The 54,969-nt window shown below is 68.9% G+C and carries 61 protein-coding genes (1 of these 61 only partly in view); 18 read left to right on the top strand and 43 right to left on the bottom strand.

What is annotated here, in order from left to right:
* Positions 1–240 carry the 5' end (the start) of a response regulator gene (locus ACWF82_RS18535; protein ID WP_452502640.1) on the bottom strand. Its footprint begins 417 nt before the window's first position, so the window shows 240 of its 657 coding nt (coding positions 1–240); its start codon is at positions 238–240; the stop codon falls past the left edge of the window.
* A 104-nt stretch (positions 241–344) separates the two neighbouring features.
* On the opposite strand from ACWF82_RS18535, the gene ACWF82_RS18530 reads away from it, so the two are divergent.
* Together ACWF82_RS18530 and ACWF82_RS18525 are read left to right on the top strand one after the other, a co-directional pair.
* Positions 345–2,426, top strand: a complete 2,082-nt coding sequence (locus tag ACWF82_RS18530; RefSeq protein ID WP_452502638.1) for a transketolase family protein — start codon at positions 345–347, stop codon at positions 2,424–2,426.
* Positions 2,423–3,133: an HAD-IA family hydrolase gene (locus ACWF82_RS18525; protein WP_452502636.1), complete on the top strand. Its 711-nt coding sequence runs from the start codon at positions 2,423–2,425 to the stop codon at positions 3,131–3,133. Before ACWF82_RS18530 ends, ACWF82_RS18525 begins: the two co-directional genes overlap by 4 nt.
* Positions 3,134–3,244: 111 nt before the next feature.
* On the opposite strand, the gene ACWF82_RS18520 is transcribed toward ACWF82_RS18525, so the two are convergent.
* On the bottom strand, positions 3,245–4,678 hold the full coding sequence (locus ACWF82_RS18520; protein ID WP_452502634.1) for a DHA2 family efflux MFS transporter permease subunit: 1,434 nt from the start codon (positions 4,676–4,678) through the stop codon (positions 3,245–3,247).
* Positions 4,679–4,724: 46 nt separating this feature from the next.
* On the bottom strand, positions 4,725–5,201 hold the full coding sequence (locus ACWF82_RS18515) for a MarR family winged helix-turn-helix transcriptional regulator (RefSeq protein WP_452502632.1): 477 nt from the start codon (positions 5,199–5,201) through the stop codon (positions 4,725–4,727).
* 118 nt (positions 5,202–5,319) lie between these two features.
* Between ACWF82_RS18515 and ACWF82_RS18510 the strand changes: the two genes are divergently transcribed.
* Positions 5,320–6,330: an LLM class flavin-dependent oxidoreductase gene (locus tag ACWF82_RS18510; protein WP_452502630.1), complete on the top strand. Its 1,011-nt coding sequence runs from the start codon at positions 5,320–5,322 to the stop codon at positions 6,328–6,330.
* A 36-nt stretch (positions 6,331–6,366) separates the two neighbouring features.
* On the opposite strand, the gene ACWF82_RS18505 is transcribed toward ACWF82_RS18510, so the two are convergent.
* Complete coding sequence (locus tag ACWF82_RS18505) at positions 6,367–6,975, bottom strand: DUF4126 domain-containing protein (protein ID WP_452502628.1); 609 nt, start codon at positions 6,973–6,975, stop codon at positions 6,367–6,369.
* Between the two features lie 176 nt (positions 6,976–7,151).
* On the opposite strand from ACWF82_RS18505, the gene ACWF82_RS18500 reads away from it, so the two are divergent.
* Together ACWF82_RS18500 and ACWF82_RS18495 are read left to right on the top strand one after the other, a co-directional pair.
* A complete protein-coding gene (locus ACWF82_RS18500; protein WP_452502626.1) occupies positions 7,152–7,628 on the top strand; it encodes a DUF1772 domain-containing protein in 477 nt (158 codons plus the stop codon).
* A 21-nt stretch (positions 7,629–7,649) separates the two neighbouring features.
* Positions 7,650–8,048 carry a PPOX class F420-dependent oxidoreductase gene (locus ACWF82_RS18495; protein ID WP_452502624.1) on the top strand — a complete coding sequence of 133 codons (399 nt, stop codon included), beginning with the start codon at positions 7,650–7,652 and terminating at the stop codon, positions 8,046–8,048.
* A gap of 57 nt (positions 8,049–8,105) precedes the next feature.
* On the opposite strand, the gene ACWF82_RS18490 is transcribed toward ACWF82_RS18495, so the two are convergent.
* From ACWF82_RS18490 to ACWF82_RS18475, 4 genes are all read right to left on the bottom strand, one after another.
* Positions 8,106–8,780 carry a hypothetical protein gene (locus tag ACWF82_RS18490; protein WP_452502622.1) on the bottom strand — a complete coding sequence of 225 codons (675 nt, stop codon included), beginning with the start codon at positions 8,778–8,780 and terminating at the stop codon, positions 8,106–8,108.
* 66 nt (positions 8,781–8,846) lie between these two features.
* Positions 8,847–9,824 carry a sterol desaturase family protein gene (locus tag ACWF82_RS18485; RefSeq protein ID WP_452502620.1) on the bottom strand — a complete coding sequence of 326 codons (978 nt, stop codon included), beginning with the start codon at positions 9,822–9,824 and terminating at the stop codon, positions 8,847–8,849.
* A 145-nt stretch (positions 9,825–9,969) separates the two neighbouring features.
* Positions 9,970–10,527, bottom strand: a complete 558-nt coding sequence (locus tag ACWF82_RS18480) for a TetR family transcriptional regulator (protein ID WP_452502618.1) — start codon at positions 10,525–10,527, stop codon at positions 9,970–9,972.
* An 8-nt stretch (positions 10,528–10,535) separates the two neighbouring features.
* Positions 10,536–11,054, bottom strand: a complete 519-nt coding sequence (locus ACWF82_RS18475) for a hypothetical protein (RefSeq protein WP_452502617.1) — start codon at positions 11,052–11,054, stop codon at positions 10,536–10,538.
* Positions 11,055–11,132: 78 nt separating this feature from the next.
* Here ACWF82_RS18475 and ACWF82_RS18470 point away from each other — a divergent pair, with 78 nt between their 5' ends.
* The 3 genes from ACWF82_RS18470 (at position 11,133) to ACWF82_RS18460 (ending at position 13,324) form a co-directional block, all read left to right on the top strand.
* Positions 11,133–11,525 carry a PPOX class F420-dependent oxidoreductase gene (locus ACWF82_RS18470; RefSeq protein ID WP_452502615.1) on the top strand — a complete coding sequence of 131 codons (393 nt, stop codon included), beginning with the start codon at positions 11,133–11,135 and terminating at the stop codon, positions 11,523–11,525.
* Between the two features lie 86 nt (positions 11,526–11,611).
* Positions 11,612–12,460: a helix-turn-helix transcriptional regulator gene (locus tag ACWF82_RS18465; RefSeq protein WP_452502613.1), complete on the top strand. Its 849-nt coding sequence runs from the start codon at positions 11,612–11,614 to the stop codon at positions 12,458–12,460.
* Between the two features lie 99 nt (positions 12,461–12,559).
* On the top strand, positions 12,560–13,324 hold the full coding sequence (locus ACWF82_RS18460; RefSeq protein ID WP_452502611.1) for an SDR family NAD(P)-dependent oxidoreductase: 765 nt from the start codon (positions 12,560–12,562) through the stop codon (positions 13,322–13,324).
* Between the two features lie 108 nt (positions 13,325–13,432).
* Here ACWF82_RS18460 and ACWF82_RS18455 read toward each other — a convergent pair whose 3' ends face one another.
* From ACWF82_RS18455 to ACWF82_RS18430, 6 genes are all read right to left on the bottom strand, one after another.
* Positions 13,433–14,230: an ABC transporter permease gene (locus ACWF82_RS18455; protein ID WP_452502609.1), complete on the bottom strand. Its 798-nt coding sequence runs from the start codon at positions 14,228–14,230 to the stop codon at positions 13,433–13,435.
* A 2-nt stretch (positions 14,231–14,232) separates the two neighbouring features.
* Positions 14,233–15,129: a 2-aminoethylphosphonate ABC transporter permease subunit gene (locus ACWF82_RS18450; RefSeq protein ID WP_452502607.1), complete on the bottom strand. Its 897-nt coding sequence runs from the start codon at positions 15,127–15,129 to the stop codon at positions 14,233–14,235.
* The gene (locus tag ACWF82_RS18445) at positions 15,126–16,298 is read right to left on the bottom strand and encodes an ABC transporter ATP-binding protein (protein ID WP_452502605.1); all 1,173 of its coding nucleotides are present in this window, start codon (positions 16,296–16,298) and stop codon (positions 15,126–15,128) included. Before ACWF82_RS18445 ends, ACWF82_RS18450 begins: the two co-directional genes overlap by 4 nt.
* Before the next feature lie 28 nt (positions 16,299–16,326).
* On the bottom strand, positions 16,327–17,340 hold the full coding sequence (locus tag ACWF82_RS18440) for a 2-aminoethylphosphonate ABC transporter substrate-binding protein (protein ID WP_452502783.1): 1,014 nt from the start codon (positions 17,338–17,340) through the stop codon (positions 16,327–16,329).
* A 104-nt stretch (positions 17,341–17,444) separates the two neighbouring features.
* Complete coding sequence (locus tag ACWF82_RS18435) at positions 17,445–18,122, bottom strand: phosphonatase-like hydrolase (protein WP_452502603.1); 678 nt, start codon at positions 18,120–18,122, stop codon at positions 17,445–17,447.
* 8 nt (positions 18,123–18,130) lie between these two features.
* Complete coding sequence (locus ACWF82_RS18430) at positions 18,131–19,258, bottom strand: TIGR03364 family FAD-dependent oxidoreductase (protein ID WP_452502601.1); 1,128 nt, start codon at positions 19,256–19,258, stop codon at positions 18,131–18,133.
* A gap of 97 nt (positions 19,259–19,355) precedes the next feature.
* Here ACWF82_RS18430 and ACWF82_RS18425 point away from each other — a divergent pair, with 97 nt between their 5' ends.
* Complete coding sequence (locus ACWF82_RS18425) at positions 19,356–20,078, top strand: GntR family transcriptional regulator (protein ID WP_452502599.1); 723 nt, start codon at positions 19,356–19,358, stop codon at positions 20,076–20,078.
* Positions 20,079–20,082: 4 nt separating this feature from the next.
* Here the strand turns inward: ACWF82_RS18425 and ACWF82_RS18420 are convergent, their stop codons facing one another.
* Entirely contained in the window at positions 20,083–20,442 is a 360-nt protein-coding gene (locus tag ACWF82_RS18420) for a DUF4254 domain-containing protein (RefSeq protein WP_379030832.1), read from the bottom strand.
* A 427-nt stretch (positions 20,443–20,869) separates the two neighbouring features.
* On the opposite strand from ACWF82_RS18420, the gene ACWF82_RS18415 reads away from it, so the two are divergent.
* Positions 20,870–21,751, top strand: coding sequence for a helix-turn-helix domain-containing protein (locus tag ACWF82_RS18415; RefSeq protein WP_452502597.1), 882 nt, complete (start codon positions 20,870–20,872; stop codon positions 21,749–21,751).
* A 50-nt stretch (positions 21,752–21,801) separates the two neighbouring features.
* On the opposite strand, the gene ACWF82_RS18410 is transcribed toward ACWF82_RS18415, so the two are convergent.
* The 3 genes from ACWF82_RS18410 to ACWF82_RS18400 form a co-directional block, all read right to left on the bottom strand.
* Complete coding sequence (locus ACWF82_RS18410) at positions 21,802–22,698, bottom strand: thioesterase domain-containing protein (RefSeq protein WP_452502595.1); 897 nt, start codon at positions 22,696–22,698, stop codon at positions 21,802–21,804.
* Between the two features lie 52 nt (positions 22,699–22,750).
* Positions 22,751–23,194 carry a hypothetical protein gene (locus tag ACWF82_RS18405; RefSeq protein ID WP_452502593.1) on the bottom strand — a complete coding sequence of 148 codons (444 nt, stop codon included), beginning with the start codon at positions 23,192–23,194 and terminating at the stop codon, positions 22,751–22,753.
* A gap of 372 nt (positions 23,195–23,566) precedes the next feature.
* A complete protein-coding gene (locus tag ACWF82_RS18400; protein WP_452502591.1) occupies positions 23,567–24,913 on the bottom strand; it encodes a TIGR03118 family protein in 1,347 nt (448 codons plus the stop codon).
* A 113-nt stretch (positions 24,914–25,026) separates the two neighbouring features.
* Here ACWF82_RS18400 and ACWF82_RS18395 point away from each other — a divergent pair, with 113 nt between their 5' ends.
* Complete coding sequence (locus ACWF82_RS18395) at positions 25,027–25,524, top strand: peroxynitrite isomerase (protein ID WP_452502589.1); 498 nt, start codon at positions 25,027–25,029, stop codon at positions 25,522–25,524.
* A gap of 267 nt (positions 25,525–25,791) precedes the next feature.
* Complete coding sequence (locus tag ACWF82_RS18390; RefSeq protein ID WP_452502587.1) at positions 25,792–25,995, top strand: hypothetical protein; 204 nt, start codon at positions 25,792–25,794, stop codon at positions 25,993–25,995.
* Here ACWF82_RS18390 and ACWF82_RS18385 read toward each other — a convergent pair.
* The 5 genes from ACWF82_RS18385 to dxr form a co-directional block, all read right to left on the bottom strand.
* Positions 25,989–27,767: a penicillin-binding transpeptidase domain-containing protein gene (locus ACWF82_RS18385; protein WP_452502585.1), complete on the bottom strand. Its 1,779-nt coding sequence runs from the start codon at positions 27,765–27,767 to the stop codon at positions 25,989–25,991. The genes ACWF82_RS18390 and ACWF82_RS18385 overlap by 7 nt on opposite strands.
* Before the next feature lie 79 nt (positions 27,768–27,846).
* Positions 27,847–28,710, bottom strand: a complete 864-nt coding sequence (locus tag ACWF82_RS18380; protein ID WP_452502583.1) for a GNAT family N-acetyltransferase — start codon at positions 28,708–28,710, stop codon at positions 27,847–27,849.
* A 151-nt stretch (positions 28,711–28,861) separates the two neighbouring features.
* Entirely contained in the window at positions 28,862–30,016 is a 1,155-nt protein-coding gene (ispG, locus tag ACWF82_RS18375) for a flavodoxin-dependent (E)-4-hydroxy-3-methylbut-2-enyl-diphosphate synthase (RefSeq protein ID WP_452502581.1), read from the bottom strand.
* Positions 30,017–30,131: 115 nt separating this feature from the next.
* Entirely contained in the window at positions 30,132–31,328 is a 1,197-nt protein-coding gene (locus tag ACWF82_RS18370; protein ID WP_452502579.1) for a M50 family metallopeptidase, read from the bottom strand.
* Between the two features lie 27 nt (positions 31,329–31,355).
* Positions 31,356–32,537 carry a 1-deoxy-D-xylulose-5-phosphate reductoisomerase gene (dxr, locus tag ACWF82_RS18365; protein ID WP_379304713.1) on the bottom strand — a complete coding sequence of 394 codons (1,182 nt, stop codon included), beginning with the start codon at positions 32,535–32,537 and terminating at the stop codon, positions 31,356–31,358.
* Between the two features lie 95 nt (positions 32,538–32,632).
* On the opposite strand from dxr, the gene ACWF82_RS18360 reads away from it, so the two are divergent.
* Positions 32,633–32,902: a DUF2631 domain-containing protein gene (locus ACWF82_RS18360; protein WP_189024350.1), complete on the top strand. Its 270-nt coding sequence runs from the start codon at positions 32,633–32,635 to the stop codon at positions 32,900–32,902.
* Between the two features lie 71 nt (positions 32,903–32,973).
* Here the strand turns inward: ACWF82_RS18360 and ACWF82_RS18355 are convergent, their stop codons facing one another.
* The 4 genes from ACWF82_RS18355 to ACWF82_RS18340 all read right to left on the bottom strand — a co-directional run bounded on the left by ACWF82_RS18355 (position 32,974) and on the right by ACWF82_RS18340 (position 37,362).
* Complete coding sequence (locus ACWF82_RS18355; RefSeq protein WP_452502577.1) at positions 32,974–33,939, bottom strand: LysR family transcriptional regulator; 966 nt, start codon at positions 33,937–33,939, stop codon at positions 32,974–32,976.
* Between the two features lie 43 nt (positions 33,940–33,982).
* Complete coding sequence (locus ACWF82_RS18350) at positions 33,983–35,116, bottom strand: protein kinase domain-containing protein (protein WP_452502575.1); 1,134 nt, start codon at positions 35,114–35,116, stop codon at positions 33,983–33,985.
* 62 nt (positions 35,117–35,178) lie between these two features.
* Positions 35,179–36,801: a serine/threonine-protein kinase gene (locus tag ACWF82_RS18345; RefSeq protein ID WP_452502573.1), complete on the bottom strand. Its 1,623-nt coding sequence runs from the start codon at positions 36,799–36,801 to the stop codon at positions 35,179–35,181.
* Positions 36,802–36,939: 138 nt separating this feature from the next.
* Complete coding sequence (locus ACWF82_RS18340; protein WP_452502571.1) at positions 36,940–37,362, bottom strand: uL11 family ribosomal protein; 423 nt, start codon at positions 37,360–37,362, stop codon at positions 36,940–36,942.
* Positions 37,363–37,468: 106 nt separating this feature from the next.
* Between ACWF82_RS18340 and ACWF82_RS18335 the strand changes: the two genes are divergently transcribed.
* Complete coding sequence (locus ACWF82_RS18335) at positions 37,469–38,272, top strand: transglutaminase-like domain-containing protein (RefSeq protein ID WP_452502569.1); 804 nt, start codon at positions 37,469–37,471, stop codon at positions 38,270–38,272.
* Between the two features lie 4 nt (positions 38,273–38,276).
* Here ACWF82_RS18335 and rlmN read toward each other — a convergent pair whose 3' ends face one another.
* On the bottom strand, positions 38,277–39,386 hold the full coding sequence (gene rlmN / locus ACWF82_RS18330; protein ID WP_452502567.1) for a 23S rRNA (adenine(2503)-C(2))-methyltransferase RlmN: 1,110 nt from the start codon (positions 39,384–39,386) through the stop codon (positions 38,277–38,279).
* A 113-nt stretch (positions 39,387–39,499) separates the two neighbouring features.
* On the opposite strand from rlmN, the gene ACWF82_RS18325 reads away from it, so the two are divergent.
* On the top strand, positions 39,500–39,871 hold the full coding sequence (locus ACWF82_RS18325) for a LapA family protein (RefSeq protein WP_452502565.1): 372 nt from the start codon (positions 39,500–39,502) through the stop codon (positions 39,869–39,871).
* A gap of 11 nt (positions 39,872–39,882) precedes the next feature.
* On the opposite strand, the gene ACWF82_RS18320 is transcribed toward ACWF82_RS18325, so the two are convergent.
* The 5 genes from ACWF82_RS18320 to rpsB all read right to left on the bottom strand — a co-directional run bounded on the left by ACWF82_RS18320 (position 39,883) and on the right by rpsB (position 44,246).
* Complete coding sequence (locus tag ACWF82_RS18320; RefSeq protein ID WP_452502781.1) at positions 39,883–40,752, bottom strand: phosphatidate cytidylyltransferase; 870 nt, start codon at positions 40,750–40,752, stop codon at positions 39,883–39,885.
* A 137-nt stretch (positions 40,753–40,889) separates the two neighbouring features.
* A complete protein-coding gene (gene frr / locus ACWF82_RS18315; RefSeq protein WP_030202900.1) occupies positions 40,890–41,447 on the bottom strand; it encodes a ribosome recycling factor in 558 nt (185 codons plus the stop codon).
* A 48-nt stretch (positions 41,448–41,495) separates the two neighbouring features.
* Positions 41,496–42,224: a UMP kinase gene (gene pyrH, locus ACWF82_RS18310; RefSeq protein WP_378852259.1), complete on the bottom strand. Its 729-nt coding sequence runs from the start codon at positions 42,222–42,224 to the stop codon at positions 41,496–41,498.
* 225 nt (positions 42,225–42,449) lie between these two features.
* Positions 42,450–43,274, bottom strand: coding sequence for a translation elongation factor Ts (gene tsf / locus ACWF82_RS18305; protein ID WP_379030894.1), 825 nt, complete (start codon positions 43,272–43,274; stop codon positions 42,450–42,452).
* A gap of 108 nt (positions 43,275–43,382) precedes the next feature.
* A complete protein-coding gene (gene rpsB / locus ACWF82_RS18300; protein ID WP_189024364.1) occupies positions 43,383–44,246 on the bottom strand; it encodes a 30S ribosomal protein S2 in 864 nt (287 codons plus the stop codon).
* Positions 44,247–44,659: 413 nt separating this feature from the next.
* On the opposite strand from rpsB, the gene ACWF82_RS18295 reads away from it, so the two are divergent.
* The 3 genes from ACWF82_RS18295 to ACWF82_RS18285 all read left to right on the top strand — a co-directional run bounded on the left by ACWF82_RS18295 (position 44,660) and on the right by ACWF82_RS18285 (position 46,301).
* The gene (locus ACWF82_RS18295) at positions 44,660–45,073 is read left to right on the top strand and encodes a hypothetical protein (protein WP_452502562.1); all 414 of its coding nucleotides are present in this window, start codon (positions 44,660–44,662) and stop codon (positions 45,071–45,073) included.
* A 184-nt stretch (positions 45,074–45,257) separates the two neighbouring features.
* The gene (locus ACWF82_RS18290; protein ID WP_452502779.1) at positions 45,258–45,734 is read left to right on the top strand and encodes a M23 family metallopeptidase; all 477 of its coding nucleotides are present in this window, start codon (positions 45,258–45,260) and stop codon (positions 45,732–45,734) included.
* A gap of 57 nt (positions 45,735–45,791) precedes the next feature.
* The gene (locus tag ACWF82_RS18285; protein ID WP_452502560.1) at positions 45,792–46,301 is read left to right on the top strand and encodes a DUF1990 family protein; all 510 of its coding nucleotides are present in this window, start codon (positions 45,792–45,794) and stop codon (positions 46,299–46,301) included.
* Between the two features lie 41 nt (positions 46,302–46,342).
* Here ACWF82_RS18285 and ACWF82_RS18280 read toward each other — a convergent pair whose 3' ends face one another.
* The 10 genes from ACWF82_RS18280 to lepB all read right to left on the bottom strand — a co-directional run bounded on the left by ACWF82_RS18280 (position 46,343) and on the right by lepB (position 54,930).
* Positions 46,343–46,711, bottom strand: coding sequence for a hypothetical protein (locus tag ACWF82_RS18280; RefSeq protein ID WP_452502558.1), 369 nt, complete (start codon positions 46,709–46,711; stop codon positions 46,343–46,345).
* Positions 46,712–46,951: 240 nt separating this feature from the next.
* Positions 46,952–47,260, bottom strand: a complete 309-nt coding sequence (locus ACWF82_RS18275; protein ID WP_452502556.1) for a DUF202 domain-containing protein — start codon at positions 47,258–47,260, stop codon at positions 46,952–46,954.
* Positions 47,257–47,622 carry a YidH family protein gene (locus ACWF82_RS18270; RefSeq protein WP_452502554.1) on the bottom strand — a complete coding sequence of 122 codons (366 nt, stop codon included), beginning with the start codon at positions 47,620–47,622 and terminating at the stop codon, positions 47,257–47,259. Before ACWF82_RS18270 ends, ACWF82_RS18275 begins: the two co-directional genes overlap by 4 nt.
* 851 nt (positions 47,623–48,473) lie before the next feature.
* Complete coding sequence (locus tag ACWF82_RS18265) at positions 48,474–49,397, bottom strand: tyrosine recombinase XerC (protein WP_452502552.1); 924 nt, start codon at positions 49,395–49,397, stop codon at positions 48,474–48,476.
* Between the two features lie 407 nt (positions 49,398–49,804).
* On the bottom strand, positions 49,805–50,971 hold the full coding sequence (dprA, locus tag ACWF82_RS18260; protein ID WP_452502778.1) for a DNA-processing protein DprA: 1,167 nt from the start codon (positions 50,969–50,971) through the stop codon (positions 49,805–49,807).
* A gap of 131 nt (positions 50,972–51,102) precedes the next feature.
* Positions 51,103–52,611: a YifB family Mg chelatase-like AAA ATPase gene (locus ACWF82_RS18255; RefSeq protein WP_452502550.1), complete on the bottom strand. Its 1,509-nt coding sequence runs from the start codon at positions 52,609–52,611 to the stop codon at positions 51,103–51,105.
* Positions 52,611–52,967: a YraN family protein gene (locus tag ACWF82_RS18250; protein WP_452502547.1), complete on the bottom strand. Its 357-nt coding sequence runs from the start codon at positions 52,965–52,967 to the stop codon at positions 52,611–52,613. Before ACWF82_RS18250 ends, ACWF82_RS18255 begins: the two co-directional genes overlap by 1 nt.
* A gap of 111 nt (positions 52,968–53,078) precedes the next feature.
* Positions 53,079–53,384 (bottom strand): DUF2469 domain-containing protein, encoded by a 306-nt coding sequence (locus ACWF82_RS18245; RefSeq protein WP_011210678.1) that lies wholly within the window; start codon positions 53,382–53,384, stop codon positions 53,079–53,081.
* A gap of 46 nt (positions 53,385–53,430) precedes the next feature.
* Complete coding sequence (locus ACWF82_RS18240; RefSeq protein ID WP_452502545.1) at positions 53,431–54,135, bottom strand: ribonuclease HII; 705 nt, start codon at positions 54,133–54,135, stop codon at positions 53,431–53,433.
* A 30-nt stretch (positions 54,136–54,165) separates the two neighbouring features.
* Entirely contained in the window at positions 54,166–54,930 is a 765-nt protein-coding gene (lepB, locus tag ACWF82_RS18235) for a signal peptidase I (RefSeq protein ID WP_452502543.1), read from the bottom strand.
* Between the last annotated feature and the right edge of the window lie 39 nt (positions 54,931–54,969).

Raw genomic sequence — 54,969 nt, 5'->3', positions numbered from 1 at the left:
CGTCTCCGGGTACTGCACGGTGATCTGCCTGCACAGATCGAGTCCACTGGCCTTGCCGATGCGGACATCGCACAGCACGATATCGGGCCGGTGCTCGGCGACCATCCGCAGCGCGGCGGTGTCGGTGGTGGACTGCCCGACGATGACGACCTCGTCGGGGAAATGGCCGAGCATCGCGTCGAGCCCGTGCAGCACCATCTCGTGATCGTCGACGAGCACAAGCCGTAACGGGATCGGCATACCGCCAGCCTACGACCGAAAACCTCGGTGGCTCCCCGCATTTCCCGATATCACCCACGCGCCCACCCGCCGGGGGGAGGGCGCGGCGACGCCGATGCGGTGCGATGGACGGACCCGATCAGGAAGGCCGCGCCATGCCGGAATCCACTGTCCATCGGCCGCTCGTCGCGCCGTCGGTCGAGACCGACCAGCTCGCCGTCGACACCCTGCGGTTTCTCGCCGCCGACATGGTCGAGGCCGCCAACTCCGGCCATCCCGGCATGCCGATGGGGGCGGCGCCGATGGCGTGGACGCTGTGGAGCAGGCATCTTCGGCACGATTCGGCGGACCCGGGATGGGCGGACCGGGACCGGTTCGTGCTGTCGGCCGGGCATGGTTCGGCCCTGCTGTACGGGCTGCTGCATCTGTTCGGCTATGACCTGCCCGTCGAGGAGCTGCGCCGCTTCCGGCAGCTGGGGTCGCGGACACCAGGCCACCCGGAATTCGGCGAGACGCCCGGGGTGGAGTGCACGACCGGACCGCTCGGTCAGGGGCTGGCGATGGCGGTGGGAATGGCATTGGCGGAGCGCATGTCCCACGCCCGCTACCCCGAGATCACCGAGCACCGCACCTACGCGATCGTCGGCGACGGATGCCTGATGGAGGGCGTCAGCCATGAGGCAGCTTCCTTCGCCGGGCACCTCGGGCTTGGCCGGTTGATCGTGCTCTGGGACGACAATGCCATCACCATCGACGGCGCGGTGGAGCGCTCGTGCGGTGACGACCAGATCACCCGCTTCGCCGCCTACGGCTGGCACACCGAGGTGGTGCCGGACGGCACCGATATCGAGGCGATCGACACGGCCATCCGCCGCGCCAAGGCCGACCCGCGTCCCAGCTTCCTGGCCGTCCGCACGGTGATCGGTCACGGCGCTCCCGACGTGGCGGGTACGGCGAAGGCACACGGATCACCGTTGGGCGCCGATCAGCTGGCACGGGCCAAAGAGATCGCGGGGTGGGGCCATCCGCCGTTCACGGTGCCCGAGCAGGTCGGTGCGACGTGTGCGGTGCTCGCGGAGCTCGGCGCCGAGGACCGCGCGGACTGGCTCGAACGGTTCGCCGAATTCGCCGCTGCCGCACCGGAACGCGCCGAGGAGTTCACCCGTGCCGGCGCGCGGATCCTGCCCGCCGGGTTCGCCGAGGCACTGTCCGGGATCGTCGGGGACGCACCGCGGGCGACTCGGCAGTCCTCGCAGGCCTGTCTCGATGCCGTGCTGTCGGTGATGCCGGAGCTGGTGGGTGGCTCGGCCGACCTCGCGGGCTCGACCGGCACATCCTGCGGCCCGGTGGTGACCCGGGACGACTACGCGCGCACCGCGATCGCGTTCGGCATCCGCGAATTCGGGATGGCCGCCATCCTCAACGGGATCAGCCTGCACGGCGGATTCCGGGTGTTCGGCAGTACATTCCTCGTGTTCGCCGACTATCTACGTCCGGCATTGCGTCTGTCGGCGCTGATGGGTCAGCCGGTGATCTACGTGCTCACCCACGACTCGATCGCCGTCGGCGAGGACGGACCGACCCACCAGCCGGTCGAACACGTCGAATCGCTACGTGTGATCCCCGGCTTGCAGGTGCTGCGCCCGGCCGATGACGCCGAGACAGCTCTCGCCTGGGAGTTGGCGCTCAGGCGCACCGACGGCCCGACCGCGCTGGTTCTGTCCAGACAGGCTCTCCCACAACACAACACCCACCGCCCGATGAATCACCCCGGGGCCGACCCGCAGGCCGCCGTAGCGGATTCCGGCACCAGCCAGGCGCCTAGGTCCGACCTAGACACAGGCGCCGACGAGATCGCCCCCACCAGCTCGCCCGGCGGCGGCGAGGAGCTCCGCACTGTCGAACTCGTTGCCACGGGCTCGGAAGTCGCGCTGGCGGCGGCCGTCGCCGATCAGCTTCGGGCCGACGGCGACACCGTCCATGTGGTGTCGGCGCTGGACCGGTCGCGCTACTCCCCCGACACCTCCACGCACACCGTCAGCATCGAGGCGGGCAGCACCGCGGGCTGGGCGGGGCTGGTCGATCTCGCGATCGGCATCGACGAGTTCGGGCACAGCGGTCCCGGTACCGAGGTCATGGCTCATCACGGCTTCACCGTGCAGGCGGTCGTCACCCGAATCCGCGAATACCTGGGCGGGACACGATGACTCGCCTGGACGCGGTGATCTTCGACGTGGACGGCACCCTGGTCGACAGCGAACGCGACGGTCACCGGGTCGCGTTCAACGCGGCCTTCGCCGAGGCCGGGCTACCCGACCGGTGGGACGTCGACTGCTACGGGCAGCTGCTGAAGATCGCCGGCGGCACGCACCGGATGACGTACTGGTTCGAGAGCACCGGCAGGCCGCCCGCGCAGGCCAGGGAGCTCGCGGAACGGTTGCACCCCAGCAAGACACGGATCATGCGGCGCCTGGTCGAGGACGCGCAGATCCAGCCGAGGCCGGGCACACGCCAGCTCATCGAGCAGCTCACCGCGCGGGGTGTCGCACTGCACGTGGCGACCACCGGCACCCGCGCCTGGGTGGAACCGTTGTTGCGGAACGCGTTCGGTGATGTGTTCGGCACCGTGGTCACCGGAACCGAAGTGCCCGACCTCAAGCCGAGCCCGGCGGTGTACCTCGAGGTCCTGTCCAGAACGGGCTGCGCTCCCGAACACGCCGTGGCCGTGGAGGACTCCGCCAACGGCGTCCTGTCCGCGACGGCGGCCCGATTACGCTGTGTCGCAGCGCAGAACGCCTACACCCGCTCGCACGATCTGTCCGCGGCGACGCTCGTCGCCGATGGTCTCGACGACCCGGAGCTCGTCAGCTGGTTCGACACCCGCCTCGCCGAGACTCAGCGGCTGGAACGGTAGCGGCTACCCATCCCGCGGTCACGTAGCTCGCCGCCGACATCGGGATGGCGGCGGCGTTGCGCGAGGAGGAACGGGGTGGTTCCGCGATGCGGGCCCGTGCGGGCCGCCGGTTCAGAAGGCGGGAACCGGGGTGGCGACCGGGACGGCCTCGCTGGTGGTGCCCGGGCGGCGCAGGACGGTGACGCTAACGAGCAGGGCCGTCGCAAGAAGCCCCGCCGCCACGGTGAACGCCAGCCGGTAACCGCTGGTCAGCGCCACGGCATCCGAAACGCCCGCCGCGAGCTCGGTGCCGGTCCGCGCGGCGGCCAGGGTGGACAGGACCGCGATCCCGATCGCCATGCCGACCTGCTGGGTGGTGTTGAACAGGCCAGAGGCCAGCCCGGCATCGTCGGCCGCGGCACCCGACATGCCCAGCCCGGTGAGCGCGGGCAGGACCAGTCCGCCGCCGGCGATCAGCACCATCATCGGCAGCAGGTCGACGACGTAGTCGGCCTGCACCGGAAGCCTGGTGAGCCACGCCATTCCGGCCAGCAGCAGCACCAGACCGGCGACGAGCACGGTGCGTTCCCCGAAGCGGGTGATGAGCCGGGCCGAGGCGAACAGCGACACCCCGCCGATGGCGACGGCTGCGGGCAACATGGCCAGACCGGTCTGCAAAGCGTTGTAGCCGAGCACCTTCTGCAGATAGAGCGCGACGATGATCTGGAAGGCGAACATGGCCGACAGCGTGAGCATCTGCACCATATTGGCGCCGGACACGGTGCGGGAACGGAAGATTCGCAGGGGCAGCAGCGGATTACGGGCCGTCGCCTGACGGACGACGAACGCGCCCAGCAGCCCAGCGGCCAGCGCGCCCAGACCCAGGGTGTGCAGCGAGTCCCAGCCGTACCGTTCGACCTCGACGACGGTGTAGATGCCGAGCATCAGACCGGAGGTCACCAGAACGGCACCGAGGATGTCGGCGCCCGCGGACCAGCCGAGCCCACGGTCGGCGGGCAGCGCCTTCACCGCGACGAGCACGGTCACGAGCCCGATCGGCACATTGATCAGGAAGATCCAGTGCCAGTTCAGCGCATCGGTGAGCACCCCGCCGAGCACCTGGCCGAGAGAGGCACCCGCGGCGCCGGTGAAGCTGAAAATGCCGATGGCCGTTGCCCGTTCACGCGGGCCGGGGAACATCGTCACCAGGATGCCGAGCACCACCGAGGCGGCGATCGCGCTGCCGACGCCCTGCAGGAAGCGCGCGGCGACCAGCATGGCCGGACTCGTCGCCGCACCGGCCAGCAGTGATGCCGCGGTGAAAACGACAGTGCCGGTGAGGAACATCGTCTTGCGGCCGATCAGGTCGCCCAGCCGCCCCGCCAGCAGGAGCAGGCCGCCGAAGGCGATCAGGTACGCGTTCACGGTCCAGCTCAGACCGGCGGGCGAGAAGCCGAGGTCGTCCTGAATCGCCGGCATGGCGACGGTCACGATGCTGCCGTCGAGGATGGTCATCAGCGTCGCCGCCGACAGCACCGCGAGGGCGATGCGCTGAGAAGTGGTCATGAAACGACCGTACTAGATAGTTTCGTTGCAGACAATCCATTACGGACTATTGCCGCGCGCGGCGCGCGGGCGCAGCCTCCACCGCCGTCGACAGATGACCCTCCACCAGCAGATTCAGTGCGCGAACCAGGGTTTCGCGCTCCACCTTCGGCAGCGACCCCAGGGCCGCCTCATGCACGCCGTCGACGATTTCGGTACTGCGCGCGGCGAGCTTCGCACCCTCGGGCGTGACCGCGATGATGCGAGCCCGGCGATCGGTACTCGACGGCTTGCGCTCGGCCAGCCCCGCCTTCTCCAACGCGTCGACGGTGACGACCATGGTCGTCTTGTCCATATCACCGAGTTCGGCGAGCTGCGCCTGGGTGCGCTCGGCTTCGAGCGCGTGCACCAGCACGCAGTGCATGCGGGCGGTCAAGCCGATCTCGGCGAGTGCCGCCGCCATCTGCGTGCGCAGGACATGACTCGTCCGGTCGAGCAGGAACGACAGGTCGGGTTCGGTACGGGTAGGCGCGAGGGCGGTCATACGGCCACTATAGTTTTGTTATAGATAATCTGCATCCATCCACAATCGGGGAATTTCGCCGGACCGCAGTCCGTTTAGGAGATGACCGGAGCAGACCGCATCCCGAAACGAGGTTCATATGGAACTGGGGCTGACCACCTTCGCCGAGCTGTACCCCACCGGCGACCGGCCCGCGCCGACCGCCGCCGAGCGCCTGCGCCAGGTCGTCGACGAGGCCGTCGCGACCGAGGCCGCGGGCCTGGATGTCTACGGCGTCGGCGAGCACCACCGCCAGGATTTCGCGGCCTCCTCCCCCGCGGTCGTGTTGGCCGCCGCGGCAGCGCGGACCGAGCGCATCCAGCTGACCAGCGCGGTGACCGTCCTCAGCTCCGACGACCCGGTCCGGGTCTACCAGGACTTCGCGACGCTGGACGGCTTGTCGAACGGCCGGGCCGAGCTGATGGCCGGACGCGGCTCGTTCACCGAGTCGTTCCCGCTGTTCGGCTACGACCTCGCCGATTACGACGCACTGTTCGAGGAGAAGCTGGCACTGCTGCTGCGGCTGCGCGAGGAGGGTCCGGTGACCTGGTCGGGCCGGTTCCGCGCGCCGCTGCGCGACGTGACGGTGTACCCGCGCACCGACGAGCGGCCACTGCCCGTGTGGATCGCGGTCGGTGGCAGTCCCGAATCGGTCATCCGCGCGGGTCTGCTCGGGCTGCCGTTGGCGATCGCCATCATCGGCGGCCAGCCGGCGCGCTTCAAGCCGCTGGTCGAGCTGTACCACCGGGCGCTGGCCGAGGGCGGCCACGAGAAGCAGCCGGTGGCGGTGCACGCGCACGGCTATGTCGCCGACAGCGACGCGCAAGCCGTCGCCGACTTCTACGCGCCGTACGCGCTGGCCATGTCGACCATCGGCCGCGAACGCGGCTGGGGCCCGATGACCCGCGAACAGTTCGATGCCCTGCGCTCGCAGAGCGGTTCGCTGTTCGTCGGCACTCCCGACTACGTGGCGGGCAAGATCGCCGAGGTCGGCGACACCCTCGGGCTGGACCGGTTCATGCTGCACACCAGCGTCGGCACCCTGCCGCCGGAACAGGTCCTGCACAGCATCGACCTGCTGGGCACGAAGGTGGCGCCGCAGGTGCGCTGAGGGCCGATCCGCCGCCGGTCGTCCTGCTGCTCGGCACTATTCGAGTGCGGCGGCCTCACCCGTCCGTCGAGTCTCCCGGCGTTCCCTGCGGCGTCGGAGGTAGCGCCGGATGCGGCTGGCGCAGGCGTAGACGACCCACAGTCCGATGGCGAGCAGGACCGCGGCGATCACCGCGGCCAGCACCGGGAAGAACATGGCGAGGGCGAGGACACCGCCGACGCTCAGGTCTTCGGCGGTGCTCAGCGCGATATTGGTGACCGGTTCCGGCGAGGTGTTGACCGCCATGCGGGTGCCCGCTTTGACGATGTGGCTGGCCAAGGCGGTCGTCCCGCCGACCGCCGCGGCGAACAGCGCCGGCAGCGAATCATCCTGACCGGCGATCAAAGCCGACACCACCGCACCCGAGGCGGGCCGCACCACCGTGTGCACGGCGTCCCAGAACGAGTCGAGGTACGGGATCTTGTCGGCGACAGCCTCGATCAGGAACAGCACTCCCGCGGCGACGAGCACATCGGTCCGCTGGAGCCCAGGGGGCACGTCGTCGGTCCAGCCGATCCGGCCGAACAACCCCAGCAGGAACACCACCGCGTACGCGTTGATCCCGCTGGCCCAGCCCGCGGTGAAGATCAGAGGTAGCACCGACACCCACCCAGCGTAGGCCCGCCGACCGACGGCTCGCGGTACCTCGACAGCCATGGTCGCGGGTCGCCGAGGTGAGACGTTCCATGCGGACTATCTAGCAACGCTAGACAAGCTAGCGGACGAATGTTACCGTTGCTCCAGTTTCTAGCGCTGCTAGCAGTCAAGATAGGGAGCCGACAATGCTCATCGTCACCGGCCAGATCATCGCCGTCGTCGCCGTTCTCGCCAATGCCGTCATCTACGGCACCGATGTCTGCGCTGCCGTGATCACCCGGTCCGTCTACCGCAAGCTCGATGATGCGACCGTGACCATGAGCGCGGGATGGGGGCACTATTACGGCGACAAACGCATGCCGGTGTTCGGTGTGGGCGGTGTGGTCACCGCGGTTCTCACGCTGCTGATCGCGTTGTGGGCCGGGCAGATCGGCGCCGCCGTCGCGGCGGGGATCACGGTGGCGGCGCTGCTGACCTGGCTCGCCTTCTACGTCCGCATCGCCAAGCCGATCAATTCCCGGCAGACCGCCGCCGCGCGGAGCGGCATCATCCCGGCCGATGCCCGTGCGCTGCAAGACAAGTGGGACAGCATCCTGAAATACCGGGTCACCCTGCAATTCATCGCCATCGCCGGACTGTGCGCCGCACTGATCCTGTTCTGACCTCACCGAGGAGTAACCGACATGACCTTCACCATCAATGAACAGCAGTTCCTCGCCGAGGCCGGGATCGGCCGGCTGGCCACGGTGTCACCCGACGGCGTAGTCCAGAACAACCCGACCAACTATCGGGTGAACGCCGACGGCACGATCGACATCGGCGGCATGCGGATGCGCGCCACTCGAAAGTACCGCAATATCGAGGCGGGTAGCCGGGTGTCGTTCGTCATCGACCAACAGGTTTCCCTGGATCCGTACGTGATTCGCGGCATCGAGGTCCGCGGCACGGCCGAGGCGCTCGATGACGAGGAGCCACCGTTCCCGCACCAGGAACGCACGGTCATCCGAATTCGCCCCGAGCGGGTCATCTCCTGGGGCATCGACGGCGGATCCTTCGACTTCACCAGTCGCGGCCCCGAGTAGTCGGGCATTCGGGGCAACGGCGAGCGGGCCGCCACGCCCGCCAGCCGTTGCCCCCGTTCAGCTCTCGGCGAGGACCGCGGCATCCACATACCGTGGATCACGGGCGATCGCGGCGAAACTCGACGCGCCGTCGGCGCCAACCGATTCCTCCACCTCGGCCAACCGGACGAGCAGATCGAAATAGCTCGCCTCGGCCGTTCGTAGCTGCGCGATCGTCGCCGTGAGATCGATATCGGCGGCGAACCGCGCCCCATCGACACCTACCGACAGGGTCGCCAGCCATCCGTCCGAATCGGCCGCGAACATCGCCCCGCTGGTCTCGGCCCAGAACAACACCGTGCTCGGCGCCACCTCAGAGCTCAACCGCCCCGCCGCGGCGAGCATCACCAGCGCGGTATAGATGTTCGACTCACAGAACCCGAAGTGCATCAAATACGCCTCGAGCGCTCCCGCCCGATACCTCAGTACATACGTCAGCCCACCGGTGTCCTCCCCGAAGCAGTCGGCGAAATACTCCCGAGGCGTTGCCCCCTCCTCAGCCTGCCGCCAATCCGGCGCCTTCCCGTCCCAGAACCACCGGTCATACATCGCGCCATGGTTTTCGATGGCCTCCGGCCCCGGCGCTGGCGTCTCCAGCCACTTCTCGAATGCCTCCCGCCCCATGGGGATTCGAGCGGCAACGACAAACGTGTCCGACACAACCGGCTCCTCATCGATCTCGACGGCGCCCACCATCCCGGGCCCACGCGCCATCCTAGGAATGCCGGGTTCCTGGCGCGCGCCGGCTGAGCTGGTCGATCAGGTCGGCTGTGGCCGCCAACCGGGCCCCCGGAACAGGAAGCCGAGCTTGTCCGAGAATTTCGCCGCGTTCCTGACGTCGCGCCAGAGCGCGACCATCTCGCGGGCGTTGATCTTCGCGATGTTGTAGGTGTCGACGTTCTTGGTGAGGCCGTAGATCGCCCGCTCGCCCTCCGGCTCGAAGGAGCCGAAGACGCGGTCCCAGATGATGAGCACGCCACCGTAGTTGCGGTCGAGGTATTCGGTGTTGGAGCCGTGGTGCACGCGGTGGTGGCTCGGCGTGTTGAACACGAATTCGACAGGCGCCCACAGTTTGTCGATGACCTCGGTGTGGATGCCGAACTGGTACAGCAGGTTGATCGCGTAGGAGGCGGCGATGATCTTGCCATCAATTCCCGACAGTGCCAGTGGTACAAGGAACGGCAGGGACGTGACAACCAGCCAAGGCGTACGCAGTGCCGTGGTGAGGTTGAAGCTCTCGCTCGAGTGGTGCACGACGTGGACCGACCAGAACACCCGGATTTCGTGGTGCGCGCGGTGAAACCAGTAGTAGGCGAAGTCGACCCCGACCAGTGCGACGGCCCACGCGACCCAACCCTCGAGGCGCCACGGCACCAGCGAAGAAACAGACGCGAAGATCGCGAGTTCCGCCAGCGCCCAGGGAATGTTGAGGAGTTGGTACCCGAGACCGGCGGCGATGGAGGTAGCCGAGTCGCGGTAGTCGTACGGCTTGCCGTGACGCTTGAGGTACACGAACTCCGCCGCGACGGCGGCGATGAAGACCGGAATTGCCAGCCAGATCAGGATGGTCGAGACATCCATCCCGGCCATCGCAGAAGCAAGCCGGGGAATGGCGATGACCAGGGCCGCCGCGCTCAGCCCCGCGAGGAGCACTCCGCAAGCCAGGATGACCCTGGTCCGGCCGCGGGCCCGGAACTTCTCCTGCCACGCCTCGGCGGTCGATTGCATACCATTCATAGGTAAACCATCGTCCGGAGCGGTGCCGCACACCAGGGCCCCAAGGTGTGGCTGATCACCACCTTGTCGCCGACCGGACCGAATCGGCGGGGTCAGGTCACGCTGTCGCCTGCTGCCTTTGCCGACGATATCCAGGGGCTGCCGCTCACAGGAGGCGACGCACAGCCTCGACGATCGCGCGGCGGCGGTCATCGGTGCTCTCGGCCTCGGACAAGCCGGCGGGCAAGCTGGTGATGCTGCTCGGGTTCCACGCGAGAGCCATGCCGAGGACGAGGGTCAGCAGTGCCGTGGGTGAGAATTCGGAGCCGATGCCGTCCCTCTTCTGTATCGCGGCAAGTGCGTCCAGTTTGGCGTCGCGCGCGGGCGCCGCGACGGCCGGGTCCCGGTCGCCACGCTCCAAGCGGTGCCAGGTGGCCAACCGGATGACTTCGGGGTTCTGACGGCAGTAGTCGAACAGCCGTCCCGCGTACTCGGGGAGGTTGTCCGGGGTGAAGGGGACCGAATTCAGGCCGTGGGTGACGTGGGCGTCGAAGACCGCGTCGAAGAGCTGGTCCTTGCTGCAGAAGTAGACGTAGATGAGATTCTTGTTGGCCGCCGCCGTCTTGGCGATCCGGTCCACTCGCGCTCCGGCGATACCGTACTTGGCGAACTCATCGGTGGCGGCCTGGAGAATACGGGCCTTGGTGGCATCGGCTCGGGACATCCGCTGCGTCACCCGATTCCGAAGACGGAGAAGGCCGCGTCCGATGCGACGAGCAGCACCGTGCACCACAGGGCGACCCCGGTCATCAGCCAGCGGATCAGCCGCCAGCTGGGGATTCCCAGCGCCGCACCGAGTAGGGCCGAGCCCCAGGTGCCGAAGAGGGCAGGCCCGACGATGCCGAAGCCCGCCACGCCGTATCGGTCGAGGACTCGCTTGGCCCGCCGCCCCGTGGCGCCGGAGAGCCGGGCGTCCGCTGCGGGCACCTCTCCGCTGGCCCTGTCGAATGCACCGTCGGCTTCCGTCGCCGAATCGGCCCGCGCGGCGGCCGACTTCCGGCGGACGCGCCTGGACTGCCAGAGCAGCCGGACGCGTTCCATGGCGAACACCGCGAAGGCCACACAGCAGGCCGCGCCCAGCAGCACCGCGACCAGCGCGACCGGGCCCGGCAGGGAAAGCGAGAGACCGACAGGAACCGCGGGGGTGCCCAACACAAAGCCCGCGAGCAAGGTCCCGACGAATCGCCCCATGCAGATTCCCTTCAGCCACGTCGTGCGCTTCGCTGAGCGGCTCCAGCACAAACTTAACTAACTGGTTAGTATCTTGTCATGAAACACACCGACACGGTGCTGGACGAGTTGGCCGCCGGCAAGTATCTGCTTCTCACCACGTTCCGCCGAGACGGCAGGGCGGTTCCCACCCCGGTCTGGGCGATGCGCGACGGCCAGACGCTGGCGGTGTGGAGCGCGGCGGACACAGGCAAGGTGAAGCGGATCCGCAACGGAAGCCGGGTGACGGTCGCCCCTTGCGACTGGCGCGGCAAGCCGCTCGGCACCTCGGTTCCAGGCCTCGCCGAGGTGCTCGCACCGGACGCGAGTGCACACTTCACCACTCTGATGAAGCGCAAGTACGGGCTGGTCGCCCGGATCGGGCTCCTGGGCAGCCGGCTGCGGGGAGGTTCCGAGCGCACGGTGGGCATCCGGATCCGGCTGGACGGTTGAGCGGGGGCGACCTGGTCGCCCAGCGCAAACCGGCTCACAGACATCGAGCGGCACCCCCGATTCGCCACGGTTGTTACCTTGGTTTCATGGTCAGTGCGGCATCGACCCGGCGGCGTGAAGAGTTGCGCGATTTCCTGCGGTCGCGGCGGGAACGGGTCCGGCCCGGCGATGTCGGGCTGCCCGTGGCAGGTCGTCGACGTACGCCCGGTCTGCGGCGCGAGGAAGTCGCGATGTTAGCCGGGGTGGGGGTCTCCTGGTACACGTGGCTCGAGCAGGGGCGTGACATCACGGTGTCGGGTGAGGTGCTCGACGCGGTGGCGGGGGTCTTGCGGTTGAGCGACGCGGAGCGGACGCACCTGTACCTGCTCGCCGGGCTCAACCCGCCGCCCGCGAGCGGTTCGGCGGGGACCGAGGTGACTCCCGAGATCCGTCGGCTCATCGATGGCTGGGAGCGCGGACCCGCCGTGGTGCGTGATCGGTACTGGAACATCCTGGCGTTCAACGCCATCGCCGGACGGGCGTTCGGTTGCGACGACGGCGAACCGCACAATTGCCTGATCACCTTCTTCACCAGCCCGCGCTATCGCGGCCTGCCCGCGCTATGGGATGCGGCAGCGCCGGGGATTGTCGCCGCGTACCGCGCCGATGCCGCGCTCGCACCGCACGATGACGAATTCCTCCGGGTGGCCCGCGAACTCGCCGCCACCGAGCCGGAGTTCGCGCAATTGTGGGACCGCCACGAGGTCGGCGCCCCGCTGCAGGCGGTGAATGCCCTCCGTCATCCCGAGGTCGGCGAGCTGTACTTCGACGCGACAACGCTGACCATCGCCGATCATCCGGACTGGTCGCTGGTGTTGTACAACCCGAGGCCGGGCTCCGATACCGCCGAGCGCCTCACCCGCCTGCCACGACTGCGCCTGACCGAATCCGCTTGACGCGCTGGGGAACTACCGCAGCGTCCGCGAGCCTGGTGTTGCCACACCCCTGATAACTGCGCACTGCCCACTCACCGGTCGCGCGACCACGCTGAATCCATGACACACAACAGTTCTCGATTCGACGGCAAGACGGCACTGATCACCGGCGGCACCAGCGGGATGGGTCTGGCCACCGCGCACCGGTTGGTCGCCGAAGGCGCCGAGGTCGTGGTGACCGGTCGCGACAAGACCCGGCTCGACGCCGCGGTGGCCGAACTCGGCGAGCGCGCACACGGCATCGCGGGCGATGTCACCGATCTCGGCGACCTCGACACCATGGTGGCCGTCGTCGCCGACCGCTTCGGCCGCCTCGACGTGGTGTTCGCCAACGCGGGCATCGGCTCGTTCCAGCCGATCGATCAGGTCACCGACGCGCTGTTCGACGACGTGATCGGCGCGAACGTCAAGGCCGCGTTCTTCACCATCCAGAAGGCGCTGCCGCTGCTGCCCGATCACGCCGCGATCGTCATCAATGCCTCGTTCGGCCTGCACCGCGGCGCTCCCGGCACGGCCCTGTACTCGGCGAGCAAGGCCGCCGTCCACAACCTGACCCGCACACTCGCCGCCGAATTCGCACCTCGCCGCATCCGCGTGAACTCGGTCAGCCCCGGCTACATCGACACCCCGGCCTTCCGCGCCGAACTGTCCGAGGAAGCCCAGCAGGGTGCCGCCGGCGCGTCCCCCGCAGGCCGCGTCGGCACGTCCGAGGATGTCGCCGCCGCCGTCGCGTTCCTGGCTTCCGGCGACGCCACCTACATCAACGGCCATGATCTGCGTGTCGACGGCGGACTCACCGCGGTGGATGCCGCCGCGCTCCGGTAGACGACTCACTGGCCGAACAGCGCCGTCGGGACCACTCTCAGAGTGTGTCACCGACCTGCCCGCCGCGGATCTCACGACGACAGCCGGGTCGGCCGCCCGGGCTCCGGATCAGCGCAGCGTTGCCCGCCCTCGCACCCGGCCGAGGAGGGCGAGCACGACCAGTGTCACCATCACGAGGACCGTGGTTCCGGCTGCGGCGTCGAACACCTCGCCGCGGTCGGTCTGGGCGAAGATGCTGACGGGCAACGTCTTCCAGGTGGCGGGGTAGACCATGATCGTGGCGCCGAGTTCGCCCATGGACAGGGCGATTGCCAGACCCGCGGCGGCGCCGAGGGCGGGCAGCAGCAGAGGGAGGGTGATCTGGCACAGGACACGCACCGGGCCGGCGCCGAGGGATTCGGCGGCCTGGCGGTAGGCGGGGTCGAGGCGGTCCAGGGCGGCGGAGACCGCGCTGAACGCGTACGCCAGGACCAGGACGGTGTGCGCCACGATCACGATCCACTTCGTGCCGCCGAGCAGCAGTGGGCGTTCGTTGAAGGCGATGAGGACACCGAGGCCGACGGCGACCGAGGGGACGGCGACAGGCAGGTGGAACACCGCGTCGGTGAGGCGGCGCAGCCAGGCGGGTGCTTCCCGCGAGGCCAGTGCCGCCCAGGTGCCGATGACCAGGGAGATCGCGCCTGCCAGCAGTGCTGTCTGCAGGCTCACCGACAGGCTGGCGGCCTGCTCACCGCTGAGGGCGTTGCCCACATTGGTGAAGCCGAGGTCTGACGGCAGCGGGCCAGTCCAGCTGCCCGCCAGTGCGGCGGCGACCACCGTGGCGATCGGGGCGACGAAGACCACCGCCACCACGAGCCCGAACACGCTCAGTACCAAGGCTTTTCCCCGCGGAGTCCAGACGAGCACGATCAGTCTCCCTTCGGGCGGGTGGTGAACCGGGCGAAGACGAGCCGGTAGGTGAGGTACAGGGTGAGCGAGAGCAGTACCTGCACCGAGGCCAGCACGGCGGCGCCGGGCAGGTCGAAGGTGACGATGCCGCGGGTGTAGATCAGCGCGGGCAGGGTGATCACGCCCTTGGCGCCGGTGAACAGCACGATGCCGAACTCGTTGAGCGTCAGCAGCAGTACCAGGCTGCCGCCCGCCGCGAGCGCGGGCCACGCCTCGGGCAGGACGACCTGCCGTAGCACCCGCCACGGTGACGCGCCGAGACTCGCTGCCACATCGAGTTGTTCACGCGGCAGCTGTGTGAACGCGGCGAGGACCGGACGCACCACGAAGGGGGTGAAGTAGGTGATCTCGGCCAGGATCACGCCGAGTGGGGTGGTGAGGAAATCGACGACCGGCTGTGTGGCGCCGGTCAATTCGGCCAGCAGCGCGTTGACCGCGCCCGCCGTCCCGTAGAGGAAGGTGAAGGCGAGGGTGATCAGGAACGACGGCAGGGTCAGGATCGTGTCGATGAGCCTGCCGATCACACCCGAACCGGGGAACGGCACGAATGCCAGCACGATCGCCAGGAATGTGCCGAGCACCAGGCAGCCCGCCGTCGCGCAGACAGCGATGGACACGGTGCGCCACAACGCTTCCCGGAATGGCTCGGATCCGAGCACCGAGGTCCACACCGCGGTGCCGCGCCCGGTCGGTGTCCGGGTGGACTCGGTGAGTACCCGCAGGATCGGGTAGCCCGCGATGCCGAGGACGACGAGAACCGGTGGCATCGTCCATAGAACCGGCAACCACGAACGCTGCGTGGGAGCGGGTTTCACCGCAGCCGCGGGAGCGGGCTGATCGAGGACCGGAGTACTCATCGCCGCGCCTCCGCGCCGATCGCGTTGGGGATCAGCACACCGGCCGGATCGGGCAGCCGCACGCCGACGACCGCACCGACCTCGGTGGTGAAGTGGCCCGGCACGTCGGCGGCGAGCTCACCGGGCAGGCCGTCGACCGCCAGTTCGACCCTGGTCGACGCGCCGCGCCAGACCGAGGTCAGCACGGTGGCGCGCAGGGCATCGCGGTCGCCGGTCTTGCCGACGGTGATCGTGTGCGGCCGGATGCACAGCAGCGCAGCATCGTTCGGCGCCCAGTCAGCCGGCCCGACGCCGGGCTGCGGCGCCTGGGCACGCAGGGTCGCGGTACCGGCGGTGACCAGCGCCGCGGTGCCGGTGATGTGATCGACCGTGCACGGCACCAGGTTCGCGCCGCCGAGGAATCCGGCGGTGAAATCGGAAGGCGGACGCTGCCACAGGTTCTCGGCGGTATCGATGTCGACCAGCCGGGAATCGCGCATCACCGCGATCCGGTCGGCCAGGGCCAGCGCCTCGGCCTGATCGTGGGTGACATACAGCATCGCCGTGTCGGGCAAGGCTTTGCGCAACTGCTGGAGCTCGCCGAGCATCGAGTGCCGTAGCTGCGCGTCGAGCGCGGCCAGCGGCTCGTCGAGCAGCAGGACCTTGGGCCGGATCGCCAGCGCGCGAGCGATCGCCACCCGCTGCTGCTGGCCGCCGGACAGCTCGCGCGGCAGCCGCTGGGCGTAGCCGGCCATCCCGACCATGTCCAGCGCCTCGGTGACCCGCGCGCCGATCTCGGCGCGCGGGACCCGGTGCGATGTCAGCCCGAACGCGACATTGCTGCGCACGCTCATGTGCGGGAACAGCGCGTAGGACTGGACGACGACACCGATCCCACGCTTGGCGGGCGAGAGATCGGTGACGTCGCGGCCCGCCAGCCGGACCGCGCCCGAGGTGGGCCGGACGAACCCGGCCAGCGCCTCGAGCGCGGTCGACTTGCCCGACCCACTCGGGCCGAGCAGCGCGACGGTCTCGCCGACGGCGACGCGCAGCGTGAAATCGGCCAGCGCGACCGCGGCCTTGCGGCCCCTGCCGTACCTGACCCCGACCCGGTCGAACACGATCGCCGGTTCGTTCGCCGCCACCGCGGTGCGCGTGGCGGACTCGATCCGGAGGTCACCGTCGGACATCGTCAACTCCTCTACAGCACAGCGTGATTCAGCTTCCGGTTGCCTTCTGGTACGCCGCGAGATCGGCGTCCAGCTCGGTGAGAACCTTGTTCCAGTCGACCGCGACGACGTCGACGCCCTGCAGCGTGGCGGCGGGCCCGCTCTCGGTGGGGGCGGCCACATCGGTGCGCGGCGACACGGCGAACGCCTCGGGGCCCAGCTTGCTCTGCGCGTCGGTGGCGAGCAGGAAGCTCATCAGCTTGGTGGCGTCGTCCTTGTGCGGCGCGCCCTTGGCCAGGCCCATCACGTAGGGCACCGATACGGTGGAGCGCTTGCCTGCGGCGGCGGGGAAGAAGACGTTGAACTTGGAGCCCTTCTCCTGCACCGTCGTCAGGTTCATCTGCACATCGCCGTTGGCGATCAGCAGCTCACCCTTGTCGACCTTGGCCTGCAGCTTGCCGGTGGACGAGGACGGGCCGACATTGTTGGCCTGCAGCGCGGCCAGGTAGTCCAGCGCGCCCTGCTTGCCGCGCAGCTGCTGCAGCAGCACCAGCACGGCGGTGCCGTCACCGGCCTGGCCGGGGGTGGAGTATTGCAGCTTGCCCTTGTACTCCGGCTTCAGCAGGTCCTCCCAGGTCAGCGCGGAGGCGTCGACCGAGGGGTTGGCGATGAAGCACAGATAGTTGTTGGCCAGGGTCACGTAGGTGCCCTCGGCGTCCTTGTCCGCGGCGGGGATCGCGGCGGTGTCGATGCCGCTCGGCTGCAGCAGGCCCGACTTCTTGGCCTTCTGGATGAACGGCGGCAGCGTGACGACGACGTCGGCCTGCGGGTTCGACTGCTCCTTGTCGACACGGTTGACGACCTCGCCGGAGCCCGCCTCGACCAGGTTGACCGCGATACCGGTCTCCTTGGTGAACTCGGCGAAGCGGTTCTTGTACCAGCCGCCGACGCCGTCGGCGGAGTACACGGTGACGGTCTTACCGTCCGCGGATTCGGTGCCGGTGCCACCGCAGGCCGCGGTGAACGCGACGGCGGTGACGCCGGCCAGCAGCAGCGCGGCCATGGACAGGCTGCGCGCGGTGAGGGAAGTACGCACGATTACAGCAACTTTCGGCTTGTTGTCGACGGAACGGTGGGACATACCGCGACGGCTGCCGCGGCACGCGATCAGAGAACGAGTGCGGGGAACTCGGCGACCGAGGCGACCACGTGGGTGGCTCCCGCCGCGCGCAGCTGGTCGGCGGTGTGCGCGCCGGTGAGGGTGCCCGCGACGATGCCGGCGCCCGCGGCGAGGCCGGTCGCGATGTCGCTGGTGGTGTCACCGAGCACGGCGATCCGGTCGACGGCGTCGACGCCGAGGCGAAGGGCCGCGGCCAGGACCATGTCGGGGTAGGGGCGCCCGCGGCCCGCGTCCAAGGGCGCGAGGGTGAGGTCGACCAGATCGGCCCAGCCGAGGGCGGCCAGCAGCTTGTCCTGAGTGCCGCGGCTGAATCCGGTGGTCAGCGCGACCCGCACGCCCGCCGCACGCAGCGCGGTGATCGCCTCGACCGCACCGGGCACGGGCGCGATGTCGGCCTCGTCGATCAGGGCGTCGTAGGCTGCCTCGAAGGCGAGATTGCCTGCCTGGGCGGCGTTCTCGTCACCGAGCAGCGCGCGGAACACCGCGATCTTGGACTGTCCCATCGTCTCGACCACGTACTGGCGGGCCGCGTCGCGGCGCGGGCCTTCGGTATCGATCCCGGCGGCGGTCGCGGCGACGTCGAAGGCGCGCAGCACCAGTCCGCCGTCGGCGACGGTGGTGCCTGCCATGTCGAGGACGGCGAGCTGAATCCTGTTGTCCGGCATGGTTGTCCTCACAATCCGAGCTGGTCGGCGGTCTGCTCGCCGATGGCGGGGCCCAGCGTCATGCCGCGGCCGCCGGGGCCGGTGACGACCCAGACATTGGTGTCGGCTTGCACCCGGGTGACGATGGCGTCGGGGTCGACGCTCTGGCTGTAGACACCTGCCCAGCGGCGCACGACCGGCGGCAGCTTGCGGCCGAGCAGCTCCTCGGTCACCTCGGTGAGGTGGTCGTAGGGCGCCTCGTCGACGTCGAAGGCGAACGGCTCGGTGTATTCGTGGGTGTCACCGATGGTCAGGCCGCCGTGCAGGCGCTGCACACACAGCAGCTGCATCCTGTGCTCGGCGGCGGTCGCGGTCTGGGACTGCTCGGCGGCGAGCGAATCCACTTCGGCGCCTGCGTAACCCGGGTAGTAGCGGAAGCTGTCGCCGTCGGCGATCGCGGTGGTGAGCGGTTCGCCCAGCGGCGCGGTCTGCATCATTTGCAGCCGGACCCGGCGCACCGGCAGTTCACCGGCGAGCTCGCGGGTGAGGCCGGAGTGCGCGGCGCCGGGGCAGTGCACGACCAGATCGGCCTCGTGGCGGCGGCCGTGATCGTCCACGACGACAGCACCCGATCCGGTATCGAGTACCGAACGAGCCTCGGTGCCCTCATGGAAGGTGTAGCGGCCACTCCTCGCCATGTGGGCACGCAGCGCGGGCAGCGCCTGGCGCGATTCCACCGCGGCATCCGTTGAGCAGTGCAGTCCGGCAAGGTATTTGCCACGCAGCGCCGGGTTGAGCACGCGCACCTCGCCGGGATCGAGGAGGGCGAAGCCACGCGCCCGCGCCGTCGCACCCGCTGCCGCGGCCTCGGCGACGGCGAGCTCGGCGGGGGTGCGCACCAGCGTGATCGACCCGGCCGGACGGAAACCGACACCGGCGACCCGGCCGCCGATCTCCTCCCACAGCTTCCGCGAACGCAGGGTCAGCTCCAGCTCCCCCGCCGCCCGGCCGGAGACCCAGACCAGGCCGAAGTTGCGCACTGTCGCACCGCGTGCCGCACGTTCGCGTTCGAGCTGAACGACCTCGTGGCCACGGGCGATCGCCGCCCAGGCGTGTGCGGTGCCGAGTATTCCGCCACCGATGATGACCAATCGCATGCCGACGATGGTGGCAAATGGTCTAGACCGATAGGTGTGGGCAGCGAGAACGGCAGGTTAAATTTTGGTATAGACCAATCCATGTAGGCTGGACGGCATGGAAGCACCGCACACGACGCGCGTTCCCAAGGTGTTCCTGGTTCGCACCGAAATCGACGCCATCCTGGCCGATCTCGGCGAAGGCGACCCGGTGCCGTCCGAACGCGACCTCGCCGCCCGCTTCGGCGTCGCCCGCGAGACGGTGCGCCAGGCACTGCGAGAACTACTGGTGGAGGGCAAGATTCGCCGCCGCGGCCGGGGCACCGTGGTCTCGCGCCCGAAACTCACCCAGCCGCTGTCGCTGCACTCCTATACCGAGGGCGCGATCAAACTCGGCCGCACACCCGGACGCATTCTCGTCGCCTGGGAAGACGTCCCCGCCGACGCGGAGACCGCCGCCGACCTGGAACTGGAGCCGGGTACCGAGGTGATGCACCTGGAACGGGTGCTGCTCGCCGACGGCGAACGCATCGGTTTGGAGAGCACCTACCTGCCGCTGCCCCGTTTCGCCGGCCTGCGCGGTAGCTATGACCCGACCACCTCGCTGTACGCGGCGATCCGCGCGACCGGCGTCGCATTCGCCGCCGCGCGCGAACGCATCGAAACCGTGCTCGCCGCGCCGCGCGAGGCAGGACTGCTCGAATGCACCACCGCGCTGCCCATGCTGTTGCTGCACCGGCGCAGTGCCGACGCCGACGGCGCACCGATCGAACGGGTGCGATCGCTGTACCGGGGTGACCGCATCGCCTTCGAGGCGATGCTGTCACCCGAGCACGCGTGACGGCTTACTGCTCAGGCAGCCTGCGCCTGCCGCCTGCCACATCGGTGACCAGATCGGTGTAGCCGTCGACCAGCTCGGCAAGGTGGTACCAGTGCTTGTGCGTGCTGTCGCTGCGCGCACCGTCGATGTCGATGGCCTGGTTGGCATCAACCCAGCTGCGCGCCATCCGGTCGACGACGGCGCCAAGACTCTCGGTGTGCAGTGACGCGCCGTTGCGATGCAACGGGATCTCCTGCACGATCCAGTCGTTGATGTCGTCGACGAGTTCGCTGCGACGGCAGTCGATTTCGGCGATCAATGCGGCATCGCGCACCTGCGCGCGCCGTTCGTGCAGTTCAGCCAGTGCGTGCGCCGAACGCAACAATTCTCGATCTTGAAAACGCCTGCCCTGGAATGCGCACAACAATTGCGGCGCAGTCGGCAGTACCCCCATCACCGGCGCGCTCATCGCAACGCCCCGAATTCACCCGACACCCAAGATTTGTGTACCAACATGATTGGCTCTCGATTCGGTTATCCCGGTCTTCTGTTCGGATTGCTCGCAACCAGGCTAACTGGATCATGCTCGCTCACAAGGCAAAACGCAAGATTGCGTTGTCACTCCTGCAGTAAAGCCACCCTGACAGAACCGGCGGTCACATCCGAAGGGCGGCAGGGCTTTACGGCGTGTCTTCCAGCGCGCCGACCTCCGGCTATGCGCGATGGCCTGCCTTCTTCGCCGATCGCGTGACATCGGCGCCCCACAGCGCAATAATGCGATTCACGAAGCGCGCCACAGGCGAAGGGGAACCATGGCAGGCAAGCGCACGACACTGACCGTCCGGCTGCGCCGGCTCGCCGCCATGTTGCGCGAGTTGCGCGAAACCGCGGGTCTGAGCAAGGAAGATGTCAGCGCTCGTACCGGCATCAATGTGACCACGCTGTATCGCATCGAAATGGCTCAGGCTCGGCCGCAACGCCGCACTCTCGGCGCGATGCTCGACCTGTATCAGGTCAACGAGAAAACGCGCGACGAAGCGCTCAGCCTGCTCACCGACGCGCTCAAACCCGGTATGTCGCACGCCTATGAGGGTGCGTTGTCCGAGGTATACGCCACTTACATCAATTTCGAAGCGGAGGCACTGTCGGCGCGCCAGTACCAGACATCGACTGTGCCCGGCCTGTTGCAGACGTTCGACTACGCCGCCGCGGTGATCGATACCTCGATGCCACGGCTCGACGCGTCGGTGATGGAGAGCAGGGCACAGGCGAGGATGGACCGCGCCGTCAACCTCACCAAGGAAGAACCGCTGGAGCTGTGGGTGGTGATGGACGAGGCGGCGATCCGGAGGGTTGTCGGCGGACCGGCCACGATGGTCGGTCAGCTCGACCGACTGCTGCTCGAGACCAAGCGCAAGAACGTCATCCTGCAGGTCTTGCCGTTCGACGCGGGAGCCCACCCCGGGATGGCAGGCTCGTTCACCCTGCTCGATTTCCGGAACCCGGTCGACCCCGAACTGGTGTACGTGGAGAGTATGTCGATTCACGATCTGGTCGAGGGACACTCGGAGATCCGCCGCTTCGGCGTGATCTTCGACCAACTGCGGGCCATGGCGCTCAGCCCGCGCGACTCGGCCGTTCTGATCCAGAAAGCGCGCGACGACATCGCGGCGCGCATCGATCCTGGTCGATAGCGGCCCGCCGGAAACCGCTCACGGGGCGCGCGTCGATCGCGCCCGGCTACTCACGTCGTGCCGAGGATACGGGCAATCTCGGGTAGGGACTCGGGTGCCGTCAGCTCGTCAGGTGCGGCGTCGAGTACATAGCCGGTGATCGTGCCTTCGACGTGGGGTTTCCAGTTCCGCACCGCCTCTTCCGGATCCGGCCGGTGGGCGCCGTCGGAGGCGCGGCCTGCGACGCACACCGTCAGGTCGCCGGTCGTGAGCGAGGGGCGATGGCCTGCCACCATCCGTGCCACCGTGTCGGCCGCGGCGGCGAGCCGGTCCAGGTCGGCGCCGGTGAGTTCCACGGTTCCGGCAAGGGCGGCGGTGACGACCGCGGCGGTCTCGTCGGCGGTCAGGTCGGCCGTTTCGGTCTCGACACCGAGCAGCGGGCCGAATCGGGCCACGTATATCCCGGCCGAGAGCCGTTGCGGTGGAACGGCTCTGTTCCCGCCGGGGTCGGCGTCGAGTAGGACGACCCGGACGTGGTCCCCGACGGCACGCAACAGCACCGCGATCTCGTGGGCGACGAAACCGCCCGCTGACCAGCCGAGCAGCTGGTAGGGACCGTGCGGGGCGATCCGGCGGATCTCGGCGACATAGCGTGCGGCGTATTCGCGGATCGTGCGCGGGGCCGGGGCATCGGGGGCTTGCAGCCCGTAGATCGGGACACGGGGATCGATGTGGGTGACCAGACCGGCGTAATTCCAGGCCAGTCCCGCTTCACCGGCCACACAGAACAGCGGGGCTCCGTCGACGGACGCGGTGCGCGGACGAATCGGCAATACGACCGACAGGGCCGACGACCCGGCGCTTCCGCCGTCGACGGCGGACACCGCCGGACACGCGTCGGGCCGATCCGGTGACCACGCGCAGGCAGGGTCGGGCCCGGTGCCGGACGAATCAGCGTGAATGCTCACGCCCAAGGATACGTCGTACGAAAACTCAACCGGCCCAAGCGTTTCGGGGGCATCAGTACGTGTGCGCCGGCAGGCGGCGCACTCCTGCCCACAGATCGTCGACGAGACGCTGATAGCTGTCGGCGAGATCGTCGAGCCGGACCCATTCGTCGTAGTAGACCGAGTCGGGCGCACCGGCCAGCGCGACGAACGTCTGGGTGCTGTGCCTGGCCAGCCGGTCGACCAGTCCGCCCAGGGTCTCGCAGTGCTCGTCGGCCGCGGCGAAGGGCACCGGAGCCGCCAGGATCACCCAGCGGTCGATCGCCCGCATGAGCTGCGCCCTGCGCCGGTCGATCGGGGCGGACTCGCTCAGCGGTGTCCGCTCCCGCATCTCGTGCAGCTGGGCCAGCTCGCCCGCCGCGTCGAGCATCGGATGGTCATCGTGTGGCAAACCACGAAACGCCGCGAGCAGCACATCGCGACCGGGCAGCATCGACCCCCGAGCCGACTGCCGCATCTCACCGCTCCCCCGCCGCACCGACGACGTCACCACGCGAAACCTTCATCTGGCATACCTCCGGATCGGCCACGACACCCCGGTGGGAGCGTCATCGCGTGCGGCGGAACGAAGACACCGCCGCACGCGATGGCGCACACCCGGCAATCATTCCGCCCCCACTGTCCCGCACAACGCGCAAAGACGGAAGCGATCGCCCACCGGACACTCGAATTGTCCGGTGGGCCCGCCCTCGCAACCACTGATCTCGAAAGCACATGGGTAACTCACCGGGCACGGGCTACCTGGACCACCCACATCCCGCCGGCCGCCCGCCTGGTCGACCACGCACCTGAGTCTGGCCTGAATACCCGGAGAGGCGGCACAGCCCAGCTACTGCACTCGGAGGCTGCCGAAGAGGCCGTCCTTTTCGTCCTCGGGGCCCGCCGTGAAGTACAGCGCGTTCGCATCCCCCAGGCTCTCCCCGTTGCCGAACATCAGCGCCCACAGCCCGGCGATCTCGACCGGCTTCGCGTCACCGTCGCGCAGGTAGTCGACGAAGGTGCCGGTGGTGTCGTCGTAGGCAAGCACGCGGCCGAGGCCACCGAAGTTGCCGATCAGCAGCTTGCCCGAGAGCGCACCGAAGTTCGACGGCGCGATCGCGACACCCCACGGCGCGTTGAGCCTGCCGCCGTCGTCGATGATCCGCACCAGCTTGCCAGCGGCGTCGAACTCGGCGACCTTGCCCTTGTCCGGCTTGCCGTTCGAGGCCTTGTCGGCCTCGGCGTCGAGGGCGTCCTCTTCGGCCTTGTCGAACTTCGCCGGGGCCTTCTCGTCGGGCTTGGTCACCGCGTAGGACACGAACACCCGGCTGCCCAGGGTGGTGATGTTGAACGGCGCCGGGTCGCCCGGCTTGACCTTCTTGCCCTTCTCGGGCGTGGCCGGGTCGATCACGTCGCCGGTGGCGAAGGGGTTGGCGAAACCGGTGGTCGCCACCGGCTGCCAGAACTTGTCGAACGTGCGGACCTGCGGGTCGGTGCCGAAGTCGGCGGCGAGCAGCTTGTCACCGGACGGGGCGAGCGCGATGCCGAAGAACGCCATGCCCTGCGCCGAACCGTCGAACACCTGGTTCGCGCCGCCGTCGCGACGCACGATCGCGCCGTCGGGTGCCTGCTCGGTCCAGGCCGAGAGCTTGCCGGAGTCGGTGGCGAAGATGAAGCGCGAGGAGCCGCCGAGCGGGACCGGCATGCCGTCGACATCGACCCACTGGTCGCGCACGGCGAACAGGTCGGAGGTGATCGGCGCCGGGTTGAAGACCACGCCGGTGGTCTTGCCCGCGCTCTTGTCGGAGGTGTCGGCGTCGGCGCCGGGCACGCCGACGAGCTTGAGCTGATCCTGGAACAGCTTCTGCAGCTTGGGGTCCGACGAGGAGTGCACGTCACCGATGAACTGGTACGACTTGCCGCCCGCGCCGACCCAGAAGTGACCGCCCGCGCCCTTGGGGCGATCGGCCACGCCCCAGGCGTTGACCAGGTCCGGAAAAGTGAACTGGGCGTGGTAGGAGTCCTTGTTGGCCGCCAGGTTGGTCTGGCTGTACCGGTTGCCGTCGAGCGCGGCGACATCGTCGCCTGCGGGCTCGTTGCCCGAGCACGCCGCGGCAAGGAGCAGGGCCGCACCGAGAACCACACCGCGCACCAGCCCGGACCGTACCCCGCGGGTACCCCTCACATGTCCGTTCACGTTCTATCCTTTCGCCTCCGCCGGACGGCGTTTCAGGCGAGGCTGACCTTAGCCTGACGGCGGCCTCGGCGTGCCGTGACCGTCGCACCCGTGCCAGGTCTAAGCTGTCGCCCGTGGTCGAACCCTCCGCCCCCGTCGCCCCGCACCCCGACATCGCCGCCCTGGCCCCGCTGCTCGGCAGCTGGCGTGGCCGCGGCCACGGCGAGTACCCGACCATCGAACCGTTCGACTATGTCGAGGAGATCATCTTCGGGCATCTCGGCAAGCCGTTCATCACCTACCGGCAGCGAACCAAGTCGGCGTCCGACGGCAGGCCGATGCACGCCGAGACCGGCTACCTGCGCTGTCCAGCGCCCGGCCGGGTTGAGCTGATGCTCGCCCACCCCACCGGGATCACCGAGATCAGCGAGGGCACGATCACCGAAACCGTCGACGGAATTCGCCTCGAATTGAACTCGACGAATATCGGCCGGTCCGGATCAGCGAAATCGGTTACCGCCCTCGGCCGCTCATTCCACGTGACCGGCGACACCATCGACTACACGCTGCGAATGGCCGCCGTCGGCGAGTCCCTGCAACATCATCTGGCCGCAACTCTGCAACGCGCGTGACCGTCGCCGAATTCGAAATATTACCCAGACACGGCCACTGAACTGCGCATTCGCGCGATCGATACCGATCATTCACCGTTTCATCACGGTCACATACCGGTTGTGTTCGAACACGCCCGCACATAACGCAACAATTAGGTGTCGCTTGCTGTCGCCGCCTGTTGCGTTTGTGATCAGCGTTCTACGGTTCAAGCAACAGCTAACCGCCAGACAATCGAAAGGCTGCCCGGGAAAGCACGTCGAAACCCTGAACGAGGGAGACGGACCATGAGGCGTTCCACCCTGATCTTGACCACTGCCGGAATGATTCTGGGCGGCGCGGCCGCCATCGACCTTCTCGAGGGCGCAGGCACCAACGCCGCACCCGAACCCGTTGCGAGCTACAACGTCTCGCACAACATGGCGACGGCCCATTCCGAGAGCAGTTCCCTCGCGGTGGTGCGGCTGGCGACCGAGACCCCCGCTCAGTAGCCGGGCGGCAGCGCCACGAACATGTCGCGCGTTACGGCGACGGCATTGTCGGAGCTGCCACCCTTGACCAGCAGCGTCGCGAACGCCATATCCCCGCGGTAGCCGACGAACCACGAGTGCGACCCGCCGTCGACCTCGGCCTCGCCGGTCTTGCCGTACACCTCGCCCTGATCCCTGATCCGTTCGGCGGTGCCGCCGGTGACCACCATGCGCATCATCGAGCGCAGGCCGTCAACCACGGCCTGGTCGATCGCGGGCCGGTCACCGGTGATCTCGGTCGGCCGGCCCGCGATCAGATACGGCACCGGCGCCGACCCGTGCGCGACCGTCGCCGCCATCACCGCCATCCCGAACGGGCTCACCACCACCCGGCCCTGGCCGATGCCGTCCTCGGCGCGCTGCACGAGTTCCTCGGCGGGTGGCACCGAGCCCGACATGGTCGGCAGCCCCTCCACCTTGTAGTCCTGGCCGATGCCGAGGCGGGCGGCGGCCTCGGTGAGTGCGGTGCTGTCGAGCCTGCTCGCCAGCCGCGCGAAGGTGGTGTTGCAGGACCGCTCGTAGGCGGTCGCCATCGGCACCTCGCCGACGGAGAAGAGGTTGTAGTTGGGGATCGTGCGCTCGCCGATGGTGGTGTGGCTCGGGCACGGCAGCACGGTCTCCGGCGTGGCGATGCCCTCCGCCATCACGGCCGAGGCCGTCACCGTCTTGAAGATCGAGCCGGGCGGATACTGGCCGCTCGTTGCCACCGGGCCGTCCCGATCGGCGTACTTGTTCTGGGCGACCGCGAGGATCGCACCGGTCGACGGGCGGAGCACCACCATCATGGTCTGCTCGGTGCGCAGGTCCACCGCGCGCTGCGCGGAGTTCTGCACGAACCGGTCGATGCTCAGTGCGAACGAGGGTGCGGGCTGGGCCGGAACCTCGTGCAGCACATCGAGATCGGCGCCGTTGGCATTGCGGGTGACCACGCTCCAGCCCGCCTTGCCGTCGACCTCGGCGATCACCGTCTTACGGATCTGGGTGAGCAGGTCGGGTGCGAACTTGCGATCGGTGGGCACCATGTCCCACTCCTGGGTCAGGGTGACCCCGGGCAACCCGATCAGTTCACCGCCGATGGTCTCGGCCTCGTACTCGTTGAGCAGGATCACCGAATACGGCGCATCGGCCTTGCGCGCGGCGGTCAGGATCGACTGCGGGGTATAGGCGACCGGATCGATCCGGCTCAGTGCCGCGGCGAGCGCCCCCGCCACCCGGTCCGGGTCGGCTGCCTCGGCCACATCGAAGCGAACGCGGGACACCTTGCCCGGCACCAGGACATCGCTGCCCGCCGATTCGTTGACCCGCGCGCGCGGCGCGGGCGCGGTGCGCAGTTCCAGCGTCTGGGTGTCGCCGAGTTTGGGGTGGATGTCGGCCGAGGTCCAGCGGACCAGCCAGCGGCCACCGCTGCGGCCCATCTGCAGTTCGCCGGTGTAGGTCCACTGGCGTCCCCTGGGCAGGGTCCAGGCATAGGTGTAGTCGACCGTTGCGGTGTCACCGCTGACGCGGGCGTCGCCGGTCCTGATCTCCAGCTTCTCGGCCTGCAGCGCCTGCCACGTCGAAGTCAGTGCGGCCGTTGCCTTCTCGGGCGAGCTGGTCAGCCCGGCGGCCGCGACGAGATCGCGGTCGGCGAATGCCTCGGCGAAGGCGTCGGCGGCGGGCACCGGTCCCTGCGGGCCGGAGGAGCAGGCGGTCGCCGCCACCGCGAGGGCGGCCACCGCGAACGTGGTTACCATCCGTGTCCTCATCGGCACCGATCGTAGCCGCGACCGGGCAGCAAACCCCGGATGACGGCGCCGTACACGCGCGGAGGATTCAGTCGACGAGCACCGTGGCGAAGGTGGCGATCTGGCGGAAACCCACACGGCTGTAGGCACGTCGGGCGATCTGGTTGTAGTCGTTGACATACAGGCTGGCCGTACGTCCCGTCGCGACAACAGCATTCGCGACCGTGGCCGTGCCCGCCGTGCCGACGCCGGAGCCACGGAACTCGGGATGCACCCACACGCCCTGGATCTGGCCGGTCCGCCGCGACAGCGCGCCGATCTCCGCCTTGTAGACGACCACGCCGTCCTCGAAACGTGCCCAGGCCCTTCCTGATTCGATCAGGCTCTTGATCCGCCGCCGATAGCCGCGGCCACCGTCGCCCGCGCGCGGGTCGACGCCGACCTCCTCGATGAACATCGCGATCGCGGCGGTCAGGTAGCGATCGATCTCGTCGGGCCTGACCCGGCGCACGCCGCCGTCGGGCCTGGCCGACGCGGGCGATGCGAGCGCGAGCAGCGGCTGATCGGCGCGCAGATCCCGGGCGGGCCCCCACTTGGGCAGCAGCAGTTCCCACAGCGGCAGCGCGAGTTCCTGCCTGCCGACCACCGAGGAACACACCCGCGGCCAGCGCGCCGCGCGTTCGGCGAACGCGCGAAGGGCCTGCTGGTCACCGCGCAGCGGCATCAGGTTCGCGCCGGAGAAGCACAGCGAGTCCGCTGGCCCGCCGCGGCTCCACAACTCGCCGAGACCGGAGCGCGCGTCGAGACCGAACTCCTGGACCCTGGCGGCGATCATGCAGGTGGCCACCGGGTCTGCGTCCAGGACACGCAGCACCTCGGCCAGATCTCGGACCGACACCGGGCGCGCTGGCGCGGTTTTGGACCGTCGCGTCGGCTCCAGCAGACTCCGCACGGCACCAGCCTGCCACGAAAGCACGCCGAGTGGTACGGGTCCGCGGAATCCGACGCCCGACCGTGAAAGGGCGGTGCGCCGGCTGCATCGAATCGTCGGGTTCGCGAGGGCCTACGTGGTGACGCTGCGCTACCGCCTCCGGCCCGCCGTCTCACCCGACGGTGACGACCGGTTCGCCGCCGGGCTGCTCGCCCATCTCCTCGGCGATGCGCATCGCCTCTTCGATCAGCGTCTCCACGATCTGGGCTTCCGGCACCGTCTTGATGACCTCGCCCTTGACGAAGATCTGGCCCTTGCCGTTGCCCGAGGCGACACCGAGATCGGCCTCACGCGCCTCGCCGGGACCGTTCACGACGCAGCCCATCACCGCGACGCGCAAGGGCACCTCGAGCCCGTCCAGGCCAGCGGCGACGGCGTCGGCGAGGGTGTAGACGTCGACCTGGGCGCGACCGCACGACGGGCACGACACGATCTCGAGCTTGCGCGGGCGCAGGTTCAGCGACTGCAGGATCTGGCCGCCGACCTTGACCTCCTCGGCGGGCGGCGCCGACAGCGAGACCCGGATCGTGTCACCGATGCCCTCGCTCAGCAGCGCGCCGAAGGCCACCGCCGACTTGATCGTGCCCTGGAACGCCGGGCCCGCCTCGGTGACCCCGAGGTGCAGCGGGTAGTCGCTCTGCGCGGCCAGCTGCCGGTAGGCCTCCACCATGATCACCGGGTCGTTGTGCTTGACCGAGATCTTGATGTCGCCGAACCCGTGGTCCTCGAACAGGCTCGCTTCCCACAGCGCCGACTCGACGAGCGCTTCCGGGGTGGCCTTGCCGTACTTCTCCAGCATCCGCTTGTCCAGCGAACCGGCGTTGACGCCGATGCGGATCGGGATGCCCGCGGCGCCCGCGGCCTTGGCGACCTCGCCGACCCGGCCGTCGAACTCCTTGATGTTGCCCGGGTTCACCCGGACCGCGGCGCACCCGGCGTCGATCGCGGCGAAGATGTAGCGCGGCTGGAAGTGGATGTCGGCGATCACCGGGATCTGCGACTTCTTCGCGATGGTGGCGAGCGCGTCGGCGTCTTCCTGGCGGGGACAGGCCACCCGGACGATGTCGCAGCCGGACGCGGTCAGCTCGGCGATCTGCTGCAGCGTCGCGTTGATGTCGTGGGTCCTGGTGGTGGTCATCGACTGCACCGAAATCGGCGAGTCGCTACCGACGCCGACATTGCCCACCATCAGCTGGCGGGTCTTGCGCCGCGGTGCGAGAACAGCAGCGGGGGCGGCGGGCATCCCCAATCCGATTGTGCTGGTCACCTTCGGCTGCCTTCTTTCGTACGTGTGTCGATTCGACCGGGATTGTTGCTGCCGAGCTTAGTCGCGCCGGTACCCGCGGCGCCCTGTGAGGGGCACGACAGCGGGCGGACGCGGATCAGGGTAGGCGGATCGGGTTGACGATGTCGGCGGCCAGGGTCAGCAGCATGAACGCACCACCGATCACCACCGCCACATACGTCACGGGGAGCAGTTTCAGATAGTCCACCGGACCGGCGGGGGCCTTGCCACGCAAGGACCGGATCGTGTCCCTGACCTTCTCGTAGAGCACGACCGCGATGTGCCCGCCGTCCAGCGGGAGCAAGGGCAGCAGGTTGAACGCGCCGAGGAAGAAGTTCAGGCTGGCCAGGACCAGGATGAACATGCCCCACAGGCCGCGTTCTGCGGTCTCGCCACCGATGCGGCTGGCGCCGTAGACGCTGACCGGGGTTTCCGGGTCACGTTCGCCGCCGGTGACCGCCTCCCACAGCGCCGTCACCTTCTGCGGCATCTTGGCCAGCGACTTCACCGTCTCGACGAAGAAGTCACCGGTGAACGAGATGGTCGCCGGGATCGCGGCGATCGGTCCGTATTGCTGGGGCTCCGCGAAGTCAGGGCCGACACCGACCGCGCTCACCTCACGGCTGGGGCCCTCCTTCGGGTACCGCATCGTGCGCTCCGGGGTCACCGGCACCGTGAGCGTCTTGCCGTCGCGCTCGATCGTGTAGGTGAAGGTGCCGGTCTGCTTCTGCGTCTCGGCCTGGAACTGCACCCAGGTCGTCACCGGCACACCGTTCACGGCGGTCACCACGTCGCCGCGCTGCAGACCGGCCCGCTGCGCCGGACCAGGGCCGGCACACGGCTGCATCGTCTGATCGGCGTTCTGCTGGGCGACGCAGCTCATCGAGCCGAGCGAGGTCGCTGGCGGCTGCTCGAGCTGCGGCAGCCCCCAGCCGATCGCCAGGACGACCAGCAGCACGAAGCCGAGCAGGAAGTTCATCGCGATACCGCCGAACATCACGACCAGGCGCTTCCAGGTCGACTGGCGATACATCGCCCGGTCGACCTCTTCGGGCTCGAGCTCGTCGAGCGCGGTCATGCCCGCGATGTCGCAGAAGCCGCCCAGCGGCAGTGCCTTGAGGCCGTACTCGGTCTCACCACGGCGGAACGAGAACACCTTGGGTCCGAAACCGATGAAGTAGCGGCGCACCTTCATGCCGGTGGCCTGCGCCGCCCACATGTGCCCGCACTCGTGCAGCGCGATCGAGATCGTGATACCGAGGGCGAACAGCGCGAACCCCAGCGCGAATACCATCTGGCTCCTGTGTCGATTCGCGTCGTGTCAGGACGCGATGATTTCCGTGGCGTACTGCCGTGCCCAGCGGTCGGCCGCGAGGACGTCGTCCAGGGTATCGGGTTCCGCCTGCCAGCGGTCGGCGGCCTCTACCGCCTGTGTGACGGTGCGCACGATCGCGGGGAAGCTGATCTTGCCGTCGAGGAAGGCCTGCACCGCGACCTCGTTGGCGGCGTTGTAGACGGCGGTGACGCTGCCGCCCGCCTCGCCCGCCTGCCTGGCCAGGCGCACGGCGGGGAAGACCTTGTCGTCGACCGGTTCGAACGTCCAGGTCGACGCGGTGCCGAAGTCGCACGCGGCGGCCGCGCCGGGAACCCGGTCGGGCCAGCCCAGGGCCAGGGCGATGGGCAGCTTCATGTCCGGCGGGCTGGCCTGGGCGAGGGTGGAGCCGTCGGTGAAGGTGACCATGGAGTGCACGATCGACTGGGGGTGCACGGTGACGTCGATGCGGTCGTAGGGGACGCCGAAGAGCAGGTGCGTCTCGATCAGCTCGAGGCCCTTGTTCACCAGCGACGCCGAGTTCAGGGTGTTCATCGGGCCCATCGACCAGGTCGGGTGGGTCTTGGCCTCGGCGGGGTTCACCGATTCGAGCATCTCGGCGGTCCAGCCGCGGAACGGGCCGCCCGAAGCGGTGAGGACCAGACGCGCGACTTCCTCGGCCCGGCCGCCGCGCAGACATTGTGCGAGCGCGGAGTGTTCGGAATCGACCGGGACGATCTGGCCGGGTGCGGCCGCGCGGGTCACCAGGGAGCCGCCGGCGACGAGGGATTCTTTGTTGGCCAGCGCGAGCCGGGTCCCCGCTTCCAGCGTGGCCAGGGTCGGGCCGAGACCCAGCGAGCCGACCAGGGCGTTGAGCACGACATCGGCGTCGGTGCGGCGCACGAGTTCGGTCGCGGCCTCGGGGCCGCCGAGCTCGAGGTCGAGCGCCTGCGCGGCGGCGGGATCGGCGACGGCGACATTGCGGGTGCCGGTGGCCGCCATCTGCTCCGCGAGCAGGGCGGTATTGCCACCGCGTGCGGCGAGGCCGACCACCTCGAAGCGGTCGGGATTGGCGGCGATCACCTCGAGCGCCTGGGTACCGATCGAACCGGTACTGCCGAGGAGCAGCACCTTCACGCGGTCGGCGGACGTGGAGCGGCCTTGTGCGGCACGCGTTGCTGGGTGGGACACGGCCCCATTGTGGCAGGGCTGCTGGCTACGACGGACGGTCGTATGCCACGATATGACCACTCGCCCAACCAGAACTCGAGCCCTAAGGAGCGATCGTGGCCGCCACGGACCTCGAATCAGCCAGCACCGAGCGCGCCGTCGCCACCAGCGTCGACCCCGCCGAGGTGCCCTCGGCCGCATGGGGCTGGAGCGGTGAGTCGCGCAAGACCTTCCGCATCGCGGGCTGGGTCGTCGTCGTGGCCCTGCTCGGCATGACCATCGGCAACCACCAGGGCCACGTGGAGGACATCTTCCTCATCGGCCTGGCCGGTCTGCTCGCGGCGATCATGGTCGTCGACTCGCTCACCCGGCGCGTCCCGAGGTAGCACTTCGGCACGACACCTCCGCCTGCGGCCGCAACGACTTTGCGCCGCAGGCGTTTTCGTGTGTCCGCCGGTCAGCGGCCGCGCCGGGCGCCCGGCTTGCGTCCCTTCCCCTGACGCGCGGGCTGCTGCTTGGCCGCCGGCTTCTTGGGCGTGTTCTTGCGCGCGGGTTTCGCCGCGGCGCGCCGCTCCGGTTCCGCGGCGGCGACACCGCGGGAACTGTTCGCCGAGCGGCCGCGCACGATCCCGACGAACTCCTCGAGCAGTTCGCTGTCGGTGCCCGCGGGCCAGGCCAGGGCGATCTCGGTGAACTCGGTGTCGCTGATCGGGCGGTACACCAGATCGCGTCGGTGATGCAGACGCGCGATCGACTGCGGCACGATCGTGGCACCGCCGATCGCGGCGACCAGCGCGAGCGTATCGACGGCTTGATCGATGTCGCTGCCGTCCTGGACGCTTTCCTCGGCCAGATCGGCCGGGCTGATCGTCTCCAGCAGCGAGAGCGCGTCGTCCTTCTGCACGACCGCGACCGGCGTCTCCTGCCACAGCGGGATCGCGTTCAGCGTGGTCCGGTCGATCGGCAACCGGACGAAGCACAGGTCGATGCGGCCCTCGCGCAGCACGGACTCCTGCTCCCCCTGCGCGATCCCGACGACCTCGAGCGGATGCTCCGGCAGCCGGTCACCCCAGATCCGCGCCCACTTCGACACGGTGACACCGGGCACGAACCCGACCCGCAGACTCGCGGGCGCTTCCGGCTTCTGCTCGCGCTCGGCCTGCTCCTGCGCGCTGATCAGCGCCCTGGCATGGGTCAACAGCGCGGCGCCGTCCTCGGTCAGCTGGGTGGGCGAGGCGCCGGGCACGAAAACCCGTGTCCCGAGCTCGTTCTCCAACTCGATGACGGTGGCGCTCAAGGCCTGCCGCGAGATCCGCAAGCCCTTCGCGGCCCGCGCGAAATGCAGTTCCTCGGCGACCGCGACGAAGCGACGCAGCCGGGCGAGGTCGACGGAGTCGGCGGCGGTGACATCGAAGTCGCTCATTCTGACCAGAATATGGCACCCGTCGCGGCGGCTTGCCGCCCGATCACAGGTTCAGCAACCAGACGACGCCGATGACCGACCCGATGACGGCGACCCAGATCAGGAAAGTGCCGAACATCGATCCCCACCCACCGCGCGACGGCGCCGGATACGGTGCAGGCGGCCGCATCGGCGGCCGCTGCTGCCAGGCCGCGGGGGCGACGGGGCGAGGCGCCATCGGCTGGTACGGATTCACCGGTGCCGGACGCGGTGCGCCCGGCACGTTGACCGGGGTCATCGGCGTCATCCCGACGAACGGCTGGGCGTGCGCCCCCGACGTGGGTGCCACCGTCGGCCGCGCGCCGGTGGTCCCGGTGCGCAGTGCCCGCTGCACGGCGTCGACGAACTCCTCGCACGAGGTGAACCGGTCGGCGGGCCGCTTGGCGAGCGCACGGGCCATCACGGCGTCGAGCACCGGCGGCAGTCCGGCCCGGCGCGGGCTCACCGGCGGTGGCGGGGCTTGCAGATGCCCGGTGATGACGGCGGCCGGGCTCGCGGCCTCGTACGGCGCGGTGCCGGTCAGCAGCGAGAACAGTGTGCAGGCCAGCGCGTACTGGTCGGCGCGGTGATCGAGGGCGGCGCCGGTGAGCTGCTCGGGCGCGGCGTAGGCGAGCGTGGCCGTGAACGACCCCGTCTCGGTCAGGTGCCCGGAGTCGTCGCGCAGCCGGGCGATCCCGAAATCGGTGAGATACACCCGTTCCTGGCTGTTGGACCGCGCCAGCAGGATATTGGCCGGCTTCACGTCTCGGTGCAGCACGCCCGCCCGGTGCGCGTAGTCCAGCGCGGCGGCGGTCTCGCCGATGATCTGCACCGCCCGGTCCGGCGGTAGTGTCCGCGGATCCAGGGTGGAGGCGTCGACCCCGTCGATGTATTGCATGCTGATCCACAGCTGATCGCCCTCGACGCCGCGGTCGAAGACGGTCACGATGTTCGGATGGTCGAGCTGGGCGACCAGGTCGGCTTCCCGCTCGAACCTCGCCCTGATCTCGGAGTCGGAGTACAGCTCCTGATTCAGCAGCTTCAGCGCGGTCCACCGCGGCAGCCGCGGATGCCTGGCCAGATACACCGACCCCATCCCGCCACGGCCCAACTGCCGGTCGATCGTGTATCCGGCGAATACCGTCCCGTCAGAAACCACTCTGACCCCCGAATCTCGCTCGTCGTCCGACGGGTGTGGACCCTACCAAACGGCGCCCCCTGTCACAGGGGGGCTTTGGCCAGCCGCGCGACCAGATCGTCGAGCCACCGCTGGTTGTCGCCCTTGTTGCCGCGCGCCGCCGGCATCGCCAGCAACACGAAACGGGCATGGTCAGGATTGGGGAAAGTCGAGATGATCGTGGCCTTCTCGGCGTCGTACTCGTTGGTGCAGATGAGCCGATGTTCCTGCCGCGTGCCCACGGTGACCGTCCCTCGATCGGTCGACGCCGCGGTGAAGGCGTTCACCGCGGACCGGGCGGCATCGACGGTCCCGAAACTGTAGAAGCGGTAGGCGAAGGTGTCGTCGCTGGGGCCGAGACACTCCCATCGAGCCTGCCAGCCGTTGAAACTCCGCTCCGCGCCTTTGTCGATCGTGTAGAACGACTTCCACACCGGCGCGCCCTTGCACGTGGTACCCCCGTAGCCGTCGTTCTTATCCGACGACGCGGGCAGCATCCCGGGGAACGCCGCGGACATGGCCCTCAGGTCGCGGTGGCCGCGCGATCGCTCGAGTTGCTGCGCCACGATTCCGGTGTCGTCCTGCCATGCCCAGACGCCGCCGCCGAGGACGAGCGCGCACACGATCGCCAGGGCGACAAGTCGACCGGTTCGCCTGCGCGGCGGCGCGGCCTTGGCCTGTGGATACGGGCGTGGACCAGGCTGTGGTGCGTAATACGGCGGAATTCCCGACGGCGGCCGAGCGATCCCCGAATAGGGTTGCGGCGCTGCGTGTTGCGGCTCGGGAATCGGCTGAGCGAACTGCGGCAACGACGACCCGGCGAAGACCGTGGGTTGCGCACCGGTCCCGCTCAGGGCGCGGCGGGCCGCTGCGGCGAATTCCGCGCAGGAGTCGAAGCGGTCGGACGGGCGCTTGGCCAGTGCGCGGCCGAGCACCGCGTCCAGTGCCGCGGGCAGCTCGGGCCGGTACCCGCGCACCGACGGCGGCGGCGATTGCAAGTGACCCTGGATCACCAGGACCGGATTGGCCGCCTCGAACGGAGCAACGCCGGTCAGCAACGAATACAGCGTGCAAGCCAGCGAGTACTGGTCGGAGCGATGGTCCAGATGGGCACCGGTGAGCTGTTCGGGCGACGCGTAGGCCAGCGTGGCGGTGAAAGTCCCGGTCTGGGTGAGGTGGTGGACGTCGTCGCGGGGGCGGGCGATCCCGAAGTCGGTGAGCAGGACCCGTTCCCTGCCGCCCGCGTCTGCCAGCAGGATATTGGCGGGCTTCACGTCGCGATGCAGCACACCGTTTCGGTGGGCATGGTCCAGCGCGGCCGCGGTGCCTTCGATGATGTGCAGGGCCCGCTCGGCGGGAACGGGGTGATCGATGGTGGCCGCGTCGACGCCGTCGACGAACTGCATGCTGATCCACAGCCGCCCGTCGTCGACGCCGCGGTCGTATACCGTGACGATGTTCGGGTGCTCCAGCTGCGCCGCCAGGTCCGCTTCGCGTTCGAATCGCGCGCGAATCTCGGTGTCGGCGAACAACTCCGGATTCAGCAGCTTGAGCGCGGTCTGACGCGGTAGCCGGGGGTGGCGGGCCAGGTACACCGATCCCATGCCACCCTGACCCAGCCTGCGTTCGATCGCGTATCCGGCGAAGACGTCGCCCGTCGCAAGCATGCTTCCCCCGTTGTCCTGCCGAATCGGTTCCACGCCGACGGCGTGCATCCGCTTCTTCGGCCGTCACCAACTTAACGCCTGCGCGGGTCGCACCTGGCATCTGTGTCCCCGCACGGGGATCGGGTTCGGCGGCAGAGGTCAGTCCTCGACCCGCACACCCATCGATCGGGCGGTCCCAGCGACGATGCGCATCGCCGCCTCCACATCGGTGGTGTTCAGGTCGGGAAGTTTGCGGATCGCGATGCGCCGCAACTGTTCCCGCGAGAGCGCGCCGACCGGTTTGTGGCCGGGCTGGGGTGAACCGGGTGTGCCGAGGGCCTTGCGGATCAGCGACGCGGTTGGCGGCGTCTTGAGCCGCATGGTCCAGCGTTTGCGGGCATCGATCGTGATGACCGCGGGGATGATCTCCCCACGCCGATCCGCGGTCGCCGCGTCGTAGCGGCGTTTGACTTCGAACGGCGGGACGCCGGTGGGACCGAGCATCTTGCCGAGAATCATGAGGGAGGCATTGCCCGCCTCGAGTTCGAGAGTGACTGTGACAGAGGCTGTTCCGCGCGCCATAGTCAACCATCTCCGACGCGGGCCTCGATCCGGTCCCGCGCCGGTAACGCCTGGGCCGCAACGTGTTCGAGTCGCCTCGCGCCTGTCCGCCTGGCAGGCTGGAGCGGTGAAACGTGACGTTTCCGCCACCCTGGAGATCGCGGTCCACGCCGGCACGGTCCTGCAATGGCAGATCGCGGTCGCCCGGCAACCGGGCATCGACCTGGTCGAGTCCATGACGTGCGTGCTCGACGGGGAGTTCCTCACCCCGCGCGAGGTGATCGGACCGCACCATTCCCGGCTCCATGTGCTCGAGACACGCGCGGGCACGCTCCGCCTCGACTATCAGGCGACGGTGTTCGGCGTTGCCGTCCCCACACCGGCGACGGACTACGAGATCGCGCTGTACCGGCGCCCCAGCCGCTACGCCGAATCGGACAAGCTACTCGGCTTCGCCGCCGCCGAATTCGGTTACGGCATCATCGATCCGGACATGCCCGCCCGCGTCGCGGCATGGGTGGGCAGGCGCATCTCCTACGTCTCGGGCAGCAGCGCGCCGATCGACGGCGCGGTCGAGACGCTGCTGTCCGGAACCGGCGTCTGCCGCGACTTCTCCCACCTGGTGGTGGCGCTGCTGCGCGCGGTCGGCGTCCCGGCCCGGGTGGCGGCGGTCTATGCCCCCGGCTGCGTGCCGATGGACTTCCACGCCGTCGCCGAGGCCTACGTCGACGGCGCGTGGCGCGCCCTGGATCCGACCTGCCTGGCGCCGCGCTCGAGCCTGGTCCGCATCGCCACCGGCCGCGACGCCTCCGATATCGCCTTCCTGGACAACCACGGCGGCGACATCACCCTGAACTCGATGTCGGTGCAGGCCTTCGTCGACGGTCCGCTGCCCTACGACGACTTCGTCCAGCCGATCAGCATCGAATAGCGGATCAGCCTTCGGCGGCGAGCTGGCCGCAGGCGGCGGCGATCTCCTGGCCGCGGGTATCGCGCACCGTGCACGACACGCCCTGGGCGATCACGCGGCGCACGAATTCCTTCTCGACCGGCTTCGGGCTGGCGTCCCACTCGCTGCCCGGGGTGGGGTTGAGCGGGATCAGGTTCACGTGGACGAGCGGGCCGAGTGCCTTGTGCAGCTTCTTGCCGAGCATGTCCGCCCGCCACGGCTGGTCGTTGACGTCGCGGATCAGCGCGTACTCGATCGACACCCGGCGCCCGGACTTGTCCGCGTAGTACCGGGCGGCGTCGAGCACTTCGGCGATCGACCAGCGGTTGTTCACCGGGACCAGGGTGTCGCGCAGTTCGTCGTCGGGGGTGTGCAGCGAGACCGCGAGCCGCACCGACATGTCCTCGTCGGCGAGCTTGCGGATCGCGGGGGCAAGGCCGACCGTCGACACCGTCACCGAACGCTGCGAGATACCGAGGCCGTCGGGCGCGGGCGAGGTGATCCGGCGGACCGCGTTCACCACCCGCTTGTAGTTGGCCAGCGGCTCGCCCATCCCCATGAACACGATGTTGGACAGCCGGCCGGGACCACCGTGCACCTCACCGTCGCGCAGCGAGGCGGCGGCAGCACGCACCTGGTCGACGATCTCGGCGGTCGACAGATTGCGGTTCAGGCCCGCCTGGCCGGTCGCGCAGAACGGGCACGCCATGCCGCAGCCCGCTTGGCTCGAGATACACAGCGTGTTGCGGTCGGGGTAGCGCATGAGCACGCTCTCAAGCAGGGTGCCATCGTGGGCACGCCAGAGCGTCTTGCGGGTATCGCCCTCGTCGCAGGCGAGATGGCGGACCACCGACAGCAGCGGCGGGAACAGCGTCTCGCCGACCTTGTCGCGCACGTCGGCGGGCAGATCGGTCATGTGCGCCGGATCGGCCTGCAGCCTGCCGTAGTACTGGCGGGCCAGTTGATCGGCCCGGAACTTCGGCAGTCCCAGCTCCTGCACCGCGACCTTGCGTTCGTCCGCGTCGAGATCGGCGAGGTGGCGCGGCGGCATACCGCGGCGCGGGGCATCGAACACGAGGGGCAGGGAGGTGGCCATAATTCGACCATTGTCCCAAACGGGGCAGCGGGCCCGGTCGGCGGGCCGCCACGCCGAACGCCGTTATCGAGAAGATGCGTGCACGGGTGATAGCTGTCGGCAATGATCGAACCATGTCCACCAATGCCGAATCAGGGGCGTCACCGGCCGAGCACGAGCCTCCGGCACAGGCGACCGAGCCCACCGAGGCCAAGCATCGCCGGGACGAGCGGGTACCCGCGAAACGCGCCACCCCGCCCGGGGTCCACGGTTCGAAAACCGGCTACGCCTGGATCGCCCTGATCGCGGCCGCGATCATCGGGATCGTCGTGCTGATCTTCATCATCCAGAACCTCGAAAAGGTCACGGTCGAGATGCTGTTCTGGCACTTCTCGCTACCGATCGGCATCACCGTGCTGCTGTCGGTGATCGCGGGCGCGCTGGTGATGGCTCTGGTCGGTGGCGTGCGCATCCTGCAGCTACGGCACGCCGCCAAGAAGCCCTGACCTGGCGCTCTCTACAGCAGCGCGCTGAGCACAAGCCACGACACGAAGGCCGAGGGCAGCATCGAATCGAGGCGGTCCATGATGCCGCCGTGTCCGGGCAGCATCGTGCCCATGTCCTTGATGCCCAGTTCCCGCTTGATCTGCGACTCGATCAGGTCACCACAGGTCGCCACGACCACCAGGCCGACACCGAGCACCACACCGATCATCGAGTTCGCCTCGAGCAGCAGGGTGACGGTGAGCAGACCACCGATCACGCTGAACACCAGCGAACCGCAGAACCCCTCCCACGACTTCTTGGGACTGATCGCGGGCACCATCGGATGCCTGCCGAACAGCACGCCGGCGACATAGCCGCCGACATCGGAGCAGACGACCAGGATCATGAACGTCAGCACCCGCAGGTTGCCGTCGGGTTCGAGCAGCAGCAGCGTCGAGAACGCGGCGAGCAGCGGGATCCAGGTGAGCGTGAACAACGTGATCGCGGTGTCGCGCAGGAAGTTCTTGGGCGCGGTGGTCAGCCCGTGGTCGAACAGCCGCCACACCATGCACACCAGCGCCGTCGCCGCGAACGCGCCGACCACGCCCTGCGCACCCCACGGCCAGCCAAGCCAGAACACCGCCTGGCCGCCGACCAGCAGCGGGATCCGCGGCACCAGGACGTCGGCCTCGCGCAGCCGCTTGGCGACCTCCCAGGTCGCCACGGCAACCGCGACGCCGACCACCCCGATGAACACCTTCGGGACGAACAGCAGGATCGCGATCAGCGACAGGCCGAGCCCGAGTCCGACCGCCAGTGCCGCGGGCAGATTGCGACCCGCGCGCGACGTGGGCGCCTGCGGCTCGGCAGGCGCCTCGTCGTCCGGTGTCTGCGGCGCCACGCCGGTCGTGTCGACCTGGTCCGGCGTCGGCTCCGGTGCCGCTCCGGTGGCGGCGGCGTCTTCGGCCACGATTGTCCCGTCGCTCAACTCGTCGTTCCGTTCATCCCCCGCACGAGCGGGACTGGCGAGATCTGCGCTCAGACCTCGAGCAGTTCGGCTTCCTTGTGCTTGACCAGCTCATCGATCTGGCCCACGTACTTGGCGGTGGTCTTGTCGAGCTCCTTCTCGGCGCGCCCGACCTCATCCTCACCCGCCTCGCCATCCTTCTGGATCCGGCCGAGTTCGTCCATCGCCTTACGACGGACGTTGCGGATCGAGACCTTGGCGTCCTCGCCCTTGCCCTTGGCCATCTTGACCATCTCGCGGCGACGTTCCTCGGTGAGCTGCGGCACCGTGATGCGCAGGATGTCACCGTTGTTGGTCGGGTTCACGCCCAGGTCGGAGTTGCGGATCGCGTTCTCGATCGGGCCGAGCTGGCTCTGCTCGTAGGGCTTGATCACCACCATGCGCGGCTCCGGCACGGTGATGCTCGACATCTGGGTGATCGGCGTCAGCGAACCGTAGTAGTCGACCACGACGCGGGCGAACATGCCCGGGTTGGCGCGGCCGGTGCGGATGGTTCCGAGGTCGTCCTTCGCCACCGAGACGGCCTTCTCCATCTTCTCCTCGGCATCGAAGAGCGCTTCATCAATCACGACCGGTTCCTCCACAGCGTCGTATCGTCATCTTCCGCGGTTGCGGGATCAGGACCGAACCAAGGTGCCGATATGTTCACCGGCGACTGCGCGGGCAATATTGCCCTTGGTCAACAGATTGAACACCAGAATCGGCATCTGGTTGTCCATGCAGAGACTGAAGCACGTGGCATCTGCCACCTTCAGGCCCTTTTCGAGCACTTCCTTGTACGTGATCTCGGTGTACATGCTCGCGTTCTTCTCCACGCGGGGGTCGGCGTCGAACACGCCGTCGACCGCCTTGGCCATCAGCACGACGTCGGCGCCGATCTCGAGCGCGCGCTGTGCGGCGGTGGTGTCGGTGGAGAAATAGGGCATGCCCATACCGGCACCGAAGATCACGACGCGGCCCTTCTCGAGGTGCCGCTTGGCGCGTAGCGGGAGATACGGCTCGGCGACCTGCCCCATCGTGATGGCGGTCTGTACGCGGGTGTCCACCCCCTGCTGCTGCAGGAAGTCCTGGAGCGCAAGGCTGTTCATCACGGTGCCGAGCATGCCCATGTAGTCCGAGCGGGCGCGTTCCATGCCGCGCTCCTCCAGCTCGGCGCCGCGGAAGAAGTTGCCGCCACCGATCACCACGGCCACCTGCACACCGGTTTCGACGATCTCGGCGATCTGCTCGGCCACGGTCTGCACGACATCGGGGTCGAGGCCGACCCCGCCGCCACCGAACATCTCCCCACCCAGCTTGAGCAGCACCCGGTTGTATCCAGGGCGGTCGTTACCCGGGTCGGTCATGGGTGTTCGTCTCCTTCGGCGAGGTTGAGATCGGTCGAACTGCGGGCACGCGAATCGGCCGCACTGAGCGGCATCCATCCTGCCTTATCCGGTTCCCGCCACCGCACAAGACCCCCTTGCGCGACGCGCAGACCCCAGAACTGGGGGCAGCTGCCGTCATGAATCGGCAAAGAGCCCCTCGGGTGCAGACGTGGGCTGCTCCCGAGGGGCTCTCGTTCAGGCGGATCAGGCCTGGCCGACCTCGAAGCGGGCGAAGCGGGTCAGGGTGACACCGGCCTCGTCCAGGAGGGCCTTGACGGTCTTCTTCGAGTCGGTGACCGACGCCTGCTCGAGCAGGACGACGTCCTTGAAGAAGCCGTTGACGCGGCCCTCGGTGATCTTCGGCAGCGCGGCCTCCGGCTTGCCCTCTTCGCGGGCGGTCGCCTCGGCGACGCGACGCTCGTTCTCGACCAGCTCGGCCGGGACCTCGTCACGGGTGACGTAGCGGGCCTTGAGCGCGGCGACCTGCATGGCGGCGGCACGGGCGGCCTCGGCGGCGGCGTCGCCTTCACCGGTGTACTCGACCAGCACGCCGACGGCGGGCGGCAGGTCCGAAGCACGCTTGTGCAGGTAGGTGGCGACCGGGCCGTCGAAGGAGACGACGCGACGCAGTTCCAGCTTCTCGCCGATCTTGGCGGCCAGCGCCTGCACGGCCTCGTCGACGGTGCCGTTGTCGAGCTTGAGCGCCTTCAGGGCGTCGAGGTCGGCCGGCTTGCCAGCGGCGGCAGCGGTGACGACGGCCTCGGCCAGCTCCTGGAACTCGGCGTTCTTGGCGACGAAGTCGGTCTCGGAGTTGATCTCGACCAGGACGCCGTCCTTGGCGATGACCAGACCCTCGGCGGTCGCGCGCTCGGCGCGCTTGCCGACATCCTTGGCGCCCTTGATGCGCAGCACCTCGACGGCCTTGTCGAAATCGCCGTCGGACTCGGCCAGCGCGTTCTTGCAGTCCATCATGCCGGAGCCGGTGAGCTCCCGGAGCCGCTTCACGTCAGCAGCGGTGTAGTTCGCCATCGGGGGCGAGCCTCCTCGTGTGTGGGGTGCTTGGGTGTTTACACCACCTTGCCGACCGCTTCTGAATTCAGAAGGGCCGGCAAGGTGAACGTAGAGCTACCGATCAGCTCAGAAGTCGGCCGGGGTGTGCTGCGCCGGGTCGGCCTTGACCTCGGCCTCGGCCTCGGCGGGCGTCTCGACGGCAGCTTCGGCGGCCGGGGTCGCCTGAGCCAGCAGCTCCTGCTCCCACTCGGCGAGCGGCTCACCGGCGCCGGCCTCGGGCTTCGCGTCGCCGGAAGCCTGGCCCGCGCGGGCCTGCACGCCTTCGGCCACCGCGGAGGCGACGACCTTGGTGAGCAGAGCGGCGGAACGGATCGCGTCGTCGTTACCCGGGATCGGGTAGTCGACCAGGTCGGGATCGCAGTTGGTGTCCAGGATCGCGATGACCGGGATGTTCAGCTTGCGAGCCTCGCCGACGGCGATGTGCTCCTTGTTGGTGTCGACGACCCAGATGGCCGAGGGCACCTTGGCCATGTCGCGGATACCACCGAGGGTGCGGTCCAGCTTGGTCATCTCACGCGTCAGCATGAGGATTTCCTTCTTGGTGCGACCCTCGAAGCCACCGGTCTGCTCCATGGCCTCGAGCTCCTTCAGGCGCTGCAGGCGCTTGTGGACGGTCGAGAAGTTGGTGAGCATGCCACCCAGCCAGCGCTGGTTGACGTAGGGCATCCCGACGCGAGTCGCCTCGGCCGCGATCGACTCCTGGGCCTGCTTCTTGGTACCGACGAAGAGAACGGTGCCACCGTGGGCGACGGTCTCCTTGACGAACTCGTAGGCCTTGTCGATGTAGGTCAGCGTCTGCTGCAGGTCGATGATGTAGATGCCGTTGCGGTCGGTGAAGATGAACCGCTTCATCTTCGGGTTCCACCGACGAGTCTGGTGCCCGAAGTGCGCGCCGCTGTCGAGCAGCTGCTTCATAGTTACGACAGCCATAGCTCCCGTATCTCTCTTTCGTTGCCGGTTGACGCAGCCGATCGGCGATCGACTGCCCTGGCGCCACCGAAACCGCCGGACCCGATCGGAAAACCGGGACCAGCCGACGATTTCACTGTTCATCCGCTGGAGAACTCGCGCTGACATGCCCTCACGGACCGTCTGCATAACGAGCGACGACCGGATGGACGAGCACGGGTGGCGCGCGAAGTCGGTCCGTGCTGTGCACACACTCGCTGCTGAGCACAAACCGCGTTGATCAGTCTACGCGGATCAGCGCCAGGGCCGAAATCGCCCCCGTGCTTGGACCGCCCATACCCGCGGTGAAGTGCGCGGTATCCACATGTGGCGGAGTTGTCCACATTCGGCGAACCGGGCCGCCGGGCGGGGTGTTCGGCACCGAGAGTTGGTGCATGAACATCTTCACACGAACTCTGATCTCCACGTTTCCGCTGGTGTGCGCCGCGGGGGTGCTGGCCGCGCCTGCGGCGGCGCATCCCGGCGATCGGGCGCCGATCACGCCGGTGTGCTCGGGTGCGCCCGCTCCGCCGCCGGAGCGTCACGGGGCAGCGGGACCGCTTGTTCCCGCGCGCGAGGGAACCGTACCCGCGCGGGTACCGGTCCGGGTGACGGTCCACGATCTGACCGGTGCACCTCCGTCGGCGGCGCGCGGGGAGGCGGGGCGCCCAGCAGCGCCGATCGAAGTCGAGATCGTCGTCAAGGGTGATGGCAGCGGATCGGCGGCGGAATTGCCCGCCGTGCTGCGCGACCTGGTGCGGACGCTCGCGACGCCGCGACGCGTCCCTTCGCCGCGGCCCCATCGCTGAGCTCGGTGTGAGCACTCCCCAGCCGAAGGGCCTCGCGAAGGTCACGAACCCGATGTCCCCGGCCACCGGCCGGTACTCGGCGGAATCGGCACATCCAGCCACCGGTCTCCAGCTCGCAGGGATCGCCATCGGCAATCATCGGGCGGCCGGGCGCCGTGTCGCGGCGCTGTGGCTGGTGGCGGTGATGCTCGGTGTTGCGGCGCCGGTCGGTGCTGCCGAGGTGGGCGTGTTCGGCTGGCCGCTGCGGCCGAAGCCGACCGTCGAGAGACGCTTCGACAAACCGGAGCGGAACTGGCTGCCCGGGCATCGCGGGGTGGATCTCGCCGGCAGCGCCGGGCAGCTGGTGCTTGCCGCTGGCGACGGCATCGTCGTGTTCGCGGGGGTGGTCGCGGACAAGCCGGTGGTGTCCATCGACCATCCCGGTGGTGTGCGCACGACCTACGAGCCGGTGGAAGCACAGGTCACCGTCGGGAGACGGGTGAGCAGGGGTTCGCCGATCGGCACGTTGGTGGCCGGGCATGAGGGGTGTCCGGCCGCCGCTTGTTTGCATTGGGGTGCGCGGCGGGAGGCGAGCGAGCACGGCAGGCGCGAATATGTCGATCCGCTGGGTCTGCTGCACGAGGTGCCGGTCCGGTTGAAGCCGCTGGAGGCGGTGCTGTGACGAACCACTCGGCGACACCGAGTACATCGACCTCGATCGCGGGACGACAATCAGGGTGTGTCAGAATCAGCGCCTTTCACCTACCCCGAGGTGGGTGCCACCCGTGCGACCTTCCCTTCGGGCTACCACCGGTTCGAGCATCGGCGGCCGCTGGGCCACGGCCGTGATCTGTTCGACCGGGCCGCCACGCACATCCTCGACTTCGGGATACAGAAGGGTTCCGGTGTCTTCGAGCGCGCCGATACCGACACCGCTGTGGCTGGAACGGAATTGACGGTCCGGATCGGGCTCGGCCCGATCGGCATCGTCGCACCCTGCCGGGTGGTCTACGTTCTGGACGAACCAGACCGGCGGGGGTTCGCGTACGGCACGCTTCCCGGACATCCCGAGGTGGGTGAGGAACTGTTCGCTGTCGAATACGACCCAACGGACGACACGGTGTACGGACTGGTCACCGCCTTCTCACGGCCCGGTACCTGGTATGTGCGGCTTGGCGGTCCCGCCGTCCGGCTGATCCAGCGCTGGTTCGCCCACCGGTACCTGAACACCCTGCCCACGGGCGACTGAGCCCACCTGATCAGGGCGAGGTCTTCTCGCGACCGCGGTGGTCAGAGGAGGGCGGCGAGAGTGTCCGCTTCGGCGGTCAGGGAGTCGCGGCGGTCGGTGGCGCCGAGGCGGTCGTATTCGGCTGCGGCGTCTCGTCTTTCGCCGATTTCACGACGCACGATGTCGGCGATGTCGGCTTCGGTGAGGTCACGGCGTCGGGCTTCGGCGGCGCCGAGGCCGACCGCGCTGTCTTCCAGCGCACCGGCTTTCACGTTCGCCGCGTCGACCGCCTCGGCATTGTCGATCGCTGCCAGCGCGGAGCGCAGTGCCGAGATCGCACTGCGGTCGCGGGCCCTCATCGCGGGCTTCAAGGCGGCGCGCAGCCGCTCGCGCAGGGCTGAATCGGGCTGGTCCGACACTCCGGGAGTCATGCTCGACGAGCCTAATTGGCGGTTCGGAGAGCGTCGAGCGAGTTCTGACTGCGGTAGGAAAGGCGCGGAAGCGGTCGCCGGGGAACTGCACGCGCGAGTCACGGCAGACGATGAAGCCCGATCGATGCCGCGGGGACACGCGCTGGGTGGGATCGCCGGCCGGTCGCACGGACCTGGTCGCACGGCACACGACAGGATTGCGTTCGCGCGGTCGCCATGCCGCTCTGTTCTGCGAAGGGCTCAGTCGAACAGCCGGTCGACCAGCACGCCGCTGACGGCGATGAGTGCGATGACTGCCACCGCGAGCGTTGCGGTCACCACGACACGGCCGCCCGCGGTCACCTGTCCGTGGTGGAGTGCGCGACCGCGTGACCAGCCGAGGAAACTCAGTAGCAGGGCCACGAGGGCGGCGGCCAGCGGGAGCACGTTGATCGGCCAGCCGTCGCGGGTGACCTGGTGGGCGAACAGCAGGGCGCAGCCCGCCGCCCCCAGGGAGGTGCGGCGCCAGGCCAGCGCGGTGCGCTCCATGGCCAAGGTGGGCGCCGTCATGACAGCAGCACGGCCAGGCAGGCGAGAGCGGCGACAAGTGCCACGCCGACCGACAGCACGGGAACCAGAATCGTGCCGGGAAGCGGCCGCCCTACCCGCATCGCGACATCGACCCGGCGCCAGTGCCGGAAAGCGCCGAGCGCCACCGCGAATGCCATCACCAGACAGCTCACCGCGATCACACCGCCGAGCCCGGCCAGACGCAGTGGCTGGACCAGGGTGTGCACGGCGACACCGCCGGCGAGCAAGCCGAGCGCGGTCCGGATCCAGGCCAGAAACGTTCGCTCGTTGGCGAGGGTGAACCGATAGTCGAGCTCTTCCTCACCATCCTCGGATTCGCCCCCGACCTCGGGCAACGCCATCACCACCACCTCCGCTCCCCATCTTGCCGTGCCGCCCGGAAACGCGACCGCAACAGCACGACGCGGGCGCGCCGCTCACGCACCGCGCGTACCGGTTCCCACCCAGGCACACCGGTTTCGCACGCGGTGCACCAGGCACGCACCGGGTGCATCGGTCACGCGTGCGGGCACACCGCTCACGCACCGGTGCATCGGTCACCCACGGGGCATGCACCCACCACGGGCCCAGGTGCGCGGACCACGCGGGATTGCACAGTCACGCCCGCGGTGCACGAGTCACGCACCAGGTGCATCGGTCACGCATACGGGCACACCGCTCACGCACCGGTGCATCGGTCACCCACGGGGCATGCACCCACCACGGGCCGGCCCAGGTGCGCGGACCACGCGGGATTGCACAGTCACGCACGCGGCGCACCAGTCACGCATGCAGGCACACCGCTCACGCACCGGTGCATCGGTCACCCACGGGGCATGCACCCACCACGGGCCCGGCTACGCCAGTCACCACGCGGGAATGCACCGTTCACCCACCGGGATGCACCCACCACACGCCCGGCTACGCCAGTCACCACGCGGGAATGCACCGTTCACCCACCGGGGATGCATTCGTCACACGCCCGGTAACGCCACCAGTCACCCGCGGGATTGCGCCGCTCACACGCCCGGGTGTGCCTGGCCAAGCGGGGGCGCCGGGTCACTCGCGCGGTCGCGCCGGTCACCTTCGCCGGGACTGCACCGATCACATGTGCGGGCTCCTCCACGGCGGCGACGTGGCACGACGGGCCGCCCGCAGCGTGGCCGGAAGGTTGTCAGATCCGGCCTGTGCTGCACATGATCGAGCGCGTCGACTACGCGCGCGGGTGGGCCTGGTCGTGTACTCGCTTGAGGCGCTCTACCGAGACGTGGGTGTAGAGCTGGGTGGTCGCCATGCTGGCGTGTCCAAGTAGTTCCTGGACGACTCGTAGGTCGGCGCCGCCCTCGAGCAGGTGGGTGGCGGCGGTGTGGCGTAGGCCGTGGGGGCCCATGTCGGGTGCACCGGGGATCGCCGCGACGACCTCGTGGACGACGGTGCGGGCCTGGCGTTGGTCCAGGCGGCGGCCGCGTTGCCCGAGGAGGAGCGCTCGGCCGGAGTGATCGTTGACCAGGGAAGGGCGGCCCGCGCGGAGCCAGGCGTCGAGCGCGGTATCGGCGGGACCGCCGAACGGCACCGAGCGCTCCTTGTTTCCCTTGCCGAGCACCCGCACGAGCCGGCGTTCACGATCGATGTCGTCGATATCGAGCCCGCACAGCTCGCTGACACGGATCCCGGTGGCGTACAGCAACTCCACGATCAGCCGATCCCGCAAGGCCATCGGGTCCTGCTGGGCAGCACCGGATTCCGCGGCATCCATGGCCTGCACGGCTTGCCCCTGTGCCAGCACAGCAGGCAATACCCGATGCGCTCGCGGCGCTTGCAACCGCAACCCCGGGTCGACCGCCAAGCGCCCGGTTTCGGTCAGCCATGCGGTGAAAGTCTTTGCGGCAGAGGCTCGCCGGGACAAGGTCGTCCGCGCGGCCCCCGACGCGGCGAGCTCGGCCAGCCACGACCGCAACAACGGCAGATCCAGCTCACGCACCGCCGAATCAGCCGACCGCGCATACAGATGCTCCAGCAACGACCGCACATCCCCGAGATAAGCCCGCACGGTATGCGCCGACCGATTCCGCCCCAACCGCAGATGCCGCCCGAACTCGGTGAGCAGCGCGGTCAGATCATCGGGCAACACATCCATGCCCCCACCGTGACCCTTCCCATCACCCCACGCAACCCACCACGCCGCACCAGACAGCCCATCACCACCTCGCGTCCACGGTGCACGTCCCGGCACCAGACCTCACCCTGGCCCTGTCGGCATCGTTCAATCGCGCTCGGCACCTGCCGGTCATGCCCGATCACACCGGTCCGACCCCAGCTCCGCATCACGGTGCTCACCTCGGTTGGTGGGCTCGAGTCCGGTGCCCCTTCACCCGCATAACCGAACCTCTAGTGCGGTGCCACTATCACTCGCACAACCGAATTCAGCCCGCCCAAGCTCACGTTCGAATCCCACCGCCGCTCCCGGAACCAGCTCCTCGCGGCGCAGCGGCCCACCCAACCTGGAACTCGCCGACCTGGTCGCGCCTCCCGACACGACCAGGCTCACCTCGTGTTGCGGCCTCGAGTCCGGAACCATCCGTCGGAATCGCAGCCCACCAGGTCGGCGAGTTCCAGGCCGGGGAGGACGGCGCGGACGGTGGCGAGGTCGAGGCCGGATTGCTGGGCCAGTTCGAGGGGGAGACGGGAACCGATGGCGGGGAGGGCCGCGTAGACGTCGGCTTCGGCACCGCGCAGGTGAGCCGCGGGGTCGACGGTGGCGTCGGTGACCGGGAGGCGGAGCGGGCCCGCTTCGTCGATGACGTCTTCGGCGCGGGTGACGAGCAGCGCTTCGCCCTCGCGGATCATGCGGTGGCAGCCGGCCGACGAGGCGGATCCGACAGGGCCGGGGACCGCCATGGCGGGTCTGCCCAGGCGGCGGGCCCATTTCACGGTGTTGCGGGCGCCGCTGCGCAGGCCTGCTTCGACGACGAGGACGCCGTCGCCGAGGGTCGCGATGAGCCGGTTGCGGGCCAGGAAGCGGTGTTTCTGCGCGCTCGCGCCCGGGGGATATTCGCTGAGGACGAGACCCGTATCGGCGATGGCGGCGAGCAGGCGGTCGTGCTGGGCGGGGTACGGCCGGTCGACGCCGCAGGCGAGGACGGCGACGGTCGAACCGCCGACGGCGAGCGCCGCCCTGTGCGCGGCCGCATCGATACCGAATGCCGCACCGGAGACGATGGTCCAGCCCCGCCCGGCCAGGTCGCAGGCGATCTCGCCGGCGACCTGCACACCGTAGCCACTGCTGCATCGCGAACCGACCACGGCGACAGCACGTTCGGACGCGGCCTGCAAGGACAGCGGGCCACGCGCCCACAACACGAGCGGCACCGCCCCTTCGCGATCGCGGTCGGTGTCGAGTTGATGCAGTCCGAGCATCCGCCAGCCTGGCCATTCGTCGTCATCGGGCGTGATGACCCGTCCACCCAGCCGCGCGATCGCGTCCAGATCGGCTGCTGCCGTATCGATCTCACGGCGGGCCGCCGTCGGCTCGCGCAATGCTTCCGGTAGTTCGTGCTCACGCACGGCCCGCGCCGCCTCGCACACCCCGACCGAGGCGATCAGGGCCGACAGCGGCGCACACGGCCCCTGCACCACCCGCGACAGATACACCCACGCGAGCCTGCGTTCATCGACGTCCAGCTCCACCACCCTGGTCGAGGCCACACCCATCCCGGTCCGGTCCGCACCCATCCCGGTCCGGTCCGCACCCACTCCGGCCCGGTCCACACCCACTCCGGCCCGGCCCACACCCATCCCGGCCCGGCCCACACCCAGCCTGGTCCGGTCCGCACCCGGCCCGGTCACTGCGCACCCCGCTGCCGGAAGTTCAAAGCCGACAACACATCCTGCACCGTCGGGACCTCCCCGCCGCGCAGGTCGCAGACCGTCCAGGCGACCCGGATCGCCCGGTCCGCGCCACGGGCCGACATCCGGCCCAGCCGCAATGCCGTATCGATCGGCGCGATCGAAGCGCGCGGCAGCCGGAACCGTTGTCGCAGAACATGTCCGGGCACTTCGGCATTCGTAGCCCAGCCGTCGGCACTCCAGCGCTGCGCGGCCAGCGCCCTGGCCTGCGCCACCCGTGCCGCCACGGTGGAGCTGGTCTCGGCCTGCTCGTCACCGAAAGTCGCACCTGCTTGACCGCGCATCTGCACCCAGATGTCGATGCGGTCCAGCAGCGGACCGGACAGCTTGCCGAGATAGCGACGCCGAGCCAGCGGTGCGCAGATGCAGTCGACATCCCGTGCTGGCGCGCACGGGCAGGGGTTCGCGGCCAGCACGAGCTGGAACCGGGCGGGGTACCGCGCGACACCGTCGCGCCGGGCGATCCGCACCTCTCCCTCCTCGAGCGGAGTACGCAGTGCCTCCAGCACTTTCGTGCCGATCTCCGCGCATTCATCGAGGAACAGCACGCCCCGGTGCGCCCGGCTGACCGCCCCTGGCCTGGCCATGCCGGAACCGCCGCCGATCATCGCGGTCACCGAGGTCGAGTGATGGGGTGCGACGAACGGCGCGAGGGTGATCAACGGCTGCTCGGCGGACAGCGACCCCGCCATCGAATGGATCGCGGTGACTTCGAGGGATTCCGCCTCCGACAGCGGCGGCAGCAAGCCCGGAAGTCGTTGCGCCAGCATCGTTTTGCCGATGCCGGGCGGCCCCGTCAACAACAAGTGGTGACCACCGGCCGCCGAGACTTCCAGCGCCCAGCGCGCCTCGTCCTGGCCGACCACATCGCTCAGGTCGCCGCTGGGCGCCTGCGCTCCCGGCACGATCCCGTCCGGTTCCAGCAGGTTGCCTTCACCACGCAACCAGGTGACCACCGCCCGCAAACTCGTCGCGCCGAGCACCTCGATCCCCTCGACCAACCCCGCCTCGGCCACCGCGTCCGCGGGCACCACCACGGTCGGCAGTCCCGCGGTACGCGCGGCAATGACGGCGGGCAGCACCCCACGCACCCGGCGCACCCTGCCGTCGAGTGCCAGCTCACCGAGCAGCACCGTCTTGGCCAGCCGCTCCCCCGGCACGGCACCCGAGGCGTCGAGCACCGAGACCGCCAGCGCCAGGTCGTAGACACTGCCCACCTTCGGCAGCGTGGCGGGGGACAGCGCCAGGATCACGCGCCCGTCCGGCCATTTCTCCCCCGTGTTGGCGACCGCGGAGCGCACCCGATTGCGCGATTCCTGTAGCGCCGTGTCGGGCAGGCCGACCAGATTCACCGAAGGCAGACCTTGACCGATGTCGGCCTCGATCTCCACCAGCTGACCGTCGACACCGGTCACCGCCACCGACAACGCCCGACCGAGCGCCATCAGAACGCCCCGGCCAGATGGTCGATGACCGGCCGGTGCCCCCGCGGGACCAGTACCGACACCACATCGAACCGGATGCGCCGCCACGGCCCTTCCTGCTCGGCCAGCCACAGCAGCGCGAGCCGCCGGATCCGCTGCTGTTTGCTGAAGGTGACCGATTCGGCCGGTGTCCCGAATCCCAGCCCTGATCGCGTCTTCACCTCGACGAAGGCCGTGATCGCCGGGTCCTGGACGATCAGGTCCAGCTCGCCGTACCGGCATCGCCAATTGCGGGCGACGATCTCCATTCCCGACTCACGCAGGTACTGCGCGGCCAGCTTCTCCCCGTATGCGCCGAGCGCCTGTTTGTCTGCCACGAGTCGAAGCATGCCGACTCGCACTGTCGGCGTCCGTCCGCCGACCTGGGCGGACAACAAACCTGTGGACAACCGCCGGCCTGTGGACAACCTCAGGCCGGCGGTGCGCCCTCACTCCGGCAGACGGAGGTCGGGCTTCTCCAGTTCTTCGATGTTCACGTCCTTGAACGTGATCACTCGCACGTGCTTGACGAAGCGCGCGGGACGGTACATGTCCCACACCCACGCATCGCTCATCCGCACTTCGAAGTAGACCTCGCCGTCGGCGTTCTGCGGCCGCAATTCGACAGAATTGGCCAGGTAGAAGCGACGTTCGGTCTCCACCACGTACGAGAACTGGCCGACGATGTCCTTGTACTCGCGGTACAGCGACAGCTCCATCTCGGTTTCGTACTTCTCGAGGTCCTCAGCACTCATCGGGTGGGCCGTCCTCCTTCTAGCAGCGCCGCGTTCATAGTGGACATCATCGCGCATGCGCGGCGCGGGAAGCCACTCGGCTACCGCCGGGCACCTCGAGTTCGCGCACATTGCGCCAGGACCGGCGATGTTCGGTGCTCGGTCCGAGCTGCCGCAGCGCGGCGGTGTGCTCGGGCGTGTTGTAGCCCTTGTGCGCGGCGAATCCGTATCCGGGCAGTTGCCCGTCGAGCTCGACCATCATCCGGTCCCTGGTCACTTTGGCCAGGATGCTCGCCGCGGCGATACAGGCCGCGGTGCCGTCGCCGCCGATGACCGGCAGTGACGGCGCGGGCAGGCCGGGAACCTTGAAACCGTCGGTCAGGATGTAGCCGGGGACGCGGCCGAGACCGGCGACCGCCCGGCGCATGCCCTCGATATTGGCGACGTGGATGCCGATGGAGTCGATCTCCCAGGCGGGCACCACCACCACGCTCCACGCCAGCGCCAACCGCTGGACGACCGGGAACAGCTCCTCACGGACCGCCTCGGTCAGTTTCTTGGAGTCGTCGAGCCCGGACAGCTTGTCGTAGGCCTTGGGCGCCAGCAGGCACGCGGCGATCACCAGCGGCCCGGCACACGGGCCGCGGCCCGCCTCGTCGACGCCGGCCACCGGGCCGAGGCCGCCGCGGATGAGTGCCGCCTCGAGTGTGCGTAGTCCCCCGGCTCTGCGCATCACGACCCGCGGCGGCCAGTTGGTCCGATCCTGCCCCACAGTTCGATTGTCCCCGTGTCTCGTCGCGTGTCAGTTTTCCTGCGCGTTCTGGCTGCGTACCGGGCCCATCCGGCTCGGCGGCCAGATCTTGAACACCGTCTTGCCGCGCACATTGTCCACCGGCACCGTTCCCTGCAGATCGTCGCTGACGTGGGCGCGGGAATCGGCCGACTCGTTGCGGTTGTCGCCCATCACCCACAGGTTGCCCTCGGGCACCTTCACCGGTCCGAACACCCGGCCCGCCGGGTAGACGGCGTTGGGACGGTCGGTGAACCAGGGGTAGTCCTTCTTGATGTACGGCTCGTCGAGCGGTTTGCCGTCGACCATCACCCGGCCCTGCGGATCACAGCACTGCACGGTCTGCCCGCCGACGGCGATGACGCGTTTGACGAGATCGTTCTCGTCCGGCGGGACCAGGCCGAAGTAGGACAGGAAGTTCTGCACGCCACGCACGACGGTGTTGTCGGAGCGGATCGACTTGTAGTGCCCGTTCCACGACGGCGGGCCGACGAAGACCACGACATCGCCGGGGCCGGGTTCGGAGGCGTAGTAGCTGATCTTCTCGACATAGATGCGGTCGCCGATCAGCAGCGTGTTCTCCATCGACTGCGACGGGATCACATAGGGCCGTCCGACGAAAGTGACCATCAGCGCGGCGATGACCGCCGCGATCACGATCAGTATCGGCAGCTCCTGCCAGAACGGGCGCTGCTTCTTCTCGCTGCGCTGTCTCTTGCGCTGTCCACCTTCGTCACCCGAATCGGACACCGACACCGACCCACTTTCGTCTGCCACGCCGAACAGAGTAGCCCGGCGCCCCGACCGAAGTCGGAG

The sequence above is a fragment of the Nocardia sp. NPDC055053 genome, assembly GCF_053608285.1.
Note: the sequence above shows the minus strand (reverse complement) of the source record. Positions and strands in the feature narration are given on the sequence as shown.

What these genes read in the sequence shown, in the direction of transcription:
- ACWF82_RS18435 (WP_452502603.1), bottom strand. Translation starts at nt 18,122, where the DNA reads ATGCCGGACAACAGGATTCAGCTCGCCGTCCTCGACATGGCAGGCACC.
- ACWF82_RS18245 (WP_011210678.1), bottom strand. Translation starts at nt 53,384, where the DNA reads ATGAGTGCTGAGGACCTCGAGAAGTACGAAACCGAGATGGAGCTGTCG.
- ACWF82_RS18450 (WP_452502607.1), bottom strand. Translation starts at nt 15,129, where the DNA reads ATGAGTACTCCGGTCCTCGATCAGCCCGCTCCCGCGGCTGCGGTGAAA.
- ACWF82_RS18495 (WP_452502624.1), top strand. Translation starts at nt 7,650, where the DNA reads ATGACCTTCACCATCAATGAACAGCAGTTCCTCGCCGAGGCCGGGATC.
- rpsB (WP_189024364.1), bottom strand. Translation starts at nt 44,246, where the DNA reads ATGGCTGTCGTAACTATGAAGCAGCTGCTCGACAGCGGCGCGCACTTC.
- ACWF82_RS18445 (WP_452502605.1), bottom strand. Translation starts at nt 16,298, where the DNA reads ATGTCCGACGGTGACCTCCGGATCGAGTCCGCCACGCGCACCGCGGTG.
- ACWF82_RS18290 (WP_452502779.1), top strand. Translation starts at nt 45,258, where the DNA reads ATGCTCGGTGTTGCGGCGCCGGTCGGTGCTGCCGAGGTGGGCGTGTTC.
- ACWF82_RS18520 (WP_452502634.1), bottom strand. Translation starts at nt 4,678, where the DNA reads ATGACCACTTCTCAGCGCATCGCCCTCGCGGTGCTGTCGGCGGCGACG.
- ACWF82_RS18385 (WP_452502585.1), bottom strand. Translation starts at nt 27,767, where the DNA reads ATGGTAACCACGTTCGCGGTGGCCGCCCTCGCGGTGGCGGCGACCGCC.
- ACWF82_RS18355 (WP_452502577.1), bottom strand. Translation starts at nt 33,939, where the DNA reads ATGAGCGACTTCGATGTCACCGCCGCCGACTCCGTCGACCTCGCCCGG.
- ACWF82_RS18370 (WP_452502579.1), bottom strand. Translation starts at nt 31,328, where the DNA reads ATGGTATTCGCGCTGGGGTTCGCGCTGTTCGCCCTCGGTATCACGATC.
- ACWF82_RS18480 (WP_452502618.1), bottom strand. Translation starts at nt 10,527, where the DNA reads ATGTCCCGAGCCGATGCCACCAAGGCCCGTATTCTCCAGGCCGCCACC.
- ACWF82_RS18475 (WP_452502617.1), bottom strand. Translation starts at nt 11,054, where the DNA reads ATGGGGCGATTCGTCGGGACCTTGCTCGCGGGCTTTGTGTTGGGCACC.
- rlmN (WP_452502567.1), bottom strand. Translation starts at nt 39,386, where the DNA reads ATGGCCACCTCCCTGCCCCTCGTGTTCGATGCCCCGCGCCGCGGTATG.
- ACWF82_RS18295 (WP_452502562.1), top strand. Translation starts at nt 44,660, where the DNA reads ATGAACATCTTCACACGAACTCTGATCTCCACGTTTCCGCTGGTGTGC.
- ACWF82_RS18425 (WP_452502599.1), top strand. Translation starts at nt 19,356, where the DNA reads ATGGAAGCACCGCACACGACGCGCGTTCCCAAGGTGTTCCTGGTTCGC.
- ACWF82_RS18430 (WP_452502601.1), bottom strand. Translation starts at nt 19,258, where the DNA reads ATGCGATTGGTCATCATCGGTGGCGGAATACTCGGCACCGCACACGCC.
- ACWF82_RS18485 (WP_452502620.1), bottom strand. Translation starts at nt 9,824, where the DNA reads ATGAATGGTATGCAATCGACCGCCGAGGCGTGGCAGGAGAAGTTCCGG.
- ACWF82_RS18270 (WP_452502554.1), bottom strand. Translation starts at nt 47,622, where the DNA reads ATGGCGTTGCCCGAGGTCGGGGGCGAATCCGAGGATGGTGAGGAAGAG.
- ACWF82_RS18255 (WP_452502550.1), bottom strand. Translation starts at nt 52,611, where the DNA reads ATGGCGCTCGGTCGGGCGTTGTCGGTGGCGGTGACCGGTGTCGACGGT.
- ACWF82_RS18280 (WP_452502558.1), bottom strand. Translation starts at nt 46,711, where the DNA reads ATGACTCCCGGAGTGTCGGACCAGCCCGATTCAGCCCTGCGCGAGCGG.
- ACWF82_RS18465 (WP_452502613.1), top strand. Translation starts at nt 11,612, where the DNA reads ATGGTCAGTGCGGCATCGACCCGGCGGCGTGAAGAGTTGCGCGATTTC.
- ACWF82_RS18325 (WP_452502565.1), top strand. Translation starts at nt 39,500, where the DNA reads ATGTCCACCAATGCCGAATCAGGGGCGTCACCGGCCGAGCACGAGCCT.
- tsf (WP_379030894.1), bottom strand. Translation starts at nt 43,274, where the DNA reads ATGGCGAACTACACCGCTGCTGACGTGAAGCGGCTCCGGGAGCTCACC.
- ACWF82_RS18415 (WP_452502597.1), top strand. Translation starts at nt 20,870, where the DNA reads ATGGCAGGCAAGCGCACGACACTGACCGTCCGGCTGCGCCGGCTCGCC.
- ACWF82_RS18460 (WP_452502611.1), top strand. Translation starts at nt 12,560, where the DNA reads ATGACACACAACAGTTCTCGATTCGACGGCAAGACGGCACTGATCACC.
- pyrH (WP_378852259.1), bottom strand. Translation starts at nt 42,224, where the DNA reads ATGACCGACCCGGGTAACGACCGCCCTGGATACAACCGGGTGCTGCTC.
- ACWF82_RS18470 (WP_452502615.1), top strand. Translation starts at nt 11,133, where the DNA reads ATGAAACACACCGACACGGTGCTGGACGAGTTGGCCGCCGGCAAGTAT.
- ACWF82_RS18500 (WP_452502626.1), top strand. Translation starts at nt 7,152, where the DNA reads ATGCTCATCGTCACCGGCCAGATCATCGCCGTCGTCGCCGTTCTCGCC.
- dprA (WP_452502778.1), bottom strand. Translation starts at nt 50,971, where the DNA reads ATGGGTGTGGCCTCGACCAGGGTGGTGGAGCTGGACGTCGATGAACGC.
- ACWF82_RS18515 (WP_452502632.1), bottom strand. Translation starts at nt 5,201, where the DNA reads ATGACCGCCCTCGCGCCTACCCGTACCGAACCCGACCTGTCGTTCCTG.
- ACWF82_RS18525 (WP_452502636.1), top strand. Translation starts at nt 2,423, where the DNA reads ATGACTCGCCTGGACGCGGTGATCTTCGACGTGGACGGCACCCTGGTC.
- ACWF82_RS18275 (WP_452502556.1), bottom strand. Translation starts at nt 47,260, where the DNA reads ATGACGGCGCCCACCTTGGCCATGGAGCGCACCGCGCTGGCCTGGCGC.
- ACWF82_RS18390 (WP_452502587.1), top strand. Translation starts at nt 25,792, where the DNA reads ATGAGGCGTTCCACCCTGATCTTGACCACTGCCGGAATGATTCTGGGC.
- ACWF82_RS18440 (WP_452502783.1), bottom strand. Translation starts at nt 17,340, where the DNA reads ATGGCCGCGCTGCTGCTGGCCGGCGTCACCGCCGTCGCGTTCACCGCG.
- ACWF82_RS18345 (WP_452502573.1), bottom strand. Translation starts at nt 36,801, where the DNA reads ATGCTTGCGACGGGCGACGTCTTCGCCGGATACGCGATCGAACGCAGG.
- ACWF82_RS18340 (WP_452502571.1), bottom strand. Translation starts at nt 37,362, where the DNA reads ATGGCGCGCGGAACAGCCTCTGTCACAGTCACTCTCGAACTCGAGGCG.
- ACWF82_RS18265 (WP_452502552.1), bottom strand. Translation starts at nt 49,397, where the DNA reads ATGGATGTGTTGCCCGATGATCTGACCGCGCTGCTCACCGAGTTCGGG.
- ACWF82_RS18510 (WP_452502630.1), top strand. Translation starts at nt 5,320, where the DNA reads ATGGAACTGGGGCTGACCACCTTCGCCGAGCTGTACCCCACCGGCGAC.
- ACWF82_RS18405 (WP_452502593.1), bottom strand. Translation starts at nt 23,194, where the DNA reads ATGCGGCAGTCGGCTCGGGGGTCGATGCTGCCCGGTCGCGATGTGCTG.
- ACWF82_RS18530 (WP_452502638.1), top strand. Translation starts at nt 345, where the DNA reads ATGGACGGACCCGATCAGGAAGGCCGCGCCATGCCGGAATCCACTGTC.